This is a genomic window from Aeromonas sp. S13(2024), assembly GCF_041402405.1.
GTDB lineage: Bacteria > Pseudomonadota > Gammaproteobacteria > Enterobacterales > Aeromonadaceae > Aeromonas > Aeromonas veronii.
Genome location: NZ_JBGLRA010000007.1, coordinates 1 through 55,892, shown reverse-complemented (window position 1 = coordinate 55,892; position 55,892 = coordinate 1). Strand labels below are relative to the sequence as shown.

The following is a 55,892-nucleotide window of genomic DNA, read 5'->3' as shown; positions in this document are numbered from 1 at the left end:
CTTTCGTCAATCCTCCCTCTGCGCCATACCACGAGTTCTATCTGGTCGAGATCCCGAGCGGTGAGCTGACCCCTTCTCTCGGCTCGCTGCAAGCGGGCGATACCCTGCTGGTGCAGTCTCTGGCCACCGGCTTTCTGACATTGGATGAGGTTCCGGCCGGACGCGATCTCTGGCTACTCTCGACCGGCACCGCCATCGGCCCCTTCCTCTCCATGCTGGCCGAGGGCGAGGCCTTCAACCGTTTCGAGAATCTGGTGCTGGTACACGGGGTGCGCAAAGGCGAAGAGCTGAGCTATCAGGCTTTGATAGCCAGCTTTGCCGAGCAATATGGCGAGCGTTTTTGCTATGTCCCCTTTGTCAGCCGCGAGCCTTGGCCCGATGCAATGGCTGGCAGGATCCCGGCGGCGATTGCCAATGGTCAGCTGCAGGCTAGAGTGGGGTTGGAGTTCTCACCCGAGCTGAGTCAGGTGCTGATCTGCGGCAATCCGGAGATGGTGAAAGAGACCCAGCAGACCTTGCTGGCGCTGGGGTTGGCCAAGAATCTGCGGCGGGCACCGGGCAATATCAGTGCGGAGAATTATTGGTAAAACAATCAGCACAGGGGCGCCAGGCCCCTGCTGCATCAGGAGAGGGAGTTCAGTTCTTCTTGCCGTTACCCTTGTTTTTATCCTTCTGTTTGTCGTGACCTTGCCCGGGGTTATTGCCGCTGTGGATGCTGCGGTTGTAGTGATCCCGGTACTTGCCATCCATCTTGTCGCAGTTGAGTTTGATCCGGCTGTCGCCAATGCCAAGATCCAGACAGTTGTCCTGCCACCAGTCGTACTCTTTGTCATCCCAGTCGAGATTGATCTTGATGTCATCACCGGAGATCTTGATGCCATCGCTATTTTTGCTTGGCGGTGCCGCAACCGCGATGCCGTGCGCCATGAGCAGGGAAAGCAGCAGGGCGCCGCGCCGGATAACGGGGTTGTGTTTAGCTTGGGTCATCGCAAGGGTACTCCTGTTGTTACTGGTCGCTCTGCGAGTTGGCAGGGACCTGGTTGGTTTTCGGTGGCTGGTTGCGATTCTCTTCATCTTCCAGATTGAATTTGACCGCCTTGCAGTCGACGGAGGAGGTCTCCCCGATATCCAGAGTGAGGCAGTCGTTCTGGGTCCAGCCGAACTGCTTGTCATCCCAGTCCAGATTGAATTTAAGCTCATCGACGGAGAATTCGGAGCCACTGCTCTCTTGATATTGCTGGGTCGCTGCGGCGTTGCCGGTAACCAGAAGAAGGGAGAGTAGCAAAGTGGTCTTACTGTTCATGATGGCCTCGGATAATTGCAACGGTGGATGAGTGTACAGACCGGAGCTGAACCCGGGCGGAACTGTTCCCCATCTCACCACATGATCAAGTCAGGCAGGGATTGTATCGCTTTTCTGCTGCCGATTTGTCCGTTTTGGTCGCACTCTGGGCAGCTGATTGCTAATCTGAAGGAATTCAGTCATTTGCCCTTCTCTGGGCGAGTCTGGCGACTATAATCGGCAGCCAACTTTTCCTGCACAGCACACCCCTTCATCATGACCACACAGGACTCCTCTACATTGCGCTACCCCAAGGGGTGGTTTGCTCTGACGACGGTATACAGTTTCACCGGGTTGGCCATTCTGGCTTCCATTATCTTCTCCCTGCTGCTGTTCCTCTCCATCGATGACAACCCGCTGATGAAGTGGCTGTTCGGCGGCTTGGCCATCATCTTCGAGCTGGGCAAGTTTTATGTCTGGTACGAGTACGGCGAGCGCAAGGCGCGGCGGGATTTAAGTGGCGCTTTCTGGTCGTTGCTGTTTTACAGCGTGCTGGCGGCTATCTCCATCGGCGGCAGTATTGGTGGCATCAACAGTGCCACCAACACGGTACTGAGCCAGCAGGCGCGCCACGAGCGGGAGCTTGCCCGTTTCGACGAGCAGATCGCCAGCATCGAGCGGCAGATCCAGCTCAACGAGGAGGCGGCCCGCAAATATATCGAGCTGGAGCGCATCTCCAGCGGCGTCTCCTCGTTGCAGCATGCCAACACCAAGCTGCGCTTGCAGCAGGATGAGCTGCGCCAGCAGCGCGATGCCAAGCCGGTCAACGAACAATCCTCCATGCTGGGGCTGATGAGCAGTTTGGCGGACGGGGTGGGGATGAGCATCAGTCAGGTGCAGTTCCTGCTGGTCTGCTTCCTCTCGGTGCTGCTCGACGTGTTCGGTGCCTTTTTCGTCAGTCTGATCGGCGAGGAGAACCGCTTTCGCCGGATGTGGCGTGGGCAGCAGGACCAAGCTCGCAGAGAGGCGCAGGAAGCGTTGGCGATGGCGGCACAGCCCGAGCCCATCATGCCCCCCGAGCCCGCCCCTGAAGTGCTGGAGCAGGTGCGCGGTGCGCTGGTGAGCGGTGAGCTCAAGTGCAGCAAGCGCTCGGTGGCGCAGGCTTTGTCACTCTCGCTGGAGGAGGTGGATCGGGTGTTCCACCATCTGCTGTCGCAAGGGGTGCTGGGGCAGGGGAGCAATCGACACTACTACCTCAATCCGGCGCTGGAGCAGCAAGCCGGATAGTGAGAAGGCCACCGGAACTCGGTGGCCTTTTTCGTTATCGAGTGGCTGTGGCACTCAGTGAGTCAGCACCATCATCAGGCTGAGGAAGGCGGCCAGTCCGCCACCGATGCCGATGATCCAGTAAAACCCCTTGGCCCCCTGTTTGAGCGGGATGCGGAAGTAGAGCAGAAACGCCCACCACCCCAGTGCCAGCAACAGAGGAATAAGAAACATTCGAGCCATGGTGTCCTCGCTGTTATTCTGTTGACCCTTGATCAATCAACAGGATGGATTGTGCAATGACGCAACTACAGATTACCGCATTCGGTGACCCCTCGGTACTCAAGCTCAACCCTTCCCTCGATAAGGTGCCAGCCGATGGCGAAGTGCGGGTGCGCATCTGCTTTGCGGGGGTTAACCCCATCGATGCCAAAACCCGCGCAGGTCTCGGTTGGGCGGCGGCCCAGAACAAGGACAAGCTGCCCTGGACGCCGGGTTATGACGTCTCCGGCGTGGTAGAGAAAGTGGGCCCCGGCGTGACCTCGCTGGTCGAGGGGGAGCGGGTGTGCGGTATGGTTGGGTTTCCCCTCACCGCCGGTGGCTACGGGGAGTCTGTGGTGGCAAGCGAGAGCCAGCTGGTCAAGCTCGACGGGGTTAGCCTGCAGCAGGGGGCGGCGCTGCCACTGGCCGGTCTCACCGCCTGGCAGGGGCTGCTTGAGCACGGCGGCCTCCAGAGCGGTCAGCGGGTCTTGATCCTCGCCGGTGCCGGTGGCGTCGGCCATCTGGCGGTGCAGTTTGCCAGCGCCTATGGCGCCGAGGTGGTGGCTACCGCCAGCCCGGACAACCATGGCTTCCTGCATGCTCTGGGGGCGCGCTGGATGGTGGATTACCACGATGCGAACTGGCCCGCGCGGGTGGTGGCAGAGGCCGGTCAGGTCGATCTGGTGCTGGATCTGGTGGGTGGCGAGAGTGGCAAGGCGGCGCTGGCCTGTGTCAAACCGGGTGGCCACTTGGTGACGGTGCCCACCATCACCGCCCAGTTGATCAAGGATGCTGGGGCTGCGGCGGGTATCGAGGTGGTCGGTATGCTGGTTCACCCCGACCAGAAGCAGCTGGGTCAAATGTTGATGCTGCTGCGTCAGGGGGAGGTGAAGGTCACCCTCGCCGGTGAATTCCCCCTGGCCGAGGGGGCGCTGGCCCATCAGGCCATCGAAGGGGGCCATGTGCGCGGCAAGCTGCTGCTGCGGATGCCTGCGGCCGATGGCTATCCCGGATGAGCGAAATGATGGAGATGGGGCTGGGGTGGCTCTTTTTAAGCGCGTTTACCTCCGCCACCCTGCTGCCCGGCAGCTCCGAAGTGCTGCTGGGGGCCATGGCGGCCAAGGGGGAGTGGAGCATGGCGAGCCTGCTACTGTGGGCAACGCTGGGCAATACCCTCGGATCCATGACCACCTGGTGGCTCGGCTGGCTCGCCACCTTCAAGAAGAAACCGGAAGATTTTCAAGGCCGTGGGGAACAAAAAGCCTTAGGCTGGCTCAAACAACATGGTCACTGGTGTCTGCTGCTTGCCTGGACGCCGGTGGTCGGTGATGGTCTCTGTCTGTTGGCCGGTTGGCTGCGCCTCTCCTTCTGGCGCTCTCTCATTTTGATCGGGCTCGGCAAATTGTTCCGTTATGCCCTGGTTTTTCTGCTGGCCAGTCACATTTTCTAGCCTGTTTTTGTCACTCACGAGGTTACCGTGAACAAAGTCATACCTTTAACGATTCTGCTGGGCTTCACCCTGCCGGTGCTGGCGGCACCGACCCTGATCGCCGAACAGGGCAAGGAGGAGGGCAAGCTCGCCATCCCCTACCAGATGTACAAGCTGGACAACGGCCTGACCGTGATCCTGGCCCCCGACCGCTCCGATCCGCTGGTGCACCTCGATGTGACCTATCACGTCGGCTCATCCCGCGAGACGGTCGGCAAGTCCGGCTTCGCCCACTTCTTCGAGCACATGATGTTCCAAGGCTCGAAACACGTCGGTGATCAGGAGCATATGCGGATCATCAACGAGGCCGGTGGCGACATGAACGGCACCACCAACAAGGATCGCACCAACTACTACGAGACTGTGCCGGCCAACCAGCTGGAAAAAGTGCTCTGGCTGGAGGCGGATCGGATGGGCTTCCTGCTCGATGCGGTGAGCCAGAAGAAGTTCGAGATCCAACGCGCCACCGTCAAGAACGAGCGGGCCCAGCGGGTCGATAACCAGCCGTACGGGCTGGTGAGCGAGAAGGTTGGGGAGGCGCTCTATCCGCGTACTCACCCCTACTCCTGGCAGCCTATCGGTTACGTGGAAGATCTCGACCGGGTCGATGTGAACGACCTCAAGCAGTTCTTCCTGCGCTGGTATGGCCCCAACAATGCCACCTTGACTCTGGGCGGCGACTTTGACAGCAAGCAGGCCCTCGAATGGATCGAGAAGTACTTCGGCTCCATCCCGCGCGGCCCGGACGTGGCCGAGCCGACGCCAAAGCCGGTGACCCTGCCCGAGACCCGCTACGTGACGCTGCAGGACAAGGTGCACCTGCCGCTGCTCTATATCAGCTACCCCACCGTCTCTCTTGGCGATCCGCAGGAGCCGGCACTCGACATGTTTGCCGACGTACTCGGCGGCTCCGCCAGCTCCATGCTCTACCAGTCGCTGGTGAAAACCGGCAAGGCGATCGATGTGGGGGCGTCCCACTACTGCGAAGAGCTGGCCTGTACCCTGACCGTCTACGCCTACCCCAATCCGTCGCAGGATGGCAGCCTCAAGACCCTCAAGGGGGAGGTGGACAAGGTGATCGGCGAGTTCGCCCAGCGCGGCCTCAAGCCGGAAGATCTGGAGAAGGCGATCGCCAAGTACCGCGCCTCTGCCATCTGGGGTCTGGATAGCGTCTCCGGCAAGGTGAGCCAGCTCGCCATGGGTCAGGTGTTTGCCCAGGATCCCAACTATGTGTTCAAGACGCTGGATGCCATCGGCAAGGTGACCCCAGAGCAGGTGAAGGCCGCCTACGACAAGTTCATCGCCGGCAAGCCGGCGGTGGTGCTGAGCGTGGTGCCCAAGGGCAAGACCGAGTGGCAGGTTGCCACCCCGAACTTTACCCCCGCCAAGCGCGAGCTGCCGGATTACAGCAAGCATGACGAAGCGCTGGCCGAACGACCGGTAAAAGACAATTTCGATCGCAGCGTGCAGCCCAAGGTGGGCGAGGCGGTGAGCGTCAAGGTGCCCGCCATCTGGCACGACAAGCTCGACAAGAACATCGAGATCATCGGCACCAAGAGTGACGAGATCCCCGCGGTCTCCATCATGATCGCCCTGCCGGGCGGCATTCGTGCCGAAGATAAGGGGCAACTTGGGCTGGCCAATCTGACTGCCGCCATGATGGGGCAGGGCACGGTGCGCCTGACCGAGGCTCAGCTGAGCGACGAGCTGCAAAAGCTGGGATCTTCCATCGATGTCTCCAGCGCCCAGTACAACAACCTCATCACCGTCAGCTCGCTGGCGGACAAGTTGCCTCAGACCCTGGCGCTGGTGCGCGAGGTGCTGGAGCGCCCGGGCATGCGGGAGGCGGACTTCGAGCGGGTCAAGGCGCAGCTGCTGCAAGGGATGCAACAGGCCCAGCAACAGCCCGAGTGGCTGGCCGGGCAGGCGTTCCGCGAGCTGGTCTACGGCAAGCAGAACCGCCTCGGTCAACCTACCGACGGGGTTGCGGCCGATGTGGCCAAGCTGACCCTGGCGGACGTGAAGCACTTCTATCAGGCCTACTACAACCCCACCAACGCCAAAGTGGTGGTGGTCGGTGATGTGGGCCAGAAGCAGATCGAGGAGCAACTCGGCTTCCTGACCGAGTGGAAGGGGGCCACGCCGACTCTGGGGGATCTCAAGCTCAAAGGTGAGCAGGCCAAGCCGGGCATCTATCTGGTGGACAAACCGGGGGCACCCCAGTCGGTGATCCGCATCGGTCGTCGCGCCATGCCGTTCGATACCACGGGGGATTACTTCACCGCCGGGCTGATGAACTTCAACCTGGGTGGCAACTTCAACAGCCGCATCAACCTCAACCTGCGGGAAGACAAGGGCTACACCTACGGCGCCAGCTCGGGTTTCTCCGCCAACCGCGAGGTGGGCACCTTCGCCACCGGCGCCAATGTGCGGGCCGATGCCACCGTCGATGCCATCCGCCAGTTCCTCAAGGAGATGGACAACTACCGCAAGAGCGGCCCGACCCCGGTCGAGCTGGCCTATATGCGCAGCGCGGTCTCCCAGCAGGATGCCCTCTCCTACGAGACCCTCGGCCAGAAGGCGGGCTTCCTGCTGCAGATGGTGATGTATGACCTGAAGCCGGACTATGTGCAGGCCCAGAACAACCTGATCAAAACGGTGTCGCCCGAGGCGCTGAAAGCCAGTGCGGCCCGTTGGCTCAATCCGGCCGACATGGTGATCGTGGTGGTGGGAGACAAGCAAAAGCTTGAAAAACCCCTGAAGGAGCTTCATCTTCCCATCTATCCGCTGCAGTTGCCGTAACTGACGCTTTATAAAAATCAAGAGCCGCCCCGGATGGGGCGGCCTCACATGAGCCGTGAATATGACTACAACAAGCTTGTCGCTCACCGAGTTGCTGAATGCGTTGGGATCACCGGAGCGCCTCACCGCGCTCAAGGGGATCCGGCGCGGGATCGAACGTGAATGCCTACGCATCACGCCGGATGGCCGACTCGCCCAGAGTGACCATCCCCGGGCGCTGGGCTCGGCCCTGACCCATCCCAATATCACCACCGACTACTCGGAGAGCCTGCTGGAGTTCATCACCCCGGCCACCGACTCCATCGACAGCCTGATGGAACAGCTCGGCGACATCCATCACCATGTGATTCAGCATCTGGGTGACGAGCGGATTTGGCCGCTCTCCATGCCCTGCTTCGTCGGTGGGGAAGAGAGTATCCGGCTGGCCCAGTACGGCAGTTCCAACATCGGCAAAATGAAGACCCTCTACCGTCAGGGTTTGAAGAACCGCTACGGCAGCCTGATGCAGGTGATCGCCGGGGTGCACTTCAATTTCTCCATGCCAGACAGCTTCTGGAGCGAGTGGCAGGATCTGGTGTGCGAAGGGTGCTGCAGCCAGCGCTTTATCTCCGACAAGTACATGGGGCTTATTCGCAACGTCTACCGCTTCGGCTGGCTGGTACCCTATCTGTTTGGTGCCTCCCCGGCCATCTGCGAATCCTTCCTCAAAGGGCGCAAGAGCAACCTGCCGTTCGAGAAGACCGGCAAGGGTACCCTCTATCTGCCTTACGCCACCGCGCTGCGTCTCTCTGATCTGGGTTATACCAACAGCGCCCAGGCTGGGCTCAAGATCAGCCACGACAATCTGCCGGCCTATGTCAGCAGTCTGCGCCGCGCCATCAACACCCACAATCCCGACTTTGCCAAGATCGGGGTCAAGGTGGATGGGGAGTATCGTCAGCTTAACGACAACGTGTTGCAGCTGGAGAATGAGCTGTACGCCCCGATCCGCCCCAAGCGCACCCCGCGCAGCGGCGAGAAGCCCTCGGATGCGCTGGATCAGCGCGGCATCGAATACATCGAGCTGCGCACCGTGGACGTCAACCCCTTCACCCCGCTCGGCATCGATGCGGATCAGATCCGCTTCTTCGACCTGTTCCTGGTCTGGTGCCTGCTGCGCCCCTCCCCGGTGCTGAGTGACGAGGAGATTGCCCGCAACCGCCGCAACCAGAACAAGGTGGTGCTGGAAGGGCGTCGTCCCGGCCTGACGCTGGAAGATGAGCAGGGCAATGCCATTGGCCTCAAAGAGTACGGCCTCAAACTGTTTGACGAGCTGGCTCAGGTGGCCGATCTGCTGGATCGCTGCTGTGGTCGCAACCGCTATCGCGAGACGCTGGCGATGCACCGCGAGAAGCTGCTCAACCCCGAGCTCACCTACTCCGCCCGCATGCTCAGGGAGTTGCTGGAGAGCGGCAAGGACAACGGCTGCTATGGCGACAAGCTGGCGACCCGCTATCGGGAGGAGCTGCTGGCAGGGGAGCTGCAGTACTGGGATGAGGCCTACTTTGCCGGTGAGGCGAAGGATTCGCTGGCCAAGCAGCGTGAACGCGAGCGCAGCGACAGCCTGTCGTTCGATGACTTCCTGGCCGACTACTTCGGGACCAGTACCACCACGGCCTGAAGGCGGGTTCGTACCAACCAAAGTGCCAACAAAAAGCCGCTCGAGTGAGCGGCTTTTTTATTTCTCTGAACCTGAGCGATATCAGACGTGGTTATACATGGCCTCGATTTCGCTCTGATACTTGGCTTCGATGATCTTGCGGCGCAGCTTCATGGTGGGGGTCAGTTCACCCAGCTCCATGGAGAAGGCGCTCGGCAGCAGGGTGAACTTCTTCACCTGCTCGAACTTGGCCAGCTCTTTTTGCAAGTCGGCGATGCGGGCTTCGAAGAACTCCATTACCCGGGAGTGGCGCAGCAGCTCGGTCTTGCACTGGTACTGCAGGTTGATGGAGCGGGCGTACTCCTCCAGCGACTCGAAGCAGGGCACGATCAGTGCCGAGACGAAGTGGCGAGCATCGGCGACGATGGCGATCTGCTCGATAAAGCGATCCTTGCCGATGGTCCCTTCCACCAGTTGCGGGGCCACGTACTTGCCGTTGGAGGTCTTCATCAGCTCCTTGAGACGTTCGGTGAAGTAGATATTGCCCTGGCTGTCGAGCTCACCGGCATCGCCGGTACGCAGGAAGCCATCTTCGGTCATCACTTCGGCAGTCGCGTCCGGCTTGTTGTAGTAGCCGCGCATCACGGTGGGGGAGCGCACCAGCAGTTCGTTGTTCTCACCCAGCTTTACCTCGATGCCGTTTAGTGCCGTGCCAATGGAGCCCAGCTTGAATTGGCTATCCTCGTAGCAGCAGACGGTGGCGGTGGTCTCGGTCATGCCGTAGCCGTACTTGAGGTTGAGCCCCATCGCCTGGAAGAAGAGGTTCACATCGTCGGCCAGACGGGCGCCCGCCACCGGCAGGAAGCGGGTGCGGCCGCCGAAGCGTGCGCGCAGCTTGCGAAACACCAGTCGCTCGGCGAGCCAGAGCTGGCCGTAGAGCAGCGGGGAAGCGGACTTGCCAGCCTGCCGGGTGGCAACCATCTGCTTGCCGACCTTGGTCGCCCAGCCAAACAGGGCACGACGCAGAGCCGGAGCCTGAGCCACCTTGGCCTGGATCATGGCGTAGGCCTTCTCGTAGAGTCGCGGAACGGCGCACATCACGGTCGGCTGCACCTCGCCAATCACATCCATCACCTTCTGCGGATCGCGGATATAGACGTTCTCGGCGCCGCAATAGAGCACGTAGTAGCTCCAGGCCCGCTCGAACACGTGGCTGAGTGGTAGCATGCAGAGCGACACATCCTGCTGATTGAGGTCGAGGCGGCTGTTGTGCATCTCGAAACAGGCGGCGATGTTGCTGAAGTCGAGCATGACCCCCTTGGGCTCGCCTGTGGTGCCGGAGGTGTAGATCAGGGTCAGCAGATCATCCATCCGGTACTGTGTTTCCCGCTCGCGCAGCTCTTGCTCACTGGGCTGATGGTTGCCGGAGACCAGAAATGTCTGGAAGTGACTCGCCTGCTCGCAGCCGCGCAGGTTGACGCTGCCGTCGAGGGCGATGAGCTGGCGGATCTCGCCGCTTTCAATCAGTTGTAGCGCCTGATCGAACTGAGGTTGTTCGCCAACGAACAGCACCTTGATGCCGGCATCTTTGACGATGTAGCGCAGCTGATCGAGCGTGCTGGTGGGATAGATAGGGACGCTGACGCCGCGGGCGGCAAGGATGCCGAGATCGGCCTGGGTCCACTCCGGCATGTTGCGGGCATAGATGCCGACCATTTCGGTTGGCTGGTGGCCGGCACGGATCAGCGCCTGTGCGCAGTAGTCCATGGCCTGGCCCAGAGTACGCCAGCCGATGGCGCGCCACTGGCCATCTTGCTGAACCCGCAGGGCAGCCTTGTTGCCAAGCTGGGCAATACGTTCACGCATCAGTCGAACCAGATGAAGCTTCGGCATCAGTTAAACATCCTTTAATTACAGTTGTACGCCCGCGAGGGCACTAAAAATCGGGCTAGAGTTTAAACTCCAACATTACAGCTTACAAGTGTTCGCTGTTTGTCTTGGATCACAAAGAGCGCAAATAGCTCTCCCTTTGCGCAGACTGGCCGATACTGCTAGGAGGCAGAGAGAGGGTTAACGATATGAATCTGTGGGTGAAAGGGGCGTTGGCCGCGGTCGGGCTGATGGTGGTGGGGGGCGCTGCGTTTTGGTTCTTTGCCGGAACGTCATCACAGGGGCCCGCCAATCCCTGGTATCAGGGGGCCGAGGGGTATCAGCAGGCGCAGCAACAGGCGCTGGCGTTGGGCTATCCGCTGCTCTATGTGCTGGAGACCCCCAAGTGCCGCCGCTGCGGCGATCTGGAGAAGAAATTCTGGCAGAGCAAGGAGATGGCTGGTCCGCTGGCCCGGTTGGTGAAAGTGCGGCTCAACCCGGGCAAGGGGGATGGCAGCGAGCAGATCCTGCGCCGCTTTCCCAAGGTTGCCACGCCGCCCGGCATCTATATCCAGCAGCCGGGCCAGCCCCTCAGGCCCATCAAGATAGTGGTGGATATCGACCAGATCTGGATGCCGGGAAAAACCTGGCAGCGGGGCTTCTATATGCCGCTCTCCGGGGCCGGATTCGAGGCGGTGGTGCATACCACCCTGGCCTTGCAGGATCCCGCGCTGGACAACGCCCCCCTCGATTGAGGGGGACAAAAGGCTTGGGTGCGACGAACAGGCTGGATCAGCCGAAATCGAACAGTCGCGACATCAGCACCGCATCTTCCCTGTCGTTGCCGGTGCCGTAGTAGTCGGCGCGGCGGCAATACTCGGCAAAACCGGCGCTCTCGTAGAGGTTGATGGCGGTCTGATTACCGGCCCGTACCTCGAGAAACCAGGCCTCTGCCCCGGCTTGCTTGCTGCGCGCCAGATAGGCCTGCAACAGCGCCCGTCCCAACCCCTTGCCCTGAAACGCCGGATGCACACAGATATTCATCAGCGAGCTGTCACCGGCCACCAGATCCGAGATATAGAAGCCCGCCGGGGAACCATCGACCAGTATCAAGCCGTTGAGATAGCGAGGGCCGAAGCAGGAGAGCAGGTTGGCCTCACTCCACGGCTCCTTGTGAGCGGCTTGCTCGATGGGGTAGACAAGGTCGAAATCGCTCTCGAGCAGGGGACGAAACTCAGGCATGGGGGCTCCGGATGGCAAGATGTTGGGCACTGGGGTTGGCAGAGGCAGCATTTGTAAAATCAGGTAAAAAGAGCAGCATCACAGTGGGTCTTGGCGGCATGATGCAGGATCACGCCGCGTTGGCCGCAAGGTGTTGGCGCAGCTGTTGCCACAGGGCGCGCTTTTGCGCGGCGCTGGGGGTGAGCGGGCAGATCAGCGCATCAGGCCGCGCGGGGTTGGCCTCCGTCAGCCAGAGCAGGGGGGAGGCGCCCGCCGTTTGCAGGTCGGCAGGCGGCAGCTCGCTGAGCAGTGAGACCTCGTCGGGGGTCATGCCGAGCAACTGGCAGATATCCGCCAGCAGCGTGGTGGCAGGCAGCTGAGGCGCCAGCAGCCAGAGTTTGCCGCTGGGTAGCGGAGCGCGGGTGGCCGGTGCTGTCTGGCCCGGCTGTGTGGCGTTTTGCTCAAGCTCGGGAGCGGGTGCTGCGCCCAGCAATGCCGGACGACGCAGTTGCCAGCTTTGAATGCCCATGCGGGCCAACATGCTCTGACGAACGGGATCTTGCATCTGGGGCGACTCACTCTTGATCTGCATTGGGGAAAATTGTGTTGCGCAGGGTACACTCGAACCGCTTTTGCTGCACCCTTTGCAACGCATCATCTGGCGCATGCGGGCATGGTGCCATCACGACACTGGCTATGCATGAGCGCAGCACGCTGCCGATACGGTATCGCACTGCCCTTGCGTTTTTTCCTGCCAGAGGCGGGTATTGTGCGGCAAGAGATACCAGAATAAACATCATAACAAGACAAAACCCAAGGTCGAGCAAATGGATATCGCGCCTTGGGGCTAACATCATCCCAGCTTCGGAACACTCTCTATGTCGTCTTTAGCTCAAGCCCAGAATCCTGCGCGTCTTATTCCCATCCAGGAGCGGCTGCCCCGGCTGCTGGCCGCCCTCGGTGAGGGGCTCTACGAACGGCAGGATGCCTTGCGCCTCGGTCTGCTGGCGGCCCTCAGCGGTGAGAGTGTCTTCTTGCTGGGGCCACCCGGTATCGCCAAGAGTCTGATTGCCCGTCGCCTCAAGCTGGCCTTTCACGACGCCCGCCACTTTGAATATCTGATGACCCGTTTCAGCACACCGGAGGAGGTATTTGGCCCCCTCTCCATTCAGGCGCTGAAAGAGGATGGCAAATACCTTCGCCTCACTGCTGGCTATCTGCCGGAGGCTGAGGTGGTGTTCCTCGACGAGATCTGGAAGGCGGGTCCCGCCATTCTCAACACCCTGCTCACCGCTATCAACGAGCGACAGTTTCGCAATGGCGACAGCCAGCACCCCATCCCGATGCGCTTGCTGGTGACCGCCTCCAACGAGCTGCCGGCGCAGGACAGCGGGCTGGAAGCGCTCTACGACCGGATGTTGGTGCGGATCTGGATGGACCGGGTGCAGGAGAAAGCCAACTTTCAATCCATGCTGGCCAGCGATGGTCACGCCCACCAGAATCTGCCGGAATCCCTGCAGATCCGGGGGGATGAGTACGAGCAGTGGCAGAGCCAGATTGAACAGGTGCGCCTGCCGGATGCCTGTTTCGAACTTATCTATCAGCTGCGCCAGCAGCTAGACAGCCAGCTGGCCCATCGCTGCTATGTGTCGGATCGTCGCTGGAAGAAGGCGGTACGGCTCATCAAGGCGAGCGCCTTCTTCAATGGCCGCGATGAGGTTGCACCGGTAGATCTGCTGCTGTTCAAGGATTGTCTCTGGCATGACGAGGAGTCCCGCACCGCCCTGCTGGAGATGATGACCGAGTTTTCCCGCCTTTACGGCTATCAGCAACTGGCGATGACCCGTCAGCTTCTCGCCCTTCGGGATCAGTTCAAACAGCTCAAACAGAGCGTGGCCCAGCGCCTTTGCACAAAGGCCCGGCAACGCAAGCAGTGGTTTGGCCGGCGGGCCCGGGGTATCGAGATCCCGCTTGCCAATGCCAGACCCTTTGGCAAGCAAGTGCACTTCCATCTGCTCACCCCGGCGCCGCTGGATGGCGGCGATCCCGAGCGTCTCACCCGCACCCTGGTGTTCGATCGCACCTTGCTCTCCCATTGGCATCCCACCGGTGAGGCACTGGTAGGTTATGAGTTTGGCAACCCGAAAGAGGGCCATTACGAGCTGGTACTGGACGATGAGCTGCGGCTGCAGGTGCTCGATATCCAGCGCCAGCAGATCCCGTTGGTGTTGATGGAGCGCAATGCCATCCCCGAGGTGGTGCTGGCGCCCTGGTTGCAGTCGCTCGACGAGCAGCTGGTTCAGGTCGGCAAGGTGATGCAGATGCTCAAGCAGCAGCGCAGCCTGTTCGAACGTCACCAACAACACCTCTTTATCGACTCACGCTGGTTGCAGCAGGTGGAAGACAGCTTCTTCGTGCTGAACCGGGATCTCGAACTGCTGCGCAGCGAGATGACCCAGTGGCGCGAGCGGTTGCCAAGGCTGGACGAGTAAGGAGCGCTCATGCTTGAGATCGGCATGCTGGATCTGGGGCTCCTGATTGGCGAAGGGGAGCTTGCGGGTGAGGTGGCGCTCCTGCTGGCGGCCTCGCCCAAGATTTCCGAATTTATCAAACGCTCCCCGCTACAGGGCAAGCTGCTGAAAAAGCGCCTGCATAGCTGGGGTGAGCAGCTTGGCGAGGAGATCCGTCACAAGCCGGTGCCGGTGGCGCTGGAGCAGGAGTACCTGCTCTATCAGGCGCACCGGCAACTGCCGATGACCGAGCTGATTGGTCGCCTGCCCGGCTTGCTGGAGTCGCTGGAGCAGTACAGCCCCTTCGCCGGTGAGGCCAGATCCTTGGTGCGTCAGCTGACTGCTCACCCCACCGAGGGGCTGCGCCAGCTCTTTATCGACAAGTGGCGCGCCAGTCTTGTGGGGAGCCTGCTGCAACTGCAGCAGCAGATCGCAGAAGCGGAGCGGGAGAAGCAGCGTCAGGAGATTGAAGATCAGCTGCTGGCGAGCCGCACCCTGGCCGATGCCCTCGATCCCAACCAGATCTCCGCCGGTGGTTTGTGGGATCTGGCGCAGGGGCACTGGCACAAGCGCAGTCTGGTGCTGGTCAAGCAGTATGCCCGCATGTTGCAGCGCGAACCCTTGCTGGCGGAGATTGCCGGCCTGCTCGGGCGCAGCGAGCGGGATCGGCGGGCGCAGGAGCAACCTGTGCCGCCGGTGCAGGTGCTGGAGTTGGAGCCAGCACCCAGCGACGATGTGCCGGACGATCTGGTGGGCATCCATCAGGCGAGCGATCTGATGCGGCTGCTGCCAAGCGAGGCGGTGATGCTGGGCCTGCCCGAGCTGGAGCTGGAGTTCTATCGCCGCTATCTGGAGCGGCGCCTGCTCAGCTACCAGTCACGTGGCACCTTGCCGCGTCAGCGCATCATGCTGCGCACCCCGGAGCAGGGGGGGCAGCAGTTGCAGCAGCGAGGCCCCTTTATCGTCTGCGTCGATACCTCCGGATCCATGGGGGGTTATCCCGAGGAGTGTGCCAAGGCACTCTTTCTGGCGCTGCTCAAGGTGGCGATGGATGAGAAGCGCGGCTGCTACCTGATGCTCTTCTCCACCGAGGTGGCGACCCTCGAGATCACCGCCGATACCGGGCTGGACAAGGCGGAGCGCTTCCTCTCCATGAGTTTTCACGGCGGTACCGATCTGGTGCCCTGCCTGGAAAAAGCGCTGGCCAAGCTTGATGATCCCGCCTTTGCCAAGGCGGATGTGCTGGTCATCTCCGACTTTATCGCCCAGAGCCTGCCCCATCCCCTGCTCGATCAGATGAACCGCTATCGCCAGCGCCAGACCCGTTTTCACGCCGTCGCCATGTCCCGCCACGCCAAGCAGGCGCTGCTGCGGGTATTTGACAACAGCTGGCTGCTCGATTGCGGCCTGCGCGGCCGGCTGCTGCGGCGCTGGCAGCATCACTAGTGACCGGGAGGGGGCAACCCCTCTTGGGTTGTTATCCCGCCCCCTCTTTTTCGCTGTGCGTCCCCGCTTTTATTCCAACGCGATGATATCGCAGTAAAATGTGACTAGCCTGCCATTCGGGCTCTCTGTCCGGGTGATAGCCTTTACAACCATTGTTACAGGGGAAAGATGGTGATTTTCCGGCATCGGCTTGCCCGATGATCTTTCCCATTGATCCGGAGTGAGTATGAGCCGACTTGCCTTGCTGCTGTTGCTGGCGGCGTTCGGGCTGGCAGCCAAACCCTTGTCCCCCGAGCAGTTGGAAAATGAACTGGGAGGGATGGAGCGGGTCTATCAGCCGATCGAGTTGCTGCGGGAGCGCGTTGCCCGTTTGCAGCGGGACGGCAACGCCTATCCGCCGTCGCAGCAGATGCGGATCAGTCGTCTGGCTTGCTGGGCCCAATCGGCCGATGACATGCAGGAGTCCCGTACCGCCATCGCCAATGCGGAGCGGATGCTGGCCATTGCGCGCGAGCAGGGCGACGCCGCCGCCGTGGCGGAGCTGACGATTTGCCGCGGCTGGTTCAATCAGCTGCTCGGCGAGGTAGCGAAGGCTCGTCACGATTACGATGAGGGGCTGCGGCGGGCAAGAGAGGCCGCCTTGCCAAAGCTGGAGGCGCTGGCGCTGGCCCGCCGGGGGGCCATGCTGTCTTTTCAGGGGGTCTCAGGCCAGGGGCTGATGGATCTCACCAAGGCGCACAATATCTATGAGCAGTTGGGGTTGCCCACCTGGTATCACCAGGCGCAGCTCGAGATTGCAGCCACATTTCGTCGGATGGGCCTCTACGCCGAAGCACTTGCCACCCTCAACCGGTTGAGCGAACACTTTGCCAGGAGCCACGACGGGTTTGGCTCGGCAAGGCTAAGTGATCAACTGGCGATGGTCTATCTGCAGACCGGGCGTTATCAGGATGCGCTGGGCGAGCTTGAACGCAGTGCGGCCTTTTATAATCAGCCTCAATATCTGATTGAGCATGCCGAACGCATGGTGATGCAGGCCGAGGCTCTGCTCGGGCTGGATCGCCCCGCTGATGCCGGACGCTTGCTGGCACAAGCGGCGAAGGTGCTCTCTCCCGATGTTGACCCCATCCTCCATGCGCATCTCGAGCTGGTGCGGGCGAGGTTGAGAGTCGAACAGCAGGAACCGGCGCCAGCCTTGCGTGCGCTTGAGAAGATTGAGCCGATTTTGAAGGTGGAAGGGCACGTGCGCTTTTTGCTCGAGCTCTACTGGGTACGCAGTCGGGCGCTCGAGTTGCAAGGCGATTATCCGGCGGCACTGGCCGCATTGCGGGAGCATCTGGTGCAGGAGCAGCGGCTCGATCAGCTGTTACGGGAACAGAGCACGGCCTGGGTTCGCGGCGAGTTCGAGCTGGCACGTCAGGAGGGGGAGAACGAGCGACTGCGAGTCGAGCAGAAACTGCAGCAGCAGGAGCTGGAGCAGGTCAAGGAGCGTCGCTTCTGGCTGCTGGTGGTGATGGTGCTCTGCGGGGGACTGGCACTGCTGACGATGGGGTGGCTGCTTGATCGCAACCGTCGGATGCGTCGTCTGGCCTTTACCGATGAGCTGACCGGCATCAACAACCGCCGTCGGGTGCTGCGGCAGGGCAGCGATATGTTGGCGCAGGCTCGTAGGCAGGGCTCGCCATTTTGTCTGCTGGTGTTCGATATCGATCACTTCAAGCGGATCAACGATACCCTGGGTCATCATCAAGGAGACAGGGTGCTGCAATGGGTCTCTCGAGCGGCAGATCGTCAGCTGCGGCACCAGGATCAGTTGGGGCGTACCGGCGGAGAGGAGTTCTTGATCCTGCTGCCGGATACCAGCCTTGAAGAAGCGTGCCGGGTGGCTGAGCGGATCCGTCACTCGGTTGCCAACCGGGCGCTGCCCGGCATGTCGTACCCGGTAACCATTAGTATCGGGTGTGCCTCTCTGCGAGACGGTGATCAGGATCTGGCGGCCTTGATCCAGCGTGCCGACAATGCGCTGTATCGTGCGAAAGAGGCGGGGCGCAACCGGGTGGAAACAGATAACTGACGGGCTGGGTATTGTCACTCACCAGAATGTCATCACTATTGGGGAGCACTCTGATATGGCGATGACGCTCGTCCCCTGCGCTCGTTCTTGCCTGCGATGACAGATTGGCAAGCACGAGCGCAGAAGACCGTCAGAAGGGCGTTATGCCCAGGCGCTGCCGCCATTGAGGTGAAGCACCTCACCATTCATGTTGTTATTGCTCATCAGGAATAGCGCGGCCTGCGCATAATCCTCTCCCTCTCCCAAGCGTTTCAACGGCAGGCTTTGTGCCACGGCAGCCACTTTTTGTGGGTCATTGCCCAGCGCTTTAAGCAACATGGGAGTGCGCATGGGGCCCGGGTTGATGACGTTGATCCGACGGGGGGTCAGTTCGGTAACCAGACTGTGAGCCAGCGTTTCAACCGCGCCAGCTGCAACGGCCGGGAGTGCCTTACCTAGTTGTGGGCGGCGCGTCACCATCCCGGACGTGAGCACGATGGAGCCGCGTTCGGACAGTTTGGGTGCTGCGGCGCGGATCGCATGAACACTTCCCCAGAAGCGGCTGTCCATGTTGATTTTCAAATCCTCGATGGCAGCGGTGAGAAAGCTGCCTGGTCGCATGACGGCGGCGGTGATGACGAGATGATCCAGCGAATCCAGCTGGTTGAAAAAGTGATTGATAGAGTCGACGTCGAGAATATCCAGTTGATGGCCACTGGCATTTGGGCCCAGTTCAGCCAGCGCAGTGGCAAGCTGCTCACGGCTGGAACCGCCGATAATGACCTTGGCGCCTTGCTCGATCGCTTGCTGGGCGGTGGCCAGGCCAAGACCCGAGGTACCACCGATAATGACGATCTGTTGATTGTGCAGGGTGGAATGTTTCATGTAATGACCTCTCCATTATGTAGATACGATTTACATATTTGTAGCTGGATAGGGAAAGTCCAAGTATGAAAATTTATCAAGAGTGGTTGTTGCTGGCATGGGGAGGGGGCCAAATCCACGTGGTCCGGATGCTGCCATCCGATTCGGAGCGTTTGATTTTCTGTTCAGTTGGAACCTGTGGAACTGCTGGGCGGCCAAATTATCCTCTCTTGTCAGGCTGGGTATTTTTCACTCGCGCGGGTATAATGTCGCGCAATTTTGCTTTGACTCAGGCGAGAAGACCCATGTAACGCAACCCTCCTCCCTCTCTCCACCAGGTTGGCAAGACGCCAGCTGGCGTGGCTTTCGTTGCGTATACATGTGCTGTGAGCGGCATTCCGGATTTATTCCCACGGTGGCTGATGCCACCGCTCAATAGAAGAACGTTGAATTATGTCAGCTGAATTTCTGAGTGAAGTCTCCAAGAGACGCACTTTTGCGATCATTTCGCACCCGGATGCGGGTAAAACCACCATCACCGAGAAAGTCCTGCTGTTCGGACAGGCCATTCAGCGCGCCGGTACCGTCAAGGGCCGTGGCTCGGGCCAGCACGCCAAATCCGACTGGATGGAGATGGAGAAGCAGCGTGGTATCTCCATCACCACGTCGGTGATGCAGTTCCCCTATGCCGATTGTCTGGTCAACCTGCTCGACACCCCGGGTCACGAGGACTTCTCTGAAGATACCTACCGTACCCTGACCGCGGTCGACTGCTGCCTGATGGTCATCGATGCCGCCAAGGGTGTTGAAGACCGGACCCGCAAGCTGATGGAAGTGACCCGTCTGCGTGATACCCCTATCCTCACCTTCATGAACAAGCTGGACCGCGAAGTGCGCGATCCGATGGAAGTGATGGACGAGGTGGAGCGCGAGCTGAAGATCATGTGCGCCCCGATCACTTGGCCTATCGGCTGCGGCAAATCCTTCAAGGGGGTCTATCACCTCTACAAGGATGAGACCTATCTCTATCAAAGCGGTCAGGGCCACACCATTCAGGAGAAGCGTGTAGTCAAGGGGCTGAACAACCCGGATCTGGATGCCGCCGTCGGCGAAGATCTGGCCCAGCAACTGCGCGACGAGCTGGAGCTGGTGCAGGGCGCCTCCCCCGAGTTCGATCACGATGCCTTTATCGCTGGCGAGATGACCCCTGTCTTCTTCGGTACTGCACTGGGTAACTTCGGTGTCGACCACATGCTGGACGGCCTGACTGACTGGGCGCCGTCTCCCATGCCGCGCAAGGCCGAGAGCCGCGAAGTGGTGGCGACCGAGGAGAAATTCTCCGGCTTCGTGTTCAAGATCCAGGCAAACATGGATCCGAAGCACCGTGACCGTATCGCTTTTATGCGTATCGTGTCAGGTACTTACAGCAAGGGCATGAAGATGCGCCATGTGCGTATCGGCAAGGATGTGAACATCTCCGACGCCGTGACCTTTATGGCCGGTGACCGTGAGCAGGCGGAAGACGCCTTCGCCGGGGACATCATCGGTCTGCACAACCACGGTACCATCCAGATCGGTGACACCTTCACCCAGGGGGAAGATCTCAAGTTCACCGGTATCCCGAACTTTGCACCGGAACTGTTCCGCCGCATCCGCCTGCGCGACCCGCTCAAGCAGAAGCAGCTGCTCAAGGGGCTGGTCCAGCTCTCTGAAGAGGGCGCGGTGCAGGTGTTCCGTCCGCTGATCAGCAACGATCTCATCGTCGGTGCGGTCGGTGTGCTGCAGTTTGACGTGGTGGTTTCTCGTCTGAAGAGTGAGTACAACGTCGAGGCCATCTACGAGGCGGTCAACGTTTCCACCGCCCGCTGGGTGGAAGGGACCGACGTCAAGAAGTTCGAAGAGTTCAAACGCAAGAACGAGGTCAACCTGGCTCTCGATGGCGGTGACAACCTCACCTATATCGCACCGACCATGGTCAACCTGCGCCTGGCACAGGAGCGTCACCCGGACGTTGAGTTCCGCCAGACTCGCGAGCACTGATACTGCTTACCAAATCCCGCCAGATGGCGGGATTTTTTTACGCATCAAGGAGAGGTGATGGTTGAATCGATGAATCCTGCCTGCTCGGCTCTTGAGGGTTATCTGTTATCCCTGCCGGTGGCTGCACGGGCTCGTCATGTCTCGGCGGACTACTTCTGTGCTGATGAACACAATGCCAACCTCTGTGCTTCGCTGGTGGTGGCAGGACGCAAGCGAGCGACCTGTAGCCTCGCTTACTGGTATCTGGAGAAGGGCAAGCGGATGCCGGAACAGGGGGACCTACTGGTGGTAACCGACTGGAGTGGTCAGCCCAAGGCGCTGGTTGAAATAGTCTCGGTCACCTTGTGCCGATTCGATGAGATTGATGCTGCGTTTGCTGCCGAGGAGGGGGAGGGCGATGGCTCTCTGGCTTGGTGGCACGAGGCGCACAAGGCCTTCTTCGAACGCGAGATGAAGGCGGAAGGGAGAGAATTTGATGAGCACGCCACGCTGGTGCTGGAGCGATTTCGGGTAGTGGCGCAGCCATAGTAAACAAAGCGGCAAGCAGGGGATACTTCTGCTTGCCGCTATCACTTTAGATCGCCAGGTCTAGCACCATACAGATCTCGCAATCCCCGTGGCCGGTGCAGCCAAGGGGGCCGGGCAGGTGTTCAAAGCCCAGTGATTCGTAGAGGCTGGTGGCTTCGCGCAGTACCTCAGTGGTCTCCAGATAGCAGCGGCGATAGCCCAAACTACGAGCGGCATCCAGTGCTTGCAACACCAACCGCTTGCCAAGGCCCAGTCCGCGCAGGGCGGGCATAAAGTACATCTTCTGCAGCTCGCAGACTCCCTCTTCTCCCGCCAATGGCGCGATACCACCTCCGCCGAGGATGGAACCGTCCGGCCCTTCGATGACCCAGTAGCGACTCTTCTCCCCCTGATAGCTCTGGGAGAGGGTGTCGAGATTGGGATCGGATACCCCATAGCCCTTGTCGGCGGTGAGGCCATATTCGGCCGAGACGGCGCGGATCACCAAGGCGATCTGGGCATTGTCCGCCGCCGTGATGGGGCGGATCTGGTAACCCCGCTGGCGACGGGCGCGGGAGAGGGCGCTGCGATAGAGCCGCAGCCCTTGCCACAGCTGCTCCCGCTCGGGCAGGCTCAACTGTGCCAACATCTCTTCCATCGCCCCGTCCATCTCCCGGTGCAACTCCAGCAGCATCCCCTGACCGTTGACGGTGAGGCGGGCCTCCTTGCTGCGCCCGTCGGAGGGGTGCGGGTGCCAGCTGATGAGCTCCCGTTCGGCCAGGCGCGCCAGCGGACGGCTGGCGTTGGATTTGTCGATGTGCAGCTTTTCTGCCAGCTGCTGGTTGGTGGCCGGGGCGTTTTCCAGCTCGATCAGCAGGTGAGCCTCGATGGGGGTGAGGGCCAGATTGCCGCACTGCTGGGAGAGCATGCCGAGTTCGCGAACCAGATCGCGCGACAGGGAGCGCAGGGGACGGGGATCCATATCGTGGGTTCCTTTTTTAGTTGTGCATGACAACTAAAATAGCGTAAAAGTTGTAATTCGCAACCTTTTGCTGTGATGACTTGCAGAATATGAGGTGAGCGGCAGCCCCGTTGATTGGGCTGCCGCAGGTGGGGCGGTCGTCAGGCGGCGGCTCTGATAGCCAGCTCCGGGCGGCGGGAGAAGCAGCGGGCGAGCAGCAGCATGGTGGCCACGCCTATGGTGCCCAGCACCAGCCAGGGGAGGGCCGGTTGTCCCTGTTGCAGCGAGAAGTCATAGAGGGAGCCGCCGCCCACATAGCCGGTCATGCCTCCCAGCGCCAGTCCGAGGCGGCTAAAGCCCATGTAGCTGCCGCGGGCTGTGGGGTTGGCAAGCCGGGTCATCAGGGTCTCCCGGGCCGGTTCACAGATGATGATCCCCAGATAGAAGCAGGCCAGCAGTACGAAGATGCCGGAGAGGGTGCTGACGAAGGCGACCAGCCCGATCCCCACCGTCATGAGCAGGATACCCGTCATCAGCCGGCTCTCCAGCCGATAGCGCCGCTCGCTGAAACGGGCAATAGGGTAGAGCAGCGCCAGTGATAGCGCCGTTTCCAGGCTGTACATCCAGCCCACTGCCGTGGTGGTGCCGGAGAGCTGCTTGACCAGAATGGGGAAAATCAGCATCACCTGTACCCACAGCATGTAGTAGCCGCTCAGGATCAGTACCAGTCGGCAGAAGGCGCGATCTGCCAGCACCTGCCCCAACCCTTCCCGCATCGGAGTCGGTTTGACCGAGAGGCGGTAGGCGGGCAGCAGGGTCCAGTTGCAGAGAGCCGCCAGGGTGAAGAGTCCGGCGCCCAGCAGGCAGACATAGGTGAAGTCAAAGCGCAGCAGCCAGCTGCCTAGCAGGGCACCGGTGACGGCTCCCGCACTCTCCAGCATCATCAGCAGGGAGATAAAGCGGCCCCGTTCATGGGGACGGGTGAACTTGATCACCAGTGCCGCCCGTGGCGGGTCGAACAGGCAACCGCCGAGTCCGGAGAGGAAGCAGGAGAAGATCAGCATGGCGCCGCTGTCGGCCCAGGCCAAGGTGGCGAAGCCCACCGCCCGCAGCAACATGCCGGTGACGATGAGCGGGCGGGCGCCAAAGCGGTCGGCCAGCGAACCGCCGAAGATCCCCAGCCCCTGCTGGGTCAGCTGGCGCAGGCCGAGGGCCAGCCCCACCAGACCGGCGGCCCAGCCGAGTTGATCGACGAAGCGCAGGCTGATCATCGGCATCACCACAAAGAAACCCAGGATCACCAGTGTGGTATCCAGCGCCAGAAACCAGCGTCCCCAAAACCTCGCCCTATCGACCATAACGCCCTCTCATTCACAGATACCTTCATTCTGGAGAGGGTTTAGATATAGTGGTAGACGACAACTACCTATATTTCATATCAGGATTATTTATGTCTATGGATTTGGACGATCTGCAACTGCTGCTGGATGTGGCCGAGCTGGGCAGCTTCAGTCAGGCGGCGGCCATTCGTGGCTGGTCACAGCCGCTGGTGAGCCAGCGGATTGCCCAGCTGGAGGAGAGCCTCGGGGCGCCGCTGTTTCAGCGTCATCGACGCGGGGTGACGCCGACCCGTGCTTGCGAGGAGTTTCTCCCTGCCGCCCGTTCGGCGCTGGCCACTCTGAGCGAAGGGCGACTGGCACTGCAGGGGGCGCCAGCACTGCCATGTATCCGTCTCTCCAGCCTGCCATCCCTCACTTCGGTGGTGTTTGGCTCGCTATTGATGGAGCTGGTGGATGAGCCGTTCGAAATCCGCTGCACCACGGATCACTCCGGCGAGATCATGCAGTCGCTGCTGACCGGGGAGGCCGATATCGGCTTTGTGCTCAAGCGTCCGCCGGTTGCGGGCCTGCAGATGGAGCTGCTCTGCTGCTCCCCCATCATCGCTATCGCCTCGCCATTGCATCCGCTGGCCGGTTGTCACGGCCTCACCCTGGAGGATATTGCCGACCAGCGGCTGGCGCCTCAGGTATGGGGGCCGGGGTGTGACGTCTTTATCCAGCAGTTGCGGCGGCTGCGGCGGGCCGCCAGCCCCCTGCATGCGGTGCAGCCCGCCAGTGCGGCGCGGGATCTGGCGCTGGAACACGGGTTTATCACCCTGATGCCGGAGCTGGCCATCAAGCGGGATCTGGAGGTGGGGCGGCTGGTCAGGCTCGATGTGCGCAATCTGCCGCAGGAGCATTGGGATGTGATGATGGCGTGGCGCGGTGGCAAGCGGCCCAACCCGGCTAGGGAAACCGTGTTGGCCACCGCTCGCACGCTGGCGAAACGGTGGCGCAATGAGTAGAGCGATGCGGGACAAGGCCCGCATCGGGTGGGTCAGTAGCTGGCCTTGAGGGTTACGCCACTGAACGCGGAAAACCCTGACAGCTGCACATGCCAGGTGCCCGCCTTGGGATTGGTGAACGAGCAGCTTTCGTTATTGCCTCCCTTGTAGGGACGGCAGTCGTAACTGCTGCTGGTGGGGGCGCTGCCAAAGCGGACGTAGAGGTCGGCATCACCGGTACCGCCACTGCTGCTGATCTGCAGCGACCTGGTGCCCGCAGGTACGTTCAGGGTGTAGTTGAGCTTGCCACCCTTGCTGGCGGCGAGGTTGCTCACCGGCACGCCGTTTTGCAGCACGTTGTCGCTCGGTGGCGGCGTGGTGCCGCAGCTGGCATCGACCCCGACGGTCTGGAAGGCCCGTGCCACATCCGCCTGACTGTAACCCAGGTCGGCGGTCGCCCGGCTGACGCCGCAGGCCCCTTGCTGGTAGTTGGTGTTGGCGCCCCAGTAGAGGCGGTTGGCCAGCAAGAACACTTCAAATGCCTTGCGGGTGTTCCAGCCACTGCTGGTGGCGAGCAGGTAGAAGGCGCGGTTATAGACCCCTGAGCTGTGGTGTACATCCATCCCCTCCCGATAATCCGCCGCATGGCCGATGGATCTGCCATCCCGGGTCGGATCCTCGAAGTAGCGCAGGGAGCCGTTGCCCTTGAAGATCTGGGCGCCGACCAGCCAGTCGTTGCTCCCCTTCATGTAGAACTCTGCCGCTTCCCCCGCCATATCGGAGAAGGCCTCGTTGATGCCGCCGGATTGTCCCGAATAGACCAATCCGGAGTTCTGCTCGGTGAAGCCGTGGCTCACCTCATGGGCCGCCACATCGAGGCTCACCAGCGGGTGGAAGGTGGTGGCGCCGTCACCGAAGGTCATCTGGCTGCCATCCCAGAAGGCGTTCTCGTAATTCTTGCTGTAGTGAACCCGCATCTTCAGTTTGAAGGTGAGGGGCGCCGTGTTGTACCAGTTGCGGTACATGTCGAACACCACGTTGCCGAAGTAGTGGGCGTCGTTGAGGGGCGAGTAGGCACCGTTGATCTCCTTGACCCGGTTCTCCGGGCAGGTGAACTGGTGGATGGCCCCGCCGGAGGTGGCGTGGTTGAGGTTGATGGTATCGACGTTGGGGCTGGTCATCCGGCAGTTGTCATCCACGATGAGCGGGCCAAAATCGGTGCCGTAGAAATATTTGCCGGTCTTGATGTTGCCCCCCGGGCCGCTGGCGTCCTTGTGGTTGATCCCCTCCCAGCGTTTGAGCTCCTCACCGCTCTGGGCATCAAGAATGACGAAGGGGCGGCTCGGCTTGTCACCTTCGGCGATGAAGGAGACCTGATAAACCAGCCGGGCCAGCCCGTTCTCATCCTGCATCACGTAGAGTTTGACCTGCTCGTTGCTCCCCTTGCTGCCCGCCTTGGCCTTGCTGGCGGCATCCTGTGGCGAGAGGGTGGCGACCGGACTTGCCACATCCTGATCGATCTGGCGCAGCATGCGCCCGCTGGCCTGATGCAGCTGGCCGTTCAGGCTCTTGTCAGCCACCACCACCTGACCCATTACTGGGATGTCGTTCCAGACCTGCTCGTAGCGGATCCGCTGCTGGCCGTTGGGCAGCTTGACCACCCGCACCTGACGAAACTCGCCATCTTCCAGCTGCAAGGTACCACTCGCGGCACTGAGGCCGGTCATGGCCCGGATGCCGTTTGCCGTTATGTTGATCTCTACCTCTTGCGCCGCCAGTGCGGCGCTTCCCCAGCAGGCCAGCGCAACAGCCAGATAAATTTTATTCATCTCTTCTTTCCTTAAATCGATGAGGTTGATAAACCGACCGAAGGTCGGGCGTTTTGAAGCTAGTGCCGGTGGGGGAAAGTGCCCCCTGTCAAAAGTGACAGCGCAGCACAAAGGGGTAGCAGGATCTGCCAAAGTGCCGTTCGGGGGTATTTATTGGTGTCATGTGGAGAGTATTATCCGGTTTCAGACACCCACCCTCCTCTTTTGAGGGAGGATAGTTCGTGCGCAGTTACCCTCTGCGAAGCCTGCCGGAGGAGGGCCGTAAAAGTGACTGGCGCGGCCAGTGGCGATTGGCTACATTGGGTGCTGGTTCGCGATTTGAACACTGATTTGAAAGGAGAATTCCATGTTTTCATGGCAGTTGGACGACGAGCTTGCGCTGCTCTTCTTGCAGCCCGATATGGCGAGCGAACTGTTTGCCCTCTGCAATGACAACCGGGAGTACCTCTCCCAGTGGCTACCCTGGCCGCCACTGATCCAGCGCCCCGTTGACAGCGCCCTCTTCATTCGCAGTGCCATCGAGAAGTTCGCCCGCGGTGAGGGGCTAACCACTGCCATCGAGTATCAGGGGGAGGTGGTGGGGGTTATCGGTTACAACAGCATCGATCACGACCTTGGCAAGGTGGTCATTGGTTACTGGCTGGCGGAGCGCTGGCAGGGTAACGGCATCATCACCCGGGCCTGTCAGGCCCTGATCCACCACGCCTTCGAGGAGATGGGGATGGAGAAGGTGGAGATCAGCGCCGCCACCGATAACGAGCCCAGCAGGGCTGTTTGTGAACGGCTCGGGATGCAGCTGGAGGGGGTGACCCGGCGCGCAGAGCGACTGGGCAACCGGATTGTGGACCATGCCCACTACAGCTTGCTGCGCGATGAGTGGTTAAGGCAGAGGGAGTCCTGATGGCGCTGCCACATATCAAGACGGCCCGCACCCACCTGACCATACTGTCGCCGGATCAGGCCCCCATGATGCTCGACTTCTACCGGCGCAACCGTGACCATCTCACCCCCTGGGAGCCGCTTCGGGACGAGCAGTTTTACACACTCTCTTACTGGCATGCCCGGCTGCAGGACAGCTACAGCCAGTTCTTCAACGGCACCGGCGTCAATCTGGTGGCCCTCGATCCGGCTGGCGAACGGGTGATCGCCACCTGCAACTTCAGCAATATCCTGATGGGCGTCTTCAAGGCGTGTCATCTGGGCTATGCCATCGACCAGCAGCATCAGGGGCAGGGGGTGATGGGAGAGGTGCTGTCAGCCGCCATCGACTACCTGTTTCGGGAGCACGATCTGCATCGCATCATGGCTTGCTATATGCCAGCCAATCAGCGCAGTGGCGCCTTGCTGGAGCGGCTCGGCTTCGAGCGGGAGGGATTCGCGCGGGCGTATCTGATGATCAATGGTCGCTGGGAGGATCACATCCTCACCTCGCTGATTAATCCGGCCCCCTGAGCGACAGATAAAAAAACGGGCCCGAAGTTGCCTTCGGACCCGTCTTCGAATGAGGTGCAGGCTTAGTTGGCCTTGGCATCGCTCACTGCAGCTTCAACCTTGGTAGCGGCTTCGGTAGCAGCTTTTTCTACGGTTGCAGTCGCTTCGGAGGTGGCCTTCTCTACGGTAGAGGTGGCTTCGCTAGCGGCTTTTTCTACAGTGGCAGCAACTTCGGCGGCCGGAGCAGCAGCAGGAGCGGCAGCTTTTTCTTCTTTCTGACCGCAAGCAGTCAACATCAGACCCAGGATACCGGCTACCAGTACTTTGTTCATGTGCATTCCCTCAAATAAATATGGAGAGATGGTCTGTGCAACCATCACAGCGCCCACCGTTGCCCGGTATTGAAACAAGAAGCCGGGAGGCAGCAGGCGGGCGCAATATAGCCCCATTAGTTACCGATGAAAACGGATATCACAATGACATTTTTTCGTGCCGTGGATAAAAAGCTCCACTGCAACGACTGATATCAATACAAGATGCCGTTAAATGGTGCTTATTGCACAATAAAACACCACTTTGCTGCCATCTTGTGGCGGTTTAACAAGGTCAAGGTTGATCAAGTGCGGCCGATGACCCGTACCTTAGTCAGACAGCTTCTGACAGGGCAGCCGTTTTCCCTCAAGGTGGCTCTGACGGGCCAGATCCAGTAGCGCCATCACCGCCAGCGCTTCACTTGCTGGCACCGGGTTGCTTGCCTCGCCCTTGATGGCGGCGCAGACACCGCGATAGTAGGCGCCATAATCCCCCGCCTCACCCACCACGCTCTGCTGCTTTAACTGACCATCGACAATGCGGCTGAGCTGACCGGGTTCGCTATCCATGCCCCAATCCGCCGCCGGTGGCCGCAAGCCCTGCTTGAGCTGATCTTCCTGCACATCCATACCGAATTTCACGAACGAGCCCTGGCTGCCGTGAATGACAAAGCGCGGCATGGTGGCTGAAACCAGACAGCTGCCATGCAGAATAACCCGCAGAGCACCGTAACCCAGCACCACATGGAAGTAGTCGTCCGCCAGTGCGCCGGGACGCTGCTCGGCCAGATCGGCCTGCAACCAGTCAGGTTGGCCGAACAGCTGCAATGCCTGATCCAGCACGTGGGGGCCGAGATCGAACCAGAGTCCGGAACCCGGGCCACCCGCTTCGCGCCAGCGCTGGCGGACTTCGGGGCGATAGCGATCGAAGTGCGATTCGAACTGGGCGATCTGCCCCAGCGTCCCTTCGGAAATCAAACGGCGCACGGTAAGGAAATCCCCGTCCCAACGACGGTTGTGGAAGATACTGAGCAGCCGCTGCTGCTTTTCGGCCAGCTCGACCAGCGCTTGCGCCTCGGCCAGATCCAGTGCAAAGGGCTTGTCGATCACCACATGTTTGCCTGCCAGCAGCGCCTGGCGGGCCAGAGGAGCGTGGGTGTCGTTGGGGGTGGCGATCACCACCAGATCGACGGTCTCATCGCTTAGCACCTCCTCCAGTGAACCGACCCGGCAGCCGGGCAGATCGGCCTGCACCTTGGCGGCATCGCGGCTCACTACCCAACTCAGGGACAAGCCCGGCGTGGTGGAGAGGAAGGGGGCGTGGAAGGTCTTGCCTGCAAAGCCATAGCCCACCAGGGCTGCGTTGAGTGTGTGGCTCATCGGGAGTTCTCCGCTGACATCGAGTGAGTGGGGTTGCCATCGCCGGCAATCTGCCGGATGGCCATATGCTGTAAAGGCGATACAAACGAGAAGGGGGCCGATGGCCCCCTGAGTGTGCCCATCAGAGCACAGGATTTATTGCAAACACAAGCGGCGGCCGCGCCGGGTCATCAGCATCACCAGAGGCGGCAGCAGCAGCCACATATGCAGTGCCAGCTGGCTGAGCGGGTCGTGCATCAGGGCGCCGGTCAGGCCAACCAACGCGCCGGAGCCGCTCATCTGGAACAGGCCGAGCAGGGCCGCTGCGGTACCGGCGCAGTGGCCGAACGGTGCCAGCGCCATCCCGGCGGCCGAGCCCAGAATCATGGCAAAGCCGATGCTGGAGAGGAATACCGGCCCCATCATCGCCAGCGGATGCTCGATGTGCATGGCCAAAGTCAGGGTGATGGCCGAGAGCATCAACACCAGCAGGCCGATGCGCAGGGTGCGTCTTGGCCCCACCTTGGCGATAAAGCGCGGCGCCATGAAGCAGGCCAGGATGTTGAGGGCTGCGTTGGCGGTAAACCAGTAGCTAAAGCCGCTCATATCGAGCCCCAGTTTCACCATCAGCTGCACCGGTGCGGCTGTGACATAAGCGAGGATCACCGCCATCGCCAGCATGCACAGCGCCGCGTTGAACAGGAAGCTGGGGGAGCGCAGCACCGGGCTGTAGCGGGACCAGCTGATGAGGGCTCCTTCACTGCGGGTCTCCTCCGGGCGGGTCTCCGGCATCCGCCATATCAGCCAGCTGCCGACGATGAGCGCATAACCGGCCATAAACCAGAAGTTGGCAGACCAGCCCGCCTTGGCGGTGAGCCAGCCACCGAGCAGGGGGGCGAGGGCTGGGATAAAGCAGATGGCGCCATTGAGATAGGAGATCATCTGACCGCTCTTTTTCGGGCCGTAGCTGTCACGTACCACCGAGAAGGCGGCGACCGAGGTGGCGCAGGCGCCAAAGCCCTGCAGCACTCGCGCCAGCATCAATTCGCCGAGGCTGGCGGCAAAACCGGCCCCCAGCGCGCTCAGGCCATAGAGCAGCACACCGCCCAGCGCGATGGGCTTGCGACCGTAGCGATCGGCCAGCGGGCCAACAAGCAGTTGCCCCAGCCCCATGCTGAACAGGAACCAGGTGATGGTGCCCTGCATCAGGGTTACTTCGGCGCCCAGTTGCTCGGCCATCTGCGGAATGGCGGGCAGGTAGATGTCGATAGCCAGCGGACTGAACAGCACCAGTAGTACGAGTAAAAGTATCAATGGCATCTGTCACCTCTTTAGTCAGCCAAGTTAATGAATTGGGGCGCGAGTCTACTGACTCACAGTAATGAATAGAAATGGTATTTAATCACTTTGGTTATTCCATTATGGAAACATGTATTAAAAAGCTGGTTATTCGATGGCGGCAAATCCCCCGTAACCCCATCACAGCGGGTGTAATTGACGCTTTTACTAAACGCTTGCGCCGCATAGAATGCGCAGATTATTTTTGCGGAGGTGCTCGATGAACAAGCTTGTCCTGGCAACAGGTAACCAGAAAAAGGTGAAGGAATTGGCCGCCATGCTGGCCGATATGAAGATCCAGGTGATCCCACAGAGCGAGTTTGCGGTCTCCGATGCCGATGAGACCGGCACCACCTTCGTCGAGAATGCCATCATCAAGGCCCGCCACGCCGCCCGCATTACCGGTCTGCCCGCCGTGGCCGATGATTCCGGTCTGGAAGTCGATCTGCTGCAAGGGCGCCCCGGCGTCTACTCCGCCCGTTTTGCCGGTGTGGGTGCCGGTGACAAGGCCAATATCGAGAAGCTGCTCGGCGAGCTGCAAGGTGCCCCCGAGTACCTGAAGAGCGCCCGCTTCTGGTGTGTGCTGGTCTATATGCGCCACGCTGACGATCCCACCCCCATCATCTGTCAGGCGAGCTGGGAAGGGATGATCATCGACGAGCCGCGCGGTCAGCACGGTTTTGGCTATGACCCGGTCTTCTTCGTGCCGGATCACGACTGCACCGCCGCCCAGATGCCCGCCGAGCTGAAAAACCAGCTGAGCCATCGCGGTCAGGCGCTGGCCAAGCTCAAAGCGGCGCTGGCTGCGGCGCACTGAGTCACTTCGCCACCTTGTCGGTTACACACGGTCAATCACACATAGTCATCTACAATGGGGGCCTTGAGCCCCCGTTTTATTGGAAGCCCCATGCTGCAACTGCCGCCGCTCTCTCTCTATATTCATGTGCCCTGGTGCGTCCAGAAGTGCCCTTATTGTGACTTCAACTCCCATGCCCAGAAGGGGGAGTTGCCTCACCTCGAATATGTCGCCGCCCTGCTGGAGGATCTGGATCAGGATCTGAAGTGGGCGCAGGGGCGGCTGCTCTCCTCGATCTTTATCGGCGGCGGCACCCCCAGCCTGCTGACGGTGGAGGCGATGCAAGCCTTGCTGGACGGGGTGCGGGCCCGCATTCCGCTCACCGCAGATTGCGAGATCACCATGGAGGCCAATCCGGGCACGGTGGAGGCAGACAAGTTTGCCGGTTTCCAGCGCGCTGGCATCAACCGCATCTCCATCGGCGTGCAGAGCTTCCAGCAGGAGAAGCTGACCCGCCTCGGCCGTATCCACGGCCCGGAAGAGGCCCGCAAAGCCGCCGCACTGGCCCACGCCATCAAGTTGCCCACCTTCAATCTGGATCTGATGCACGGTCTGCCGGATCAGAGTCTGGATGATGCGCTGTATGACCTGCAGCAGGCGATCGACTGCGCACCGCCGCACCTCTCCTGGTATCAGCTCACCATAGAGCCGAACACGGCATTTGCCTCCAAGCCGCCGCGGCTACCGGAAGATGACACCCTGTGGGATATCTACGAGCAGGGCCACGCCATGCTCACCGCCAGCGGTTATCGCCAGTACGAGATCTCGGCTTATGCCAAAGAGGGCTACCAGTGCCATCACAACCTCAACTACTGGCGTTTCGGCGACTATCTGGGGATTGGCTGTGGCGCCCACGGCAAAGTGACCGATCTCGCGAACCAACAGATCCTGCGCACCGCCAAGGTGAAGCATCCGAAAGGGTATCTGGACAAGAGCCGCCCCTATCTGGACGAGCAGTGGCAGGTGACGGCAGACGATCTGCCGCTCGAATACTTTATGAACCGCTTCCGGCTGTTCGAACCGGCTCCCAAGGCAGAGTTCGAGGCCTATACCGGCTTGCCGTTGGAGCGGGTGGAGACGATGCTCGCCATCGCCCAGAGCAAGGAGCTGATCGAGGATTTGGGGGATAGCTGGCAGCTCACCTCCCTCGGCCATCGCTATCTGAACGTATTGCTCGAACTCTTTATGGATGAGTGAGCGGTGGTTGGCGAACCTTCTTCTATTTGAGGCTGATATGTGTCATTACCTTGAGGGCAGTACACCAGTGAGTTACAGCAAAAGAGAGCGGAGATGACAAAGATAAACGGCTTTGGTTGGGCTGTATTGGGGGTGATCGCGCTAGTTGGTAGCGGTGTTGCCTATTTAGCTATGCCGACCAAGCAGCAGGTTAATATCAGCCTGCGTGGCAATAATGACGGAGTCGATCGTACTGATGCAGTTAAACAGAGGTTTGGCCAGCTGGCACTGCTATGTCCAGCGATAGCCAAGGCCAAGTCAGTGACAGTGACCTATGAGCAAGGTGAGTTCCTTTTGTGGCGTAACGAGCAGCTCGGTTGGCAAAGTGACTATTACTTTCAAGCTGTGGACCGACGTGGTGAAAACCACCATTTCTACCTGCGCGATGATGGTAAGAACGAGCTGATTATCCAAGGTAAACAGTCCAGCCTCGATTGGTGTGGCATTCAACAGAAAATAAATGGTTACTATCTGGCAGCCTTCTAGCCCCAGTATTGGGAGCTATCACACCAGAGAACATAAACAATCAGGGCGCCAATGGCGCCCTGATTGTTTTGGTCGGTAGAAAACCGCTCAGCAGCAGACGCGGATCATCTGCTGTTGGCCGGGCTCCCACCGCTTGCCGAATTTGGCTTTGCGCTGGTAACTCCCCTTGCCCTTCTTGTTGCGCTCGACCCGGCTGCGAAACAGGGGATCGGAGAGCAGGGCGTGCAGATGGTTATCCTTTATTTCGCCGCGCTGATGGGCATAGTGGCCCCCTTGCGCATTTTCCTCACGGGGGAGGGCGGGTTGGTCGACCCGGATCTTGGCCATGATGACTCCTCTTCTTTTCTCTTGGTGTGTTGATTCTTGTGTCTGGATGGCGGTTTTCACTGCGGGCGCCTGTTCAGGCTAGCGCCCGGCAACCGGATGCACTTGCACCGGTTAAAAACGCGGCGATTTTGTCACCAAATCGCCGCCGGAGCAATGCGTCGGGCGCGCCGAGTCAGTCACACTGAGCCAGGCACGCTCAGTCAGGCATACCATGTCAGCCGTGAACCGGGTCATGCTGGTCGTGGCTGTGATGCTCATGATGGGCCGGGGCGCCAGATTCCAGCGTCTCGAGGATGGCGCAGTGCTCGGCCGAGCGCGGCCCGCCGCAGCAGATATTGGAGAGCTCGCGCAGATTGTCGCGAAAGCGGGTCAGTTCGATGATCTTCTGCTCCACCTGGGCCAGCTTGGTGTCGGCCACTGCTTTCACCTCCTGACAGGTGACTTTGGCCTTGTTGGTATCGAGGTCGAGCAGCTCACCAATATCGGCCAGCGAGAATCCGACCGACTTGGCGCGGATAATAAACTCCAGCCGCCGCTTGTCCTGTTCGCTGTAGAGACGGTAGCCGGATTCGTTGCGGATCCCCGGTGAGATAAGCCCGTTCTTCTCGTAAAAACGCAGGGTATCTGCCTTGACCCCGCACGCCTTGGCCAGTTCACCGATCCGATACATGCTCTCTCTCCCCTTGAATGTATGCCGCCACAAAAACCGGAATCCACTATCACCCCTTTGCCCATGGATTGCCAGCCAAGGGCATAAAAGGGGCAGATAAACATCTCCTGGCGACCCTTTTTCCCATAAAACACTGAAAGTGCAAACGTTTCGAGAAAATCAATTGGAAAACGTTTAACGCCGCGCCAAATAAGGCTTTGCTGTTTCAAAAAATCCACCACAGGTCACATTTTTTGTGTAGAATACGCGCCCATAACAGAGCGCCGCACCAAGCGGGCATTTCCTAAAACGCTTTTGCCGGATGTCGGGGCGAGAGTGGTTTGCGAAATCCCCCACTTCCATTTATTTGGGGACTCTCTGTGTTGAGCCTCGCCTCCCATGGAACGGTCCCCGTTATGTTGAGGACGATAGTGTGATGGAACAAGCTCGACCCATTCGCCGTGCACTGCTGAGTGTGTCTGACAAAACTGGCATTCTGGAATTTGCCAAGGCACTCAACGAGCGTGGTGTTGCCCTGCTCTCCACGGGCGGTACCGCCAAGCTGCTTGGCGAGGCGGGTCTGCCGGTGACCGAGGTCTCCGACTACACGGGTTTCCCTGAAATGATGGATGGCCGGGTCAAGACCCTGCATCCCAAGGTTCATGGCGGCATCCTCGGCCGTCGGGATCAGGATGACGCCATCATGGCTCAGCACGCTATCTCCCCCATCGACATGGTCGTCGTCAACCTCTACCCCTTCGCCGCCACCGTGGCCAAAGTAGGCTGCACCCTGGCCGATGCGGTCGAGAACATCGACATCGGCGGCCCGACCATGGTGCGCTCTGCCGCCAAAAACCATAAAGATGTCGCTATCGTCGTAAAAGCTGCCGACTATGATCGGGTTATTCGCGAAATGGATGCCAACGGTAACAGCCTGAAACTGGCGACCCGTTTCGATCTGGCGATCAAAGCCTTCGAGCACACCGCTGCCTACGACGGCATGATCGCCAACTACTTCGGTACCATGGTTCCTTCCTACGGTGACAACAAGGAGGGTGACGAGGAGTCCCGCTTCCCGCGCACCTTCAACAGCCAGTTCATCAAGAAGCAGGACATGCGTTACGGCGAAAACAGCCATCAGGCTGCAGCTTTCTATGCCGAGGAGCATGCCGCGCCGGGTTCCGTCTCCAGCGCTGTCCAGCTGCAGGGCAAGGCGCTCTCCTACAACAACATCGCCGATACCGATGCGGCGCTGGAGTGTGTTAAGGAGTTCGACGAGCCGGCCTGCGTCATCGTCAAGCATGCCAACCCCTGCGGTGTGGCCATCGGTGACGACCTGCTGAGTGCCTACGATCGCGCTTACCAGACCGACCCCACCTCCGCCTTTGGCGGCATCATCGCCTTCAACCGCGAGCTGGATGGCGCCACTGCGGCAGCTATCGTTGCCCGCCAGTTTGTCGAAGTGATCATCGCCCCGACCGTCAGCCAGGAGGCCCGCGATGCGGTCGCCGCCAAACAGAACGTGCGTCTGCTCGAATGCGGTCAGTGGACGGCTCCGGCGCAAGGGTTTGACCTCAAACGCGTCAACGGCGGCCTGCTGGTACAGGAGCGGGATCTCGGCATGGTGACGCTGGGTGACCTGACCGTGGTCAGCAAGCGCCAGCCGACCGAGGCCGAGCTACAGGATCTGCTGTTCTGCTGGAAAGTGGCCAAGTTCGTCAAATCCAACGCCATTGTCTACGCCAAAGATGGCCAGACCATCGGCGTCGGTGCAGGCCAGATGAGCCGTGTTTATTCGGCCAAAATCGCCGGTATCAAGGCTGCGGACGAAGGGCTGACCGTGGCGGGCTCCGTGATGGCCTCCGATGCCTTCTTCCCGTTCCGCGACGGTATTGATGCTGCCGCGCAGGCCGGTATCTCTTGCGTGATCCAGCCGGGTGGTTCGATGCGCGATCAGGAGGTGATCGATGCCGCCGACGAACACGGCATGTGCATGGTGTTCACCAACATGCGCCATTTCCGTCATTGATGGGTCAGGGGCTGCCGATGGCGGCCCTTTTGTTGTCTCTTTTCAACTGACTATTTCCGCTGACTAACGGCCAGAGAGGCCGTCCAGTGACCACAAATAGAAGCGAGCGATACGATGAAAGTACTGATCATTGGCAACGGTGGCCGCGAACACGCCCTGGCTTGGAAGGCCAAACACTCCCCACTGGTACGTCACGTTTTTGTAGCGCCGGGCAACGCAGGCACCCAGCTTGAGCCGGGTGTCGAGAACGTCGCCATCGAGGCGACCGATATCGAAGGGTTGCTGGCCTTTGCCAAAGAGAAGCAGGTCGGCCTCACCATCGTCGGGCCGGAAGCGCCGCTGGTGAAAGGGGTGGTGGATGCCTTCCGCGCCGCCGGTCAGCCCATCTTTGGCCCGACCGCTGCCGCTGCCCAGCTGGAAGGCTCCAAGGCTTTCACCAAGGATTTCCTGGCCCGTCACGCCATTCCGACCGCCGAGTACCAGAACTTCACCGAAGTGGAGCCAGCACTCGCTTACTTGCGTGAGAAAGGCGCCCCCATCGTCATCAAGGCCGATGGTCTGGCGGCGGGCAAGGGGGTGATTGTCGCCATGACCTTGCAGGAAGCGGAAGACGCGGTGCGCGACATGCTCTCCGGCAATGCCTTTGGCGAAGCGGGCTCCCGGGTGGTGATCGAGGAGTTTCTGGAGGGGGAAGAGGCGAGCTTCATCGTCATGGTCGATGGCGAGCACGTGCTGCCGATGGCCACCAGTCAGGATCACAAGCGGGTTGGCGACGGTGATACCGGCCTCAACACCGGCGGTATGGGGGCTTATTCCCCGGCGCCTGTAGTGACCGCCGAGGTACATCAGAAGGTGATGGAGCAGGTGATCATGCCGACCGTGTGCGGCATGGCGGCCGAGGGCAACGTCTACACCGGTTTCCTCTACGCCGGTCTGATGATCGACGGTGCAGGCAATCCCAAGGTGATCGAGTTCAACTGCCGCTTTGGTGATCCCGAGACCCAGCCCATCATGCTGCGGATGCAATCCGATCTGGTGGAGCTCTGCCTGGCCGCTTGCGAAGGCAAGCTGGATCAGAAAGAGGCCATCTATGATCCCCGCGCCGCCATCGGCGTGGTGTTGGCGGCGGGAGGCTATCCCGGCGATTACAGTACCAATCACCCCATCAGCGGCTTGCCGGTGGATGAAGTGGCAGGAGAGAAGGTGTTCCATGCCGGTACCCGCCTGGAGGGCGATACCAGCCTGACCGCTGGCGGTCGTGTACTGTGCGCCACGGCGCTGGGCCATACGGTTGCAGAGGCTCAGCAGCGTGCCTATCAGCTCGCTGGCCGCATCAAGTGGGATGGCGTCTTCTACCGCAAGGATATCGGCTGGCGCGCCATTGCTCGCGAACAGGAGTAACTGACGCCAGCAAATGGCTAGTTGATTCAGACCCCGCTACGGCGGGGTTTTTTGTCGCTGTTTACCGCTTTCAACCATCCTCATGATGCGCGTCACCAGCGTTCAATCAGTTACCAAGCGCAAACAAGCGCGGTATACCTGTCACTATTTGCCACAAAAAACAGCATTTTTCACAAACGTTTCACCATGAGTCATGGCATCATGCTGGTGATGAATTCTTGTTTGGATTCATAAGTACCCCTAACAATTCGAGCATGTCGTTATATAAGGAAATCCCATGTTGAAAACCGTCCGCCCCCTGCTGCTGCCCCTGATGTTTGGCCTGATGACCCTGCCTGCTGTGGCGGGGGATCTGGAACAGCCGATGAAGAAGATTGGCTTCAACTACAAGCAGGCCGTCAAGGCTGATGATGCAGCCACCATGGAGAAGCACATCAACGAGATGAAGGCCCAGCTGGATGTGGCCAAGCAGAAGAACATGCCGGCCGCCAAGAAAGAGAAATTCCTTGAAGGGATGAATGAGGTACAGACCGAGCTGGACGCCAGCCTGGCCGCACTCAAGGCGGGTGATGAGGCCAAGGCGCGCGAACATCTGGCCAAGGTCAACGACCTGAAGAAGGAGTACCACAAATATGCCAAGCAAAAAGGGTGAGTCCTTTCGCTGGGATCCGCTGGTTCGCCTGACCCACTGGGGCTTGGTGGCGGTCTGCATCGGCAACCTCTGGGTTAACGAAGCGGGCGAGGAGTGGCACGAGTGGCTGGGTTACGGCGCCATTGGGCTGATCTCCTTGCGTCTGCTCTGGGGGCTCACTTTCGCCCGTGGCTACGCTCGCCTCGGCGCCCTCATCCCCAGCGGGGAGGATTTTCGCCAGCAGGCGCGCGAGATGCGTGAGCGGCAGCCTCCGGCACCGGGTCATCACGGCAGCGGCAAGCTGGCCGTGTGGGCGCTCTGGCTGGTTGTGCTGGCCACCGCTGGCAGCGGCTGGTTTCAAAATACCGAGACGGGATTTGAACTGGGGGCTGACGAGTGGCATGAGTGGTGCGTGGTGGTGCTGCAGGGGTTGATTGGTCTGCATCTGCTGGCCGTTGTGTTCACCTCCTGGCGTCAGCGCAGCAATCTGGTTACCCGGATGCTGCCCGCCGGGCGTCGCTCGTCCATCCAGCGCGGCAACAACGAGCAAACCTGAGGCTCAGCATTAGGTTCCTTGTCTCTGAGTGAGGCGCCTGATCCGGACCCTGCCCAGACCCGCCCATGGCGGGTCTTTTCTATGACCTCATCCAGCTCATCACAGGGCATTGCTCGATACGTAGATGCAAAAAGGCCGCTCATCATGAGCGGCCTTTTTCAATTTGGTGGCCCCTGGGGGACTTGAACCCACGACCAATCGATTATGAGTCGACTGCTCTGACCAACTGAGCTAAGGGGCCAAATTGTGCGTTTAGCGGCGTGGATTATAGGGGAAGAGGAAAGGGCAGTCTATAGGCATATCAACCACTTGGCGACTAATTGTCCAGGTCGATAGAGGGTGCAAAGCGGGTCGCAAGGGTAAATGCCAGACAAAACAAAGCCCCGCATGGCGGGGCTTTGGCAGAGTAGTTTGACACAGGGTCAGGACTATTCGTCCAAGAAGCTGCGCAGCACTTCCGAGCGGCTCGGGTGGCGCAGTTTGCGCAGTGCCTTGGCTTCGATCTGACGAATACGCTCACGGGTAACGTCGAACTGTTTGCCCACTTCCTCGAGGGTGTGGTCAGTGTTCATGTCGATACCGAAACGCATCCGCAGTACCTTGGCTTCGCGGGCGGTCAGGCCAGCAAGCACTTCGCGGGTGGCGTTGCGCAGGCTTTCGCTGGTCGCCGCATCCGCTGGCAGAGCCAGGGTGGTATCTTCGATAAAGTCGCCCAAATGGGAATCTTCATCATCACCGATGGGCGTTTCCATGGAGATAGGCTCTTTGGCGATCTTCAGTACCTTGCGGATCTTGTCTTCCGGCATGCCCATGCGCATGGCCAGCTCTTCCGGGTTCGGTTCACGACCCATCTCCTGCAGCATCTGACGGGAGATACGGTTGAGCTTGTTGATGGTCTCGATCATGTGTACCGGTATACGGATGGTACGGGCCTGATCCGCGATGGAGCGGGTAATGGCTTGACGGATCCACCAAGTTGCATAGGTCGAGAACTTGTAGCCACGACGGTATTCAAACTTGTCTACCGCCTTCATCAGACCGATGTTGCCCTCCTGGATCAGATCCAGGAACTGCAGACCGCGGTTGGTGTACTTCTTGGCGATAGAGATAACCAGACGCAAGTTGGCCTCAACCATCTCTTTCTTCGCACGGCGGGCTTTGGCCTCACCGATGCTCATGCGACGGTTGATATCCTTGATCTGGGCAATCGACAGACCGGTCTCTTCTTCAATCTGCTGCAGCTTGCCGATGGCGCGCTGGATATCCTCGTCCATTTCAACCAGACGAGGAGACCAGGCTTTGCCAGCCTGCTTCTGGTATTCGAACCAGGCAGTTTCACACTCGTTGTTGGTGAAGGCCGCGACGAAGGTTTTCTTCGGCATCTTGGCCTGCTCAACGCAGAGCTTCATGATGATGCGTTCCTGCACGCGGACGCGCTCCATCATTTCACGCATGTTGTTGACCAGGCGATCGAACTGCTTGGGCATCAGGCGGAATTGACGGAATACATCGGCCAGCTGGGCGATGGCGGCCTGGGTATCTTCGTGCGCGCGACCATTCTTCTGAATGGAGAGACGGGTCACTTCATACTGGGCACGCAGTTCACCAAACTTCTCGCGAGCGACTTCCGGATCCGGACCACCGTCACCGTCGTCGTCAGAGCTGTCGCCATCTTCGTCTTCGTCTTCTTCGTCTTCTTCATCTTCGTCGGCCAGATCGTCTTCGCCGAGTTCGGAACCGATATGCGTGGCGGTAGGCGCCATATCTTCAGTTTCGTTCGGGTCAATAAAGCCTGAGATGATGTCAGAGAGACGCAGCTGCTCGGCTTCGTACTTGTCGTACTGTTCGAGCAGGTAAGTAATTGCTTCAGGGTACTCGGCTACGGAGCTTTGTACCTGGTTGATACCGTCTTCGATCCGCTTGGCGATGTCGATTTCGCCTTCGCGGGTCAGCAGTTCGACGGTACCCATTTCCCGCATGTACATGCGGACGGGATCGGTCGTGCGACCAATCTCAGATTCAACAGATGCCAGAGCCTGGGCCGCTGCTTCGGCAGCGTCCTCATCGGCGGTACCACCTTCAGCCATGATAAGGTCATCGGCATCCGGAGCGTTTTCAACCACTTGAATGCCCATATCGTTGATCATCTGAATGATGTCTTCGATCTGGTCTGAATCGACAATGTCTTGCGGGAGGTGATCGTTCACCTCGGCATAGGTCAGGTAGCCCTGTTCTTTACCTTTGGCAACGAGGAGTTTAAGCTGAGACTGCGGGGTTTGCTCCATAGAACTCATCCGGTTGGTGTTGCTAGGTTGCGCGTACAGTGCGCTGCTGCGCAAATAGCCAATTCTAATAGAAAACCGCCAGACATGCTATGTCTGGTTGCGGCGTCGGTCATGAGAAACCCCTGCCCGCAGTATTGTCGGGGCCAGGCGGTTATATAAATTTTGCTTTTCATCCCGTCGATTCGGGCAACGCTATCCATATTGGGACTAATCACTCAAATATCAAGCCCCACTCTCATTTCTTTTCTCAATTTGCACCTCTCTTATCAGCATCATCAGCTCTTGGGTTTCTTCGGAGCTTAGTCCTTCCTGAGCCACTTTGGCCTGCAATTCTTCGATCCGCTGTTTCAGAAACTGGTTGATGAAGCCGACGAAAGTGTCCTGCAATTCTCCCAGAATATCCGGCTCTTGATCGAGTTTGATCTCCTCGAACAGGTCGTGCATGGCCAGCTGAGCAAGGATCTCTCCCTCCTTGGTACCACGCCAGTGTTCCAGCAGGATACCGGTTGTGATACCGGGCTGTGCCAGGATTTGCTGGTGCAGTTGCAGCAGGAACTTGATGCCCTGTACGCGTAGCCCGGCTAATTCCGGCATGGGGGGAAGCTCAGCCGTTACTGCCGGATATTGCACCATCAGTGCCAGCGCACGCCGCAGTGGCGTCAGCTTGGCTGCCTTGGGTTTGTTGACCTCGGCCTTGGGCTGACTGTTGCGGGCAAAGAGCTCGGCGATGCGCTGCTTGTTCTCGCCCCAGCGCATCATGCTGGAGAGACGAGTGATCAGCCCTTCGCGGGTAAACCCTTCCGGAACGCGACGAATAAGCTCGGCGGCCTTGTTGGCCACTTCGAACTTGCCTGCCTCACCGGAGAGCGCCGCATCGCGACCGAGACGCTCGAACATGAAGTCGGCGAACGGCTGGGCTTCATCGAGCAAGGCTTCAAAGCCCTCCTTGCCGATCTGGCGTACCAGCGAGTCGGGATCCTCGCCATCGGGCAGAAACACGAACTTCAGCTCGCGGCCATCCTGCAGATGAGGGAGGGCATTATCCAGCGCGCGCCAGGCGGCTTCACGACCGGCGTTGTCACCGTCGTAGCAGCAGACTACCTCGGCGGTGGTGCGAAACAGGGTGTGGATATGGTCGCTGGTCGTTGCAGTACCCAGCGCCGCCACCGCATAGTCGATGTCGTACTGACCGAGTGCCACCACATCCATGTAGCCTTCCACCACCAGGATCCGGCGTGGATCCTTGTGTGCCTGCTTCACCTCGTAGAGACCGAACAGCTCCCGTCCTTTATGGAAGATGGGGGTCTCCGGCGAGTTCAGGTATTTGGGGGTGCCATCACCCAGCACCCGGCCACCGAAACCGATGACCCGGCCACGCTTGTCACGGATCGGGAACATGATGCGATCGCGGAAACGGTCATAACTGCCCGGGCCATTGTCACGGGTGATCAGCATGCCGCCCGAGATAAGCAACTGCTCGTGATCCCGGCTGGCGCCAAAGCGACGGCGTACCTGATCCCAATCGCCGGGTGCATAGCCAATGTTGAATCGTTTGACCACTTCACCGGTCAGGCCACGTCCCTTGAGGTACTCCACCGCATGGGGAGCACTCTTGAGATTGCTCTCGTAGAAGCGGGCAATCTGGTTCATCAGCTCGAACAGATCCTTGCTGACGGCGGGCTGGCTATTGGCCGAGCCGCCGATGCTCTGCTCGCGAGGTACCTGCATGCCTTGCATGCTGGCGAGCTCTTCGATGGCATCGGGAAATTCGAGACCGTCGTATTCCATGACAAAGCCGATGGCGTTGCCGTGGGCGCCACAACCGAAACAGTGGTAGAACTGCTTCTCCTGGCTGACGGTAAAAGAGGGGCTTTTTTCGTTATGAAAAGGGCAGCAAGCCTGGTAGTTCTTACCGGCTTTTTTCAGCCGCACTCGCGAGTCGATCAGCTCGACTATGTCTGTGCGTACGAGCAGATCGTCGATAAAGGATTGGGGGATCCTGCCTGCCATAACCGTCCTGTTTCATTGCGGAGAAAATAAAAAAGCCGCGCATTCCAAGGGAAGCACGGCTTCTTCGACCAAACAAGAGAGTTGCCTGTTACGCCAAGCGGGTTTTCACCTGAGCACTGACGGCGCCGACATCGGCACGCCCCTGAATTTTCGGCTTCAAGACAGCCATGACCTTGCCCATATCAGCCATGACGGCAGCACCACTTTCAGTGATGGCTTGCTCGATCAGGGCGGCAATTTCATCTGCGGTCAGCTGTTGCGGCAGGAATTCCTGCAACACAACGATCTCGGCGGACTCTTTGTCGGCGAGATCCTGGCGACCGGCAGCTTCAAATTGGCTGATGGAATCGCGGCGCTGTTTGACCATTTTGGTCACGACAGCGAGGATATCCTCATCATTCAGCTCGATACGGGTATCGACTTCACGTTGCTTGATTTCTGCCATCAACAAGCGGATCGCTCCCAGACGAGCCTTATCTTTGGCAAGCATGGCGAGCTTTTGCTGATCCTTGAGTTGATCCTTCAGAGACACGGCAATATCTCCCGATTAGTACAGGCGGATACGACGTGCGTTTTCGCGAGACAGCTTCTTGGCGTGACGCTTGACAGCAGACGCTTTGGCGCGCTTACGAATGGTAGTCGGCTTCTCGTAGAACTCACGGCTACGAACTTCGGACAGGATACCGGCTTTTTCGCAAGAACGCTTGAAACGACGCAGAGCAACGTCAAACGGCTCATTTTCACGGACTTTGATTACTGGCATGTGCCTTTCACCTCAGTGATAAATTGTTAGCTGACCTTCAATCGATCAGCATGTCTTAAAATGGTGCGAAATTATACTCTGGACAGGGAATGAAAGTAAACCCGCAGAGATCGCTCTGGTTTAAAAAACCCGCGAAGGTTACCATAGCCGTCTCATTTTAGCAGTGAAATTTTTTAGCAATGCGTGTATTGGGCATAGAGACATCCTGTGACGAAACCGGGATCGCGATCTTCGACGATCAAAAAGGGATCCTTTCCCATCAGTTATACAGCCAGGTCAAGCTGCATGCGGACTACGGTGGCGTCGTCCCCGAACTCGCCAGCCGGGATCATGTTCGCAAGACGATCCCGTTGATCCAGGCCGCATTGCAAGAGGCGGGACTGGGCAAAGATGACATCGACGGCATCGCGTATACCGCGGGTCCGGGTCTGGTTGGCGCCATTCTGGTGGGGGCGACTATTGGCCGTTCGCTGGCGATGGCATGGAACAAGCCTGCTATCGCCGTCCACCATATGGAAGGGCACCTGCTGGCCCCAATGCTGGAAGAGAAAGCTCCAGAGTTCCCCTTCGTGGCGCTGCTGGTCTCTGGTGGTCACTCCATGCTGGTACGAGTTGACGGCATCGGCAGCTATCAGCTGTTGGGGGAATCCATCGATGATGCCGCTGGCGAAGCGTTCGACAAGACCGCCAAGCTGATGGGGCTGGACTATCCGGGTGGTCCGCTGCTCTCCCGTCTGGCCGAGAAGGGCACTAAGGGGCGCTTCCACTTCCCCCGTCCGATGACAGATCGTCCCGGACTCGACATGAGCTTCTCCGGCCTCAAGACCTTCACCGCCAACACCATCGCCGCCAATGGTGATGATGAGCAGACCCGTGCCGATATCGCTCGGGCGTTTGAAGATGCGGTGGTCGATACCCTGGCCATCAAGTGCCGTCGTGCCTTGAAAGAGACCGGTCTTAAGCGTCTCGTGGTCGCTGGCGGCGTCAGTGCCAACCGTCACCTGCGTGCCCAGTTGGCCGAGCTGATGGAGAGCCTCAAGGGTGAGGTGTTCTATCCGCGCACTGAATATTGCACTGATAACGGCGCCATGATCGCTTACGCCGGTATGCAGCGCCTTAAAGCAGGTGTGTTTGAGCCGCTGGTTGTTAAAGCCATGCCGCGCTGGCCGCTGGATACTCTGGATCCGGTCTGATCCGAAGGATCCCGCCTTCTGGCGTGGTGCTGAGTACCATGGTGGCCTACTTACTACTCCGGCAATCCGGCAGCGGTGGTTATAGCGCCGCTGGCACGCTGTTGTGGTGTCTGCTGTCGCCGTGGTTGAGCCATCCGGATAATACGTCAGGTCTCTCGCTGCCAGACAGCCAAGCCAAGTACAGAGTAAAGAGATAAAAAAATCCCCGCCAACTGGCGGGGATTTTTGTTTGGTAATCGGCAGTCGATAGGATTACAGCAGGATGCCGCCGAAGAAGAAGCCCAGCGCCACGGCGATGGCGATGGTGGCGGTGCCCGGTACGAAGAAGGGGTGGTTGAAGACCGCCTTACCGATACGGGTGGAGCCGGTGTCGTCCATCTCTACCGCGGCCAGCAGGGTCGGGTAGGTCGGCAGTACGAACAGGGCGCTCACGGCTGCGAAAGAGGCAATCGCAGTCAGCGGGCTGACACCCAGTGCCAGAGCGGCAGGCATCAGGGCTTTGGTGGTTGCACCCTGTGAGTAGAGCAGCATGGCGGCAAAGAACAGTACCACGGCCAGCAGCCAGGAGTACTGGTTCAGCAGGTCGCCAGCGATCAGCTGGATGGTGTCCATGTTGCCTTTCACGAAGACGTTACCCAGCCAGGCCACACCCAGTACGCAGATACAGGCGGACATACCGGACTTGAAGGTCGGCATGTTGGTCACTTGGGTGGCGTCCAGTTTGCACACCAGGGTCATGATGGTGGCCGCGGCCAGCATGATGCCCATGATGGCGCCGTCACGGGGGATCGGCGGGTTGGTGATCAGGCCCACTTTACCGGAGATGGCAGTGGCATAAGCCATGACAGCAACGATGGCGGCGATGAAGATCCAGACCGACAGTTTGGCGTACGGCTTGATCTCGAGCTTGGTAGTACCACGCAGTTTGATCAGGCCCTTGGCTTTGCGCTCCAGATAGACTTCGTCCTGCTCCAGCGGCTTGCCCATCATGTTGGCAATGAAGGCGCCCAGGATACAGGCCAGGAAGGTAGAGGGGATGCAGATGGCCAGCAGGGTCAGATAATCAACACCAAATGGCTCGAGCATGCCGGAGAAGGCAACCACAGCGGCAGAGATCGGGGAGGCTGTGATGGCGATCTGGGAGGCGACAACTGCGATGGAGAGCGGACGGGATGGGCGGATCCCTTGCTCTTTGGCCACTTCAGCGATCACCGGCAGGGTGGAGAAGGCGGTATGACCGGTACCGGCCAGCATGGTCATCAGATAGGTAACCACCGGAGCGGCGAAGGTGATGTATTTGGGGTTCTTGCGCAGCGCTTTCTCAGCCAGAGAAACCAGGTAGTCCATCCCGCCAGCCAGTTGCATACAGGCGATGGCACAGATGACGGACGCGATGATCATGATCACATCCCAAGGGATGTAGCTGACCAGTTGATCGCTCGGGATGGGCATGCCCAGACCCCACGTCAAGACCAGTACCCCCAGACCACCGGCAAAGCCGATGCCGATGCTGCCTATCCGGGCCCCCAGATAGATAGCGGCGAGCACGACAAGTAACTCGATTCCAATCATAGCGATAACTCCATTTTTTAGTTTTTGGTTTTTATTTGGCAAAAAGCCAATTCCCGATCGGGCTGGGGATAAAGACCAATCGGGAACTGACTTTATGGGCCGGGAAGATCCCGGCCCACACTCGCTTATACGGCAGCTTCGCGGGTGAAACGCTTGGCTTTGTATTGCGGGTTCATCAGGTTCTCGATGGAGAGAATTTCGTCCAGCTGCTCGGCGCTCAGCAGGCCACGCTCAAGAACGACTTCGCGGACGTTCTTGCCGGTCTGGGCACAGATCTTGCCGACGATATCCCCTTCGTGGTGGCCGATGAAGGGGTTCAGGTAGGTCACGATACCGATGGAGTTCAGCACGTGATTCATGCAGATTTCCGGGTTGGCGGTGATACCTTCCACGCACTTCTCGCGCAGGGAAATACAGGCTTTTTCCATCAGGCTCAGGGATTCGAACATCGCCTGACCAATCACCGGCTCCATGACGTTCAGCTGCAGCTGACCGGCTTCGGCGGCGAAGGTGATGGTGATGTCGTTACCGAATACCTTGAAGCAGGATTGGTTGACCACTTCCGGGATAACCGGGTTGACCTTGGCCGGCATGATGGAGGAACCCGCCTGCATTTCCGGCAGGTTGATCTCTTTCAGTGCAGTGCGCGGGCCGGAGGAGAGCAGACGCAGGTCATTACAGATCTTGGACAGCTTCATGGCCAGACGCTTGATGGCGCCGTGCAGCATGACGTAGGCGCCACAGTCGGAGGTCGCTTCGATCAGGTCTTCTGCCGGCACATAGGCACGACCGGTGATCTCGGCCAGACGCTTGATAGCCAGTGCAGAGTACTCGGGCGGAGTGTTCAGACCGGTACCGATGGCGGTCGCGCCCAGGTTCACTTCCAGCAGCAGCTCCTGGCAACGCTTGATGGACTTGATCTCTTCACGCAGGGTCACGGCGAACGCGTGGAACTCCTGACCCAGGGTCATCGGAACCGCATCTTGCAGCTGGGTACGGCCCATCTTCAGGATGTTTTTGAACTCTTTCGCTTTGGCATCGAATGCCGCGATCAGGTGCTCCAGCGCATGCAGGGTTACGTCAGTGCTGTTGACCACAGCAACGCGGAAGCCGGTGGGGTAGGCATCGTTGGTGGACTGGCACTTGTTGACGTGATCGTTCGGGTTGATGACGTCGTAACGGCCTTTCTCCAGACCCATGATTTCCAGGGCGATGTTGGCCAGTACTTCGTTGGTGTTCATGTTGACGGAGGTGCCGGCACCACCCTGGTAAACGTCGACCGGGAACTGGTCGAAGCATTTGCCGGTGTTCAGCATCAGGTCGCAGGCTTCTACGATCTTGTCAGCAATTTCAGGACGGATGGTACCCAATTCACCGTTTGCCAGCGCAGCGGCTTTCTTGGTCAGCACCATACCGCGGACGAATTCCGGAACGTCAGAAATCTTCTGAGAGCTGATCTTGAAGTTCTCGACAGCGCGCAGGGTGTGCACACCGTAGTAGAGATCATTGGAAACTTCTTTGGTGCCCAGCAGGTCTTCTTCAATGCGGACGTTCTTGATGTCGCTCATTGTAATGCCTCAGAAATCAGATAAATGGAAAAATCCTCACCGAGTGGTCGCGAGTTCCTTGCGCACAGCTCATCCTGAAGCACCACACATCGAGTGGGGCGGTTGGGAGAATGACCTCCCGAAAAACTAATCAATATACTACTCCAATTGAGGTATCGGTTATTAGAGGTGGATCACTAAATTTGCGACATTTTCAAATTACTTTGAGGAAAGTACACATATGTTATGAAGTTTTTATCATGATGATTTTTATAAATTTTTGTGACTTTTTGCTGGTTTTTTAGATTGCTGATGACGTAGGGGTCAGTTGACCAACTTGAAAAGAGGGGGGCCGCCCCCATTTATTCAGGGCAGAAAGTGGTGATGACGGGGCGGCAAACTCGCCTCTGGCCATCGTTGGATGGGCGCCACTTTTTCTCAATTTACCGGTGCTGGAGTGGATATGGGCAAGTTGTTTCTGTTGTTGCTGGGTCTGGTTGTGCTGGAGCTCACCGTGATGATCGAGGTCGGCTCGGTAATCGGGGCGTTGCCGACTGTCGGCTTGCTCATACTGACCGCGGTATTGGGCTCCTCGCTGGTGCGCAGTGAAGGGATCAAGACCCTGTTCAGCGCCCAGCAAAAGATGCAGATGGGCGAGATGCCGGGCCGCGAAGTGATGGGGGGGATGATGCTGGCGTTGGCCGGTCTGCTGCTGATCATTCCGGGTTTCGTGACCGACATTTTCGGTGTGCTGTTGCTGCAACCCTGGCTGCGTAACAAACTGGCTGACAAGCTGATCGGCAGCAGCCAGTTCCGGATGCAGATGGGTGGCTTCCAGCGTACTCAATCGCCGTTTGACAACGCACCGTCCGATGATCATCTGGGGAACGCCAAGCAGGGCGGCACCACCATCGAAGGCGAATTTGAGCGCAAAGAGTGAGCGCAAAGAGTAATCGACGAGACGAAAACCCGAGGCGAGTGACTGAATCAGGGTTTGCCCTGATGGCACAAGGTCTCGAAGCGGTGTCGGGCATACCACCATGCGAGGGTGCCCGCCGCCAGATTGGCCAGCAGTATCCCCAGATATATCCCCTGTTCTCCTCCCAGCTTTGCCCCCAGCCAGGCTCCTGGCAACAGAAAACCAAACAGCCGCAATCCGTTGAACAAAAACGAGATACTGGATGCTCGCACGCCATTGAGTGCCGAGGCCAGCAGCATCACCATGCCCTGAAAGCCGTAACCGATCGGCACCAGATGCAGATAGAGAATGATGAGGCGAATGACCTGCGGATGATCGCTGAACAGATTGGCGATGAGTGGCGCCAGTAGCCAGGTCAGGCCATAGATGGCGAGCTGGAACAGCAACGCAAACCCCATGCAGCTCTGCAGTGCAGCCTTGGCGCGGGCCGGATTGCCAGCGCCGCAGTTTTGCGAGATGAAAGGGGCCAGTACGGAGGCGAGGGCCATCATCACAATCAGCAGCAGCGCCTCGACCCGCGACGCGGCGCCGTAAGCGGCCACCACTTCGGTACCCAGTCCTGCAAAGATCGTCATCAGCACCGCATTGGCCAGGGGGTTGAGCATATTGGTAAAAGAGGCTGGGACGGCGACATGGAGTAACGCCCGCCAGTGGGACAGCAACCGTGCCCGCGGCGAGAGGCGCCACAGCAGCAAGCCTTCCCGATGACGCAGGATATAGAGGCTGACCAGCATCGCCATCAACCAGGAGATAGAAGTCGCGATGGCGGCCCCACGGATCCCCCATTCGGGAAAGGGGCCGATGCCGAAGATCAACAGAGGATCCAGTACCCCGTTGACCAACCCGGCTACTGCCATCACCAGACTGGGGGTTTTGGTATCGCCGGTCGCCCGGATGGCGGCATTGCCCACCATGGGCAGCACCAGCATGGGGACGGTGAGATACCAGATCAGCATGTAGTCATGGATGAGGGAGATAAGCTCGGCACTGGCCCCCAGCAGAGTAAACAGAGGCTTGATGGTGAGAGCCCCCCCCGCGGAGAGCAGGGCCACCATGATCACCGCCAGAAACAGGCTGTCGGTGGCGAGATGGGCCGCCTCATCGTGTTTGCCCTGCCCCAGGGTATGACCGATCACCGCTGACAATCCGGCGCCCAATCCCATCGCCAGCGAGGTAACCACAAAAGTGACAGGAAAGGTAAAACTGATGGCGGCCAGAGCTTCGGTGCCCAGCATACCGATAAAAAAGGTATCGACCAGATTGAAGGCCAGAATGGCGATGATGCCGAAGATCATGGGGCCCGTCATCTGGCGCAGTACGACCGGAATAGGGGCTGTCAGCATGGGGTTGGTGCGGGTCAAGGGCTCGTCTCTACAGCTGGCTTTGAAGGTTCTGGCATGGAAACCGGGCGGTTTGAACCGACCTTGCTCCAGAGTGCGGACATGGCTGAACCATCGAAGATGTTTATAGTACGTGAAAAAATTTTTTTTGTATTTGCCCTTGAAGGGTTAGCAACTCTGCCCCACATCAGGGACATATCTAATTTGGCCTGGAACGGCCATTCCTCAAAGCAACAATGAGACTCATTTTGGGAGAGTTATCGATGAAAATTCGTCCACTGCACGACCGCGTCATTATCAAGCGCATCGAAGCTGAAGCCAAATCTGCCGGCGGTATCGTCTTGACTGGTACTGCGGCCCAGAAGTCCACCCGTGGTGAAGTGCTTGCCGTGGGGACTGGTCGCATCCTGGATAATGGCGAAGTCAAAGCGCTGGCCGTGAAGGTTGGTGACAAGGTTATCTTCAACGAAGGCTACGGTGTGAAGACCGAGAAGCTGGATGGTCAGGACGTCCTGATCCTCTCCGAAACCGACATCCTGGCGATTGTCGAAGAGTAATCCATCCTCCTTTTCCCCGAATTGATTTAAGGATTGAAGAAAAATGGCAGCTAAAGACGTTAAGTTTGGTAACGAAGCCCGCATCAAGATGCTGGAAGGCGTAAACATCCTGGCTGATGCCGTCAAGGTGACTCTGGGCCCGAAAGGCCGCAACGTGGTGCTGGACAAGTCCTTCGGCGCCCCGACCATCACTAAAGATGGTGTGTCTGTTGCGCGCGAAATCGAGCTGGAAGACAAGTTCCAGAACATGGGCGCCCAGATGGTCAAGGAAGTGGCTTCCAAGGCGAACGATGCCGCCGGTGACGGTACCACTACTGCAACCGTTCTGGCTCAGGCTATCGTCAACGAAGGTCTGAAAGCCGTTGCCGCCGGTATGAACCCGATGGATCTGAAGCGCGGTATCGACAAGGCCGTTGTGGCTGCTGTTGCCGAGCTGCAAGCGCTGTCTCAGCCGTGTGCCGACAGCAATGCCATCGCTCAGGTGGGCACCATCTCCGCCAACTCCGACGAGAAAGTGGGCAAGCTGATTGCCGAAGCCATGGACAAAGTGGGTCGCGATGGCGTCATCACCGTTGAAGATGGTCAGGGTCTGGAAGATGAGCTGGCAGTTGTTGAAGGTATGCAGTTCGACCGCGGCTACCTGTCCCCCTACTTCATCAACAAGCAAGAGACCGGTTCTGTTGAACTGGACGACCCGTTCATCCTGCTGGTTGACAAGAAAGTCTCCAACATCCGCGAAATGCTGCCGGTGCTGGAAGGTGTTGCCAAAGCTGGCAAGCCGCTGCTGATTATTGCCGAAGACGTAGAAGGCGAAGCCCTGGCCACTCTGGTGGTCAACACCATGCGCGGTATCGTGAAGGTGGCTGCCGTCAAGGCGCCTGGCTTCGGTGACCGTCGCAAAGCCATGCTGCAGGATATCGCTGTACTGACTGGCGGTACCGTCATCTCTGAAGAAGTTGGCATGGAGCTGGAAAAAGCGACTCTGGAAGATCTGGGTCGTGCCAAGCGCATCGTCATCACCAAAGAGAACACCACCATCATCGATGGCGTGGGTGATGCCGGTGTGATCGAAGGTCGTGTTGCCCAGATCCGTCAGCAGATCGAAGAGACCTCTTCCGACTACGATCGTGAGAAGCTGCAAGAGCGCGTAGCCAAGCTGGCTGGCGGTGTTGCCGTGATCAAGGTTGGCGCAGCCACCGAAGTCGAGATGAAAGAGAAGAAAGCACGCGTGGAAGATGCCCTGCACGCTACCCGCGCCGCGGTTGAAGAAGGTGTGGTTGCCGGTGGTGGTGTTGCGTTGGTTCGCGTTGCAGCCAAACTGGCTGGTCTGCGCGGTGACAACGAAGATCAGAACGTCGGTATCAAGGTTGCCCTGCGCGCCATGGAAGCCCCGCTGCGTCAAATCGTCATCAACGCCGGTGAAGAAGCCTCCGTCATTGCCAATGCAGTGAAGAACGGCGAAGGCAACTTCGGTTACAACGCTTACAGCGAACAGTATGGCGACATGCTGGCCATGGGTATCCTGGATCCGACCAAGGTAACCCGTTCCGCCCTGCAGTTTGCCTCTTCCATCGCCGGTCTGATGATCACCACCGAGTGCATGGTCACCGAACTGCCGAAGAAAGATACCCCTGCCATGCCTGACATGGGCGGCATGGGTGGCATGGGCATGATGTAATCATCCCCCTTGTTCTGTTTGACAAACGGCTCGCTCAAGGCGAGCCGTTTTTTTATATCTGGCTAAACTGAGTCTGTTGAGACAGCAAATCTGGGGGTGATATGAAAATGTTTGGTTGGCTGACACTACTGTGTTCATTGGTCATCATGCCGGTAATGGCTGCTGAGGCGCTGACTGGGCCGGTGATCCTGAAAGTCGGTGGTAACATCAGGTCGGCAGACGAAGTTGATGGCAAGGTGTTGTTTGATCTGGCAAAACTGCAGGCTCTGCCGCAACATGAGATAGTGACCGGCAACCCGTGGGTGGATAAGCCGCACACCTACAGAGGCCCAAAACTGGCTGATGTGTTGGCTGCAGTCGGTGCGGATGGCAAGACTATTACGTTGACGGCGCTGAACAGTTTCCAAGTCCGCATTGAATGGGACAAGGTTGCCAAATACGAGCCCATCCTTGCATGGGAAGACAACGGCGCTGTCATGCGGGTGCGTGACAAGGGGCCGGTCTGGTTTATGCTGCCTCTTGATCAATATCCGGAATTGAAGCGATCCGAATATACCGACATGATGATCTGGCAGCTGGATTTGATAGACATTCAGCACTGATAAAAACAGCACGGGAGCATGGGGTGAAAGGAAAGACCAGGGCGTGGCCACTGCTCGTCATTCTGTATGTGTCCATCCTGTTGTTTACCGGGAGCACCCTCTATTGCCTGATGCAGATCCAGAATGCGACCAGAGCGATGGAGAAATACACCTATGATGTCTCCTGGGCGCTGATGCAGTTGCAGCTGGAGCTCGGGCGTTTCCTCAATGCGGTAGAGGTCTATCACTATGGCGGGATTGATCATGACACCCTGATGCTGCGTTATGACATTCTCTGGAGCAGAACGCCCATCCTGTTGAGCGGCCAGCTGCGCAAGAGCATGCAGGACAAGCAGAAAACCTTGCGTCTGGTGCAGCTGATTGAAACCAATATTCGCCAAATAGAGCCCGACATCACCAAGTTGCAAAGCGGGGCATCTGACTATCAGCAGGTCATGATGCGTCTTGCCCCGCTGCAAGAGCCGCTCTCCTACTCCCTCGCTTCTGTGATGCAGAAGAACATTAACGTCTATTCCGAGAACGATCGTCATTTTGGGCAGTTGCGCAATGCCTTGTTGCTAATGGTCTCCGGTCTGGTCATGTCAGTGCTGCTGCTCAGCATGCTGCTCATATATGAAGGGCGTCGCCATTTCAGAGCGGCCAGACGGGATCCGCTGACCGGGTTGTCCAATCGGGTTGCCTTGCTGGAGCGGATGGAGCTGTACGCCACACAGGAAGTGCCGTTTGGACTGGTGCTGGTCGATATCAACGACTTCAGGGATATCAACAGCAAGTTTGGCTATGACACCGGTGATTATCTGCTTTGTGAGTTTGCCACCCGGATCAGAGTGCTCTGTGAAGAGGGGGAGTGGAGCGGACGTCTGGGGGGAGACCAATTTGCCATTATTCAACGTGGCAGCAGCGATCTGCGTCAGGTCAGGGAGCTGGTAGCGCGATTGCTGCATGCGCTGAAGCAAGATATCGTCTATGACAACTATCCCTTCCGGCTTGAAGTCGGGATCGGGATTGCCTTCTATCCGATGGACAGCGACAAGACTCAGGAGTTGCTGAGTCGTGCGGAGCAGGCCCTGTTCCATAGTCGCAAGACCCATGCCCCCTATGTGATTTACGATAATTCCCTATTAAATGAAACTGCGCGCCGCAAACATCTGGCGTCGGACATGATCATGGCGCTGGAACACAATGCGTTGGAACTTTATTACCAGCCCATCGTCAATCTCGAAAGTGGCCGCTGCGAAGCTGTCGAGGCTCTGCTGCGCTGGCGGCATCCTGAGCTCGGTTTCATTCCGCCAAACGAAGTGATTATGGTGGCTGAGGAGTTCCAGCTTGCCGAACGGGTTGGCAGCTGGGTGCTGAACACAGCTTGCGAGCAGCTCTATCAGTGGCACCAGCTTGGTATGGTTGATCTGCAAATGTGTGTGAATATCTCGCCAGGCATGTACCAGCGCAATTTGCTCAAACTGGTGGCCAAGGCATTGATGGATCACCACCTGCCTGCCCGTAGCCTAGTCTTGGAGGTCACGGAAGATACCACCATGCGCGAAGTGAAGAACTCGCTGCAACTGATGCAGGATCTCAATCAGCAGGGGGTACTGCTGGCATTAGACGATTTTGGGACTGGTTATTCATCTTTGAGTTATCTGCAAAAGTTACCGGTCAGCAAGGTGAAGATCGACCGCTCCTTTATACAGGGCATTGACACTTCAATGGAGGCATCCGAACTGGTCGCCAATATTTGCCGGATGGGGTCGATGCTGGGCAAGAGTCTGGTGTGTGAAGGGATTGAGACACAGGCCCAGTTGGATGTGCTGCGATCCCTGACCGATATCCACTTGTATGGACAGGGCTATCTGTTCAGCCGACCGGAGCAGGCGGAGAAAATCTATCAGACCCTGTTGGAGATGGAGGAGCTTTGGCTGGCGCGTCAACAATCCGAAATAGCTTATATGAGTTGAGAGGGGGCTTGCCTGTCATCTGCCTCCAGAATGTGTGATTTAGCTCGAACTTTCTTCATTTTGTTTGTTGTTTGAACGGTCGTGCAGTTTTATCAAAAAAACATGCAATTTAGCCTTGCCAGAAAGAATTCACTCCCTATAATGCGCCTCCATCGACAGGGCAAGCGGCAACGCAAACAACCTCGTCGGTAACCTCGAAAAGCCTTTGAAAATAAGGCTTGACTCGAGAAGGCGGTCGAGTAGAATTCCACTCCCGCAGCAACACACTGTTGCGTCGCTCTTTAACAATTTGAATCAAGCAATCTGTGTGGGCACTCACAGCATCGAGCATCAAAAACAATTTTTGATTTTCAATGTCTGGTGAAGTGACCAAGACGATTTCTTAGCAATAAGAAGTCGAACAGTTTATTTCAGCAATTCATTGAGCCGCTTTTCGAAG

General features: G+C 59.0%; 50 protein-coding genes and 1 tRNA gene (1 of these 51 running past the window's edge). 28 read left to right on the top strand and 23 right to left on the bottom strand.

What is annotated here, in order from left to right; genetic code table 11:
* Window positions 1–587, top strand: the 3' portion of a protein-coding gene (locus ACB042_RS11450) for a ferredoxin--NADP reductase (protein WP_160880913.1). The gene continues 154 nt to the left of window position 1, outside the view; the window shows 587 of its 741 coding nt (coding positions 155–741); the start codon falls outside the window, past its left edge; it ends in the stop codon at window positions 585–587.
* A gap of 49 nt (window positions 588–636) precedes the next feature.
* Here ACB042_RS11450 and ACB042_RS11445 read toward each other — a convergent pair whose 3' ends face one another.
* Both ACB042_RS11445 and ACB042_RS11440 read right to left on the bottom strand, forming a co-directional pair.
* Window positions 637–987 carry a hypothetical protein gene (locus ACB042_RS11445; protein ID WP_042053367.1) on the bottom strand — a complete coding sequence of 117 codons (351 nt, stop codon included), beginning with the start codon at window positions 985–987 and terminating at the stop codon, window positions 637–639.
* Between the two features lie 19 nt (window positions 988–1,006).
* Entirely contained in the window at window positions 1,007–1,303 is a 297-nt protein-coding gene (locus ACB042_RS11440) for a hypothetical protein (protein ID WP_202003097.1), read from the bottom strand.
* 255 nt (window positions 1,304–1,558) lie between these two features.
* Between ACB042_RS11440 and ACB042_RS11435 the strand changes: the two genes are divergently transcribed.
* Window positions 1,559–2,569: a Preprotein translocase subunit SecY gene (locus tag ACB042_RS11435; RefSeq protein ID WP_371178441.1), complete on the top strand. Its 1,011-nt coding sequence runs from the start codon at window positions 1,559–1,561 to the stop codon at window positions 2,567–2,569.
* Between the two features lie 54 nt (window positions 2,570–2,623).
* On the opposite strand, the gene ACB042_RS11430 is transcribed toward ACB042_RS11435, so the two are convergent.
* On the bottom strand, window positions 2,624–2,791 hold the full coding sequence (locus ACB042_RS11430) for a hypothetical protein (protein WP_005308905.1): 168 nt from the start codon (window positions 2,789–2,791) through the stop codon (window positions 2,624–2,626).
* A gap of 56 nt (window positions 2,792–2,847) precedes the next feature.
* On the opposite strand from ACB042_RS11430, the gene ACB042_RS11425 reads away from it, so the two are divergent.
* The 4 genes from ACB042_RS11425 to gshA all read left to right on the top strand — a co-directional run bounded on the left by ACB042_RS11425 (window position 2,848) and on the right by gshA (window position 8,760).
* Window positions 2,848–3,825 carry an NADP-dependent oxidoreductase gene (locus ACB042_RS11425; protein ID WP_371178440.1) on the top strand — a complete coding sequence of 326 codons (978 nt, stop codon included), beginning with the start codon at window positions 2,848–2,850 and terminating at the stop codon, window positions 3,823–3,825.
* Window positions 3,822–4,259 (top strand): YqaA family protein, encoded by a 438-nt coding sequence (locus ACB042_RS11420; protein ID WP_005348990.1) that lies wholly within the window; start codon window positions 3,822–3,824, stop codon window positions 4,257–4,259. Before ACB042_RS11425 ends, ACB042_RS11420 begins: the two co-directional genes overlap by 4 nt.
* Window positions 4,260–4,286: 27 nt before the next feature.
* A complete protein-coding gene (locus ACB042_RS11415; RefSeq protein WP_371178439.1) occupies window positions 4,287–7,100 on the top strand; it encodes a M16 family metallopeptidase in 2,814 nt (937 codons plus the stop codon).
* A gap of 61 nt (window positions 7,101–7,161) precedes the next feature.
* Entirely contained in the window at window positions 7,162–8,760 is a 1,599-nt protein-coding gene (gene gshA / locus ACB042_RS11410) for a glutamate--cysteine ligase (RefSeq protein WP_236294472.1), read from the top strand.
* A gap of 81 nt (window positions 8,761–8,841) precedes the next feature.
* On the opposite strand, the gene ACB042_RS11405 is transcribed toward gshA, so the two are convergent.
* Window positions 8,842–10,632, bottom strand: a complete 1,791-nt coding sequence (locus ACB042_RS11405; RefSeq protein ID WP_371178438.1) for a long-chain fatty acid--CoA ligase — start codon at window positions 10,630–10,632, stop codon at window positions 8,842–8,844.
* A gap of 227 nt (window positions 10,633–10,859) precedes the next feature.
* Between ACB042_RS11405 and ACB042_RS11400 the strand changes: the two genes are divergently transcribed.
* A complete protein-coding gene (locus ACB042_RS11400) occupies window positions 10,860–11,363 on the top strand; it encodes a hypothetical protein (protein WP_371155262.1) in 504 nt (167 codons plus the stop codon).
* A 37-nt stretch (window positions 11,364–11,400) separates the two neighbouring features.
* Here the strand turns inward: ACB042_RS11400 and rimI are convergent, their stop codons facing one another.
* Together rimI and ACB042_RS11390 are read right to left on the bottom strand one after the other, a co-directional pair.
* Window positions 11,401–11,850 carry a ribosomal protein S18-alanine N-acetyltransferase gene (gene rimI, locus ACB042_RS11395; RefSeq protein ID WP_371178437.1) on the bottom strand — a complete coding sequence of 150 codons (450 nt, stop codon included), beginning with the start codon at window positions 11,848–11,850 and terminating at the stop codon, window positions 11,401–11,403.
* 109 nt (window positions 11,851–11,959) lie between these two features.
* Window positions 11,960–12,394 carry a DNA polymerase III subunit psi gene (locus ACB042_RS11390; protein WP_371178436.1) on the bottom strand — a complete coding sequence of 145 codons (435 nt, stop codon included), beginning with the start codon at window positions 12,392–12,394 and terminating at the stop codon, window positions 11,960–11,962.
* 313 nt (window positions 12,395–12,707) lie between these two features.
* Here ACB042_RS11390 and ACB042_RS11385 point away from each other — a divergent pair, with 313 nt between their 5' ends.
* From ACB042_RS11385 to ACB042_RS11375, 3 genes are all read left to right on the top strand, one after another.
* The gene (locus tag ACB042_RS11385; protein ID WP_236271905.1) at window positions 12,708–14,321 is read left to right on the top strand and encodes an ATPase RavA domain-containing protein; all 1,614 of its coding nucleotides are present in this window, start codon (window positions 12,708–12,710) and stop codon (window positions 14,319–14,321) included.
* Window positions 14,322–14,330: 9 nt separating this feature from the next.
* Entirely contained in the window at window positions 14,331–15,785 is a 1,455-nt protein-coding gene (gene viaA, locus ACB042_RS11380) for an ATPase RavA stimulator ViaA (RefSeq protein WP_160880920.1), read from the top strand.
* A 226-nt stretch (window positions 15,786–16,011) separates the two neighbouring features.
* Entirely contained in the window at window positions 16,012–17,859 is a 1,848-nt protein-coding gene (locus tag ACB042_RS11375) for a diguanylate cyclase (RefSeq protein ID WP_371178435.1), read from the top strand.
* Between the two features lie 141 nt (window positions 17,860–18,000).
* Here the strand turns inward: ACB042_RS11375 and ACB042_RS11370 are convergent, their stop codons facing one another.
* Window positions 18,001–18,723, bottom strand: a complete 723-nt coding sequence (locus ACB042_RS11370; RefSeq protein WP_270817574.1) for an SDR family oxidoreductase — start codon at window positions 18,721–18,723, stop codon at window positions 18,001–18,003.
* Between the two features lie 432 nt (window positions 18,724–19,155).
* On the opposite strand from ACB042_RS11370, the gene prfC reads away from it, so the two are divergent.
* Together prfC and ACB042_RS11360 are read left to right on the top strand one after the other, a co-directional pair.
* Window positions 19,156–20,742, top strand: coding sequence for a peptide chain release factor 3 (gene prfC / locus ACB042_RS11365; RefSeq protein ID WP_005340517.1), 1,587 nt, complete (start codon window positions 19,156–19,158; stop codon window positions 20,740–20,742).
* Between the two features lie 57 nt (window positions 20,743–20,799).
* Window positions 20,800–21,270 (top strand): ASCH domain-containing protein, encoded by a 471-nt coding sequence (locus ACB042_RS11360; RefSeq protein WP_371178434.1) that lies wholly within the window; start codon window positions 20,800–20,802, stop codon window positions 21,268–21,270.
* Window positions 21,271–21,316: 46 nt separating this feature from the next.
* Here ACB042_RS11360 and ACB042_RS11355 read toward each other — a convergent pair whose 3' ends face one another.
* Entirely contained in the window at window positions 21,317–22,231 is a 915-nt protein-coding gene (locus ACB042_RS11355) for a GNAT family N-acetyltransferase (protein WP_371178433.1), read from the bottom strand.
* A 140-nt stretch (window positions 22,232–22,371) separates the two neighbouring features.
* On the bottom strand, window positions 22,372–23,568 hold the full coding sequence (gene mdtH, locus ACB042_RS11350; RefSeq protein ID WP_265784085.1) for a multidrug efflux MFS transporter MdtH: 1,197 nt from the start codon (window positions 23,566–23,568) through the stop codon (window positions 22,372–22,374).
* A gap of 92 nt (window positions 23,569–23,660) precedes the next feature.
* On the opposite strand from mdtH, the gene ACB042_RS11345 reads away from it, so the two are divergent.
* Entirely contained in the window at window positions 23,661–24,554 is an 894-nt protein-coding gene (locus ACB042_RS11345; protein ID WP_005340524.1) for a LysR family transcriptional regulator, read from the top strand.
* A 32-nt stretch (window positions 24,555–24,586) separates the two neighbouring features.
* On the opposite strand, the gene ACB042_RS11340 is transcribed toward ACB042_RS11345, so the two are convergent.
* Window positions 24,587–26,362 (bottom strand): M4 family metallopeptidase, encoded by a 1,776-nt coding sequence (locus ACB042_RS11340; protein WP_371178432.1) that lies wholly within the window; start codon window positions 26,360–26,362, stop codon window positions 24,587–24,589.
* A 346-nt stretch (window positions 26,363–26,708) separates the two neighbouring features.
* Between ACB042_RS11340 and ACB042_RS11335 the strand changes: the two genes are divergently transcribed.
* Together ACB042_RS11335 and rimJ are read left to right on the top strand one after the other, a co-directional pair.
* A complete protein-coding gene (locus ACB042_RS11335) occupies window positions 26,709–27,263 on the top strand; it encodes a GNAT family N-acetyltransferase (RefSeq protein ID WP_005340529.1) in 555 nt (184 codons plus the stop codon).
* Window positions 27,263–27,814, top strand: a complete 552-nt coding sequence (gene rimJ, locus ACB042_RS11330) for a ribosomal protein S5-alanine N-acetyltransferase (RefSeq protein ID WP_159162922.1) — start codon at window positions 27,263–27,265, stop codon at window positions 27,812–27,814. Before ACB042_RS11335 ends, rimJ begins: the two co-directional genes overlap by 1 nt.
* A gap of 62 nt (window positions 27,815–27,876) precedes the next feature.
* On the opposite strand, the gene ACB042_RS11325 is transcribed toward rimJ, so the two are convergent.
* From ACB042_RS11325 to ACB042_RS11315, 3 genes are all read right to left on the bottom strand, one after another.
* Window positions 27,877–28,125 carry a hypothetical protein gene (locus ACB042_RS11325; protein ID WP_005340533.1) on the bottom strand — a complete coding sequence of 83 codons (249 nt, stop codon included), beginning with the start codon at window positions 28,123–28,125 and terminating at the stop codon, window positions 27,877–27,879.
* A 309-nt stretch (window positions 28,126–28,434) separates the two neighbouring features.
* Window positions 28,435–29,484 carry an oxidoreductase gene (locus ACB042_RS11320; protein WP_371178431.1) on the bottom strand — a complete coding sequence of 350 codons (1,050 nt, stop codon included), beginning with the start codon at window positions 29,482–29,484 and terminating at the stop codon, window positions 28,435–28,437.
* A gap of 135 nt (window positions 29,485–29,619) precedes the next feature.
* On the bottom strand, window positions 29,620–30,783 hold the full coding sequence (locus ACB042_RS11315; protein WP_371178430.1) for a multidrug effflux MFS transporter: 1,164 nt from the start codon (window positions 30,781–30,783) through the stop codon (window positions 29,620–29,622).
* A gap of 238 nt (window positions 30,784–31,021) precedes the next feature.
* Between ACB042_RS11315 and rdgB the strand changes: the two genes are divergently transcribed.
* The 3 genes from rdgB (at window position 31,022) to ACB042_RS11300 (ending at window position 33,379) form a co-directional block, all read left to right on the top strand.
* The gene (gene rdgB / locus ACB042_RS11310) at window positions 31,022–31,618 is read left to right on the top strand and encodes an RdgB/HAM1 family non-canonical purine NTP pyrophosphatase (protein WP_005340539.1); all 597 of its coding nucleotides are present in this window, start codon (window positions 31,022–31,024) and stop codon (window positions 31,616–31,618) included.
* Window positions 31,619–31,708: 90 nt separating this feature from the next.
* Window positions 31,709–32,854, top strand: coding sequence for a radical SAM family heme chaperone HemW (gene hemW, locus ACB042_RS11305; RefSeq protein ID WP_371178429.1), 1,146 nt, complete (start codon window positions 31,709–31,711; stop codon window positions 32,852–32,854).
* 93 nt (window positions 32,855–32,947) lie between these two features.
* Window positions 32,948–33,379: a hypothetical protein gene (locus ACB042_RS11300; protein WP_005358103.1), complete on the top strand. Its 432-nt coding sequence runs from the start codon at window positions 32,948–32,950 to the stop codon at window positions 33,377–33,379.
* Between the two features lie 87 nt (window positions 33,380–33,466).
* Here ACB042_RS11300 and ACB042_RS11295 read toward each other — a convergent pair whose 3' ends face one another.
* The gene (locus tag ACB042_RS11295) at window positions 33,467–33,706 is read right to left on the bottom strand and encodes an alternative ribosome-rescue factor A (RefSeq protein ID WP_100654533.1); all 240 of its coding nucleotides are present in this window, start codon (window positions 33,704–33,706) and stop codon (window positions 33,467–33,469) included.
* Window positions 33,707–33,920: 214 nt separating this feature from the next.
* Window positions 33,921–34,376 (bottom strand): Zn(2+)-responsive transcriptional regulator, encoded by a 456-nt coding sequence (gene zntR, locus ACB042_RS11290; RefSeq protein WP_005341244.1) that lies wholly within the window; start codon window positions 34,374–34,376, stop codon window positions 33,921–33,923.
* A 415-nt stretch (window positions 34,377–34,791) separates the two neighbouring features.
* Here zntR and purH point away from each other — a divergent pair, with 415 nt between their 5' ends.
* From purH to ACB042_RS11270, 4 genes are all read left to right on the top strand, one after another.
* Window positions 34,792–36,384 carry a bifunctional phosphoribosylaminoimidazolecarboxamide formyltransferase/IMP cyclohydrolase gene (gene purH / locus ACB042_RS11285; protein WP_371178428.1) on the top strand — a complete coding sequence of 531 codons (1,593 nt, stop codon included), beginning with the start codon at window positions 34,792–34,794 and terminating at the stop codon, window positions 36,382–36,384.
* Window positions 36,385–36,498: 114 nt separating this feature from the next.
* Complete coding sequence (gene purD, locus ACB042_RS11280; protein ID WP_160880932.1) at window positions 36,499–37,785, top strand: phosphoribosylamine--glycine ligase; 1,287 nt, start codon at window positions 36,499–36,501, stop codon at window positions 37,783–37,785.
* 277 nt (window positions 37,786–38,062) lie between these two features.
* A complete protein-coding gene (locus ACB042_RS11275; protein ID WP_005349056.1) occupies window positions 38,063–38,437 on the top strand; it encodes a cytochrome b562 in 375 nt (124 codons plus the stop codon).
* Window positions 38,418–38,972: a cytochrome b/b6 domain-containing protein gene (locus ACB042_RS11270; RefSeq protein ID WP_371178427.1), complete on the top strand. Its 555-nt coding sequence runs from the start codon at window positions 38,418–38,420 to the stop codon at window positions 38,970–38,972. Before ACB042_RS11275 ends, ACB042_RS11270 begins: the two co-directional genes overlap by 20 nt.
* 164 nt (window positions 38,973–39,136) lie before the next feature.
* Here the strand turns inward: ACB042_RS11270 and ACB042_RS11265 are convergent.
* The 5 genes from ACB042_RS11265 to rpsU all read right to left on the bottom strand — a co-directional run bounded on the left by ACB042_RS11265 (window position 39,137) and on the right by rpsU (window position 44,030).
* Window positions 39,137–39,213 (bottom strand) — tRNA-Ile (locus ACB042_RS11265).
* 187 nt (window positions 39,214–39,400) lie between these two features.
* Window positions 39,401–41,296, bottom strand: a complete 1,896-nt coding sequence (rpoD, locus tag ACB042_RS11260) for an RNA polymerase sigma factor RpoD (RefSeq protein ID WP_263718854.1) — start codon at window positions 41,294–41,296, stop codon at window positions 39,401–39,403.
* Between the two features lie 183 nt (window positions 41,297–41,479).
* On the bottom strand, window positions 41,480–43,267 hold the full coding sequence (gene dnaG / locus ACB042_RS11255; protein ID WP_100654515.1) for a DNA primase: 1,788 nt from the start codon (window positions 43,265–43,267) through the stop codon (window positions 41,480–41,482).
* An 88-nt stretch (window positions 43,268–43,355) separates the two neighbouring features.
* Window positions 43,356–43,799, bottom strand: coding sequence for a GatB/YqeY domain-containing protein (locus ACB042_RS11250; protein ID WP_005349081.1), 444 nt, complete (start codon window positions 43,797–43,799; stop codon window positions 43,356–43,358).
* A gap of 15 nt (window positions 43,800–43,814) precedes the next feature.
* A complete protein-coding gene (gene rpsU / locus ACB042_RS11245; protein WP_005309452.1) occupies window positions 43,815–44,030 on the bottom strand; it encodes a 30S ribosomal protein S21 in 216 nt (71 codons plus the stop codon).
* A 179-nt stretch (window positions 44,031–44,209) separates the two neighbouring features.
* Here rpsU and tsaD point away from each other — a divergent pair, with 179 nt between their 5' ends.
* Complete coding sequence (tsaD, locus tag ACB042_RS11240) at window positions 44,210–45,223, top strand: tRNA (adenosine(37)-N6)-threonylcarbamoyltransferase complex transferase subunit TsaD (protein ID WP_371178426.1); 1,014 nt, start codon at window positions 44,210–44,212, stop codon at window positions 45,221–45,223.
* A 252-nt stretch (window positions 45,224–45,475) separates the two neighbouring features.
* Here the strand turns inward: tsaD and ACB042_RS11235 are convergent, their stop codons facing one another.
* Together ACB042_RS11235 and aspA are read right to left on the bottom strand one after the other, a co-directional pair.
* A complete protein-coding gene (locus ACB042_RS11235; RefSeq protein WP_005340568.1) occupies window positions 45,476–46,795 on the bottom strand; it encodes an anaerobic C4-dicarboxylate transporter in 1,320 nt (439 codons plus the stop codon).
* A gap of 125 nt (window positions 46,796–46,920) precedes the next feature.
* Window positions 46,921–48,363, bottom strand: coding sequence for an aspartate ammonia-lyase (aspA, locus tag ACB042_RS11230; protein WP_005340569.1), 1,443 nt, complete (start codon window positions 48,361–48,363; stop codon window positions 46,921–46,923).
* Between the two features lie 442 nt (window positions 48,364–48,805).
* Between aspA and ACB042_RS11225 the strand changes: the two genes are divergently transcribed.
* A complete protein-coding gene (locus ACB042_RS11225) occupies window positions 48,806–49,282 on the top strand; it encodes an FxsA family protein (RefSeq protein ID WP_371178425.1) in 477 nt (158 codons plus the stop codon).
* A 47-nt stretch (window positions 49,283–49,329) separates the two neighbouring features.
* On the opposite strand, the gene ACB042_RS11220 is transcribed toward ACB042_RS11225, so the two are convergent.
* On the bottom strand, window positions 49,330–50,664 hold the full coding sequence (locus tag ACB042_RS11220; RefSeq protein WP_371178477.1) for an MATE family efflux transporter: 1,335 nt from the start codon (window positions 50,662–50,664) through the stop codon (window positions 49,330–49,332).
* Between the two features lie 260 nt (window positions 50,665–50,924).
* Here ACB042_RS11220 and ACB042_RS11215 point away from each other — a divergent pair, with 260 nt between their 5' ends.
* From ACB042_RS11215 to ACB042_RS11200, 4 genes are all read left to right on the top strand, one after another.
* Entirely contained in the window at window positions 50,925–51,218 is a 294-nt protein-coding gene (locus ACB042_RS11215; protein ID WP_005340573.1) for a co-chaperone GroES, read from the top strand.
* A 43-nt stretch (window positions 51,219–51,261) separates the two neighbouring features.
* Window positions 51,262–52,896 carry a chaperonin GroEL gene (groL, locus tag ACB042_RS11210; protein ID WP_201947114.1) on the top strand — a complete coding sequence of 545 codons (1,635 nt, stop codon included), beginning with the start codon at window positions 51,262–51,264 and terminating at the stop codon, window positions 52,894–52,896.
* A 101-nt stretch (window positions 52,897–52,997) separates the two neighbouring features.
* On the top strand, window positions 52,998–53,498 hold the full coding sequence (locus ACB042_RS11205) for a molybdopterin-binding oxidoreductase (protein WP_019444953.1): 501 nt from the start codon (window positions 52,998–53,000) through the stop codon (window positions 53,496–53,498).
* A gap of 23 nt (window positions 53,499–53,521) precedes the next feature.
* Window positions 53,522–55,453, top strand: a complete 1,932-nt coding sequence (locus ACB042_RS11200; protein ID WP_371178424.1) for a putative bifunctional diguanylate cyclase/phosphodiesterase — start codon at window positions 53,522–53,524, stop codon at window positions 55,451–55,453.
* Window positions 55,454–55,892: the final 439 nt, after the last annotated feature.

What these genes read in the sequence shown, in the direction of transcription:
- ACB042_RS11345 (WP_005340524.1), top strand. Translation starts at nt 23,661, where the DNA reads ATGTCTATGGATTTGGACGATCTGCAACTGCTGCTGGATGTGGCCGAG.
- aspA (WP_005340569.1), bottom strand. Translation starts at nt 48,363, where the DNA reads ATGAGCGACATCAAGAACGTCCGCATTGAAGAAGACCTGCTGGGCACC.
- ACB042_RS11400 (WP_371155262.1), top strand. Translation starts at nt 10,860, where the DNA reads ATGGTGGTGGGGGGCGCTGCGTTTTGGTTCTTTGCCGGAACGTCATCA.
- ACB042_RS11315 (WP_371178430.1), bottom strand. Translation starts at nt 30,783, where the DNA reads ATGCCATTGATACTTTTACTCGTACTACTGGTGCTGTTCAGTCCGCTG.
- ACB042_RS11430 (WP_005308905.1), bottom strand. Translation starts at nt 2,791, where the DNA reads ATGGCTCGAATGTTTCTTATTCCTCTGTTGCTGGCACTGGGGTGGTGG.
- ACB042_RS11300 (WP_005358103.1), top strand. Translation starts at nt 32,948, where the DNA reads ATGACAAAGATAAACGGCTTTGGTTGGGCTGTATTGGGGGTGATCGCG.
- ACB042_RS11335 (WP_005340529.1), top strand. Translation starts at nt 26,709, where the DNA reads ATGTTTTCATGGCAGTTGGACGACGAGCTTGCGCTGCTCTTCTTGCAG.
- ACB042_RS11390 (WP_371178436.1), bottom strand. Translation starts at nt 12,394, where the DNA reads ATGCAAGATCCCGTTCGTCAGAGCATGTTGGCCCGCATGGGCATTCAA.
- ACB042_RS11360 (WP_371178434.1), top strand. Translation starts at nt 20,800, where the DNA reads ATGGTTGAATCGATGAATCCTGCCTGCTCGGCTCTTGAGGGTTATCTG.
- groL (WP_201947114.1), top strand. Translation starts at nt 51,262, where the DNA reads ATGGCAGCTAAAGACGTTAAGTTTGGTAACGAAGCCCGCATCAAGATG.
- viaA (WP_160880920.1), top strand. Translation starts at nt 14,331, where the DNA reads ATGCTTGAGATCGGCATGCTGGATCTGGGGCTCCTGATTGGCGAAGGG.
- ACB042_RS11425 (WP_371178440.1), top strand. Translation starts at nt 2,848, where the DNA reads ATGACGCAACTACAGATTACCGCATTCGGTGACCCCTCGGTACTCAAG.
- rimJ (WP_159162922.1), top strand. Translation starts at nt 27,263, where the DNA reads ATGGCGCTGCCACATATCAAGACGGCCCGCACCCACCTGACCATACTG.
- ACB042_RS11340 (WP_371178432.1), bottom strand. Translation starts at nt 26,362, where the DNA reads ATGAATAAAATTTATCTGGCTGTTGCGCTGGCCTGCTGGGGAAGCGCC.
- ACB042_RS11420 (WP_005348990.1), top strand. Translation starts at nt 3,822, where the DNA reads ATGAGCGAAATGATGGAGATGGGGCTGGGGTGGCTCTTTTTAAGCGCG.
- ACB042_RS11440 (WP_202003097.1), bottom strand. Translation starts at nt 1,303, where the DNA reads ATGAACAGTAAGACCACTTTGCTACTCTCCCTTCTTCTGGTTACCGGC.
- ACB042_RS11320 (WP_371178431.1), bottom strand. Translation starts at nt 29,484, where the DNA reads ATGAGCCACACACTCAACGCAGCCCTGGTGGGCTATGGCTTTGCAGGC.
- hemW (WP_371178429.1), top strand. Translation starts at nt 31,709, where the DNA reads ATGCTGCAACTGCCGCCGCTCTCTCTCTATATTCATGTGCCCTGGTGC.
- purH (WP_371178428.1), top strand. Translation starts at nt 34,792, where the DNA reads ATGGAACAAGCTCGACCCATTCGCCGTGCACTGCTGAGTGTGTCTGAC.
- ACB042_RS11385 (WP_236271905.1), top strand. Translation starts at nt 12,708, where the DNA reads ATGTCGTCTTTAGCTCAAGCCCAGAATCCTGCGCGTCTTATTCCCATC.
- ACB042_RS11215 (WP_005340573.1), top strand. Translation starts at nt 50,925, where the DNA reads ATGAAAATTCGTCCACTGCACGACCGCGTCATTATCAAGCGCATCGAA.
- rimI (WP_371178437.1), bottom strand. Translation starts at nt 11,850, where the DNA reads ATGCCTGAGTTTCGTCCCCTGCTCGAGAGCGATTTCGACCTTGTCTAC.
- tsaD (WP_371178426.1), top strand. Translation starts at nt 44,210, where the DNA reads ATGCGTGTATTGGGCATAGAGACATCCTGTGACGAAACCGGGATCGCG.
- mdtH (WP_265784085.1), bottom strand. Translation starts at nt 23,568, where the DNA reads ATGGTCGATAGGGCGAGGTTTTGGGGACGCTGGTTTCTGGCGCTGGAT.
- ACB042_RS11405 (WP_371178438.1), bottom strand. Translation starts at nt 10,632, where the DNA reads ATGCCGAAGCTTCATCTGGTTCGACTGATGCGTGAACGTATTGCCCAG.
- ACB042_RS11295 (WP_100654533.1), bottom strand. Translation starts at nt 33,706, where the DNA reads ATGGCCAAGATCCGGGTCGACCAACCCGCCCTCCCCCGTGAGGAAAAT.
- ACB042_RS11355 (WP_371178433.1), bottom strand. Translation starts at nt 22,231, where the DNA reads ATGGATCCCCGTCCCCTGCGCTCCCTGTCGCGCGATCTGGTTCGCGAA.
- prfC (WP_005340517.1), top strand. Translation starts at nt 19,156, where the DNA reads ATGTCAGCTGAATTTCTGAGTGAAGTCTCCAAGAGACGCACTTTTGCG.
- ACB042_RS11375 (WP_371178435.1), top strand. Translation starts at nt 16,012, where the DNA reads ATGAGCCGACTTGCCTTGCTGCTGTTGCTGGCGGCGTTCGGGCTGGCA.
- ACB042_RS11370 (WP_270817574.1), bottom strand. Translation starts at nt 18,723, where the DNA reads ATGAAACATTCCACCCTGCACAATCAACAGATCGTCATTATCGGTGGT.
- rpsU (WP_005309452.1), bottom strand. Translation starts at nt 44,030, where the DNA reads ATGCCAGTAATCAAAGTCCGTGAAAATGAGCCGTTTGACGTTGCTCTG.
- ACB042_RS11325 (WP_005340533.1), bottom strand. Translation starts at nt 28,125, where the DNA reads ATGAACAAAGTACTGGTAGCCGGTATCCTGGGTCTGATGTTGACTGCT.
- rdgB (WP_005340539.1), top strand. Translation starts at nt 31,022, where the DNA reads ATGAACAAGCTTGTCCTGGCAACAGGTAACCAGAAAAAGGTGAAGGAA.
- ACB042_RS11270 (WP_371178427.1), top strand. Translation starts at nt 38,418, where the DNA reads ATGCCAAGCAAAAAGGGTGAGTCCTTTCGCTGGGATCCGCTGGTTCGC.
- dnaG (WP_100654515.1), bottom strand. Translation starts at nt 43,267, where the DNA reads ATGGCAGGCAGGATCCCCCAATCCTTTATCGACGATCTGCTCGTACGC.
- ACB042_RS11205 (WP_019444953.1), top strand. Translation starts at nt 52,998, where the DNA reads ATGAAAATGTTTGGTTGGCTGACACTACTGTGTTCATTGGTCATCATG.
- ACB042_RS11235 (WP_005340568.1), bottom strand. Translation starts at nt 46,795, where the DNA reads ATGATTGGAATCGAGTTACTTGTCGTGCTCGCCGCTATCTATCTGGGG.
- ACB042_RS11220 (WP_371178477.1), bottom strand. Translation starts at nt 50,664, where the DNA reads ATGCTGACAGCCCCTATTCCGGTCGTACTGCGCCAGATGACGGGCCCC.
- purD (WP_160880932.1), top strand. Translation starts at nt 36,499, where the DNA reads ATGAAAGTACTGATCATTGGCAACGGTGGCCGCGAACACGCCCTGGCT.
- zntR (WP_005341244.1), bottom strand. Translation starts at nt 34,376, where the DNA reads ATGTATCGGATCGGTGAACTGGCCAAGGCGTGCGGGGTCAAGGCAGAT.
- ACB042_RS11275 (WP_005349056.1), top strand. Translation starts at nt 38,063, where the DNA reads ATGTTGAAAACCGTCCGCCCCCTGCTGCTGCCCCTGATGTTTGGCCTG.
- ACB042_RS11225 (WP_371178425.1), top strand. Translation starts at nt 48,806, where the DNA reads ATGGGCAAGTTGTTTCTGTTGTTGCTGGGTCTGGTTGTGCTGGAGCTC.
- ACB042_RS11445 (WP_042053367.1), bottom strand. Translation starts at nt 987, where the DNA reads ATGACCCAAGCTAAACACAACCCCGTTATCCGGCGCGGCGCCCTGCTG.
- ACB042_RS11435 (WP_371178441.1), top strand. Translation starts at nt 1,559, where the DNA reads ATGACCACACAGGACTCCTCTACATTGCGCTACCCCAAGGGGTGGTTT.
- gshA (WP_236294472.1), top strand. Translation starts at nt 7,162, where the DNA reads ATGACTACAACAAGCTTGTCGCTCACCGAGTTGCTGAATGCGTTGGGA.